The organism is Duganella caerulea (genome assembly GCF_040362985.1).
Classification (GTDB): domain Bacteria; phylum Pseudomonadota; class Gammaproteobacteria; order Burkholderiales; family Burkholderiaceae_D; genus Rugamonas; species Rugamonas vulcania.
Genome location: NZ_BPWJ01000014.1, coordinates 57,078 through 104,294, shown reverse-complemented (window position 1 = coordinate 104,294; position 47,217 = coordinate 57,078). Strand labels below are relative to the sequence as shown.

Annotated in this window: 47 protein-coding genes (1 of these 47 cut by a window edge); 29 read left to right on the top strand and 18 right to left on the bottom strand. The window is 64.2% G+C overall.

Features of this window, described 5'->3' with window-relative positions:
- Both ACUJB0_RS29165 and ACUJB0_RS29160 read left to right on the top strand, forming a co-directional pair.
- On the top strand, positions 1-3,778 hold a 3,778-nt coding region (locus ACUJB0_RS29165; RefSeq protein ID WP_444848310.1), incomplete at its 5' end, for a response regulator.
- Positions 3,778-4,758, top strand: coding sequence for a CheR family methyltransferase (locus ACUJB0_RS29160; protein ID WP_444848309.1), 981 nt, complete (start codon positions 3,778-3,780; stop codon positions 4,756-4,758). The genes ACUJB0_RS29165 and ACUJB0_RS29160, both read left to right, overlap by 1 nt.
- 11 nt (positions 4,759-4,769) lie before the next feature.
- Here the strand turns inward: ACUJB0_RS29160 and ACUJB0_RS29155 are convergent, their stop codons facing one another.
- Complete coding sequence (locus ACUJB0_RS29155; RefSeq protein WP_161091840.1) at positions 4,770-5,396, bottom strand: glutathione S-transferase family protein; 627 nt, start codon at positions 5,394-5,396, stop codon at positions 4,770-4,772.
- 161 nt (positions 5,397-5,557) lie between these two features.
- Here ACUJB0_RS29155 and ACUJB0_RS29150 point away from each other — a divergent pair, with 161 nt between their 5' ends.
- Together ACUJB0_RS29150 and ACUJB0_RS29145 are read left to right on the top strand one after the other, a co-directional pair.
- Positions 5,558-8,212, top strand: a complete 2,655-nt coding sequence (locus tag ACUJB0_RS29150) for a M1 family metallopeptidase (protein ID WP_444848308.1) — start codon at positions 5,558-5,560, stop codon at positions 8,210-8,212.
- A gap of 388 nt (positions 8,213-8,600) precedes the next feature.
- Positions 8,601-9,311 carry a YceI family protein gene (locus tag ACUJB0_RS29145; RefSeq protein WP_444848307.1) on the top strand — a complete coding sequence of 237 codons (711 nt, stop codon included), beginning with the start codon at positions 8,601-8,603 and terminating at the stop codon, positions 9,309-9,311.
- Positions 9,312-9,313: 2 nt separating this feature from the next.
- Here ACUJB0_RS29145 and ACUJB0_RS29140 read toward each other — a convergent pair whose 3' ends face one another.
- The 6 genes from ACUJB0_RS29140 to ACUJB0_RS29115 form a co-directional block, all read right to left on the bottom strand.
- Positions 9,314-9,520, bottom strand: a complete 207-nt coding sequence (locus ACUJB0_RS29140) for a hypothetical protein (RefSeq protein ID WP_444848306.1) — start codon at positions 9,518-9,520, stop codon at positions 9,314-9,316.
- Positions 9,480-9,755 carry a BrnT family toxin gene (locus ACUJB0_RS29135; RefSeq protein ID WP_444848305.1) on the bottom strand — a complete coding sequence of 92 codons (276 nt, stop codon included), beginning with the start codon at positions 9,753-9,755 and terminating at the stop codon, positions 9,480-9,482. Before ACUJB0_RS29135 ends, ACUJB0_RS29140 begins: the two co-directional genes overlap by 41 nt.
- Positions 9,756-9,855: 100 nt before the next feature.
- Positions 9,856-10,215 carry a hypothetical protein gene (locus ACUJB0_RS29130; protein ID WP_444848304.1) on the bottom strand — a complete coding sequence of 120 codons (360 nt, stop codon included), beginning with the start codon at positions 10,213-10,215 and terminating at the stop codon, positions 9,856-9,858.
- A 311-nt stretch (positions 10,216-10,526) separates the two neighbouring features.
- The gene (locus ACUJB0_RS29125; RefSeq protein WP_444848303.1) at positions 10,527-10,745 is read right to left on the bottom strand and encodes a DUF7661 family protein; all 219 of its coding nucleotides are present in this window, start codon (positions 10,743-10,745) and stop codon (positions 10,527-10,529) included.
- 21 nt (positions 10,746-10,766) lie between these two features.
- Complete coding sequence (locus ACUJB0_RS29120) at positions 10,767-11,144, bottom strand: hypothetical protein (protein ID WP_444848302.1); 378 nt, start codon at positions 11,142-11,144, stop codon at positions 10,767-10,769.
- Positions 11,145-11,237: 93 nt separating this feature from the next.
- Positions 11,238-11,867, bottom strand: a complete 630-nt coding sequence (locus tag ACUJB0_RS29115; RefSeq protein WP_444848301.1) for a LysE family translocator — start codon at positions 11,865-11,867, stop codon at positions 11,238-11,240.
- 178 nt (positions 11,868-12,045) lie between these two features.
- Here ACUJB0_RS29115 and ACUJB0_RS29110 point away from each other — a divergent pair, with 178 nt between their 5' ends.
- The 3 genes from ACUJB0_RS29110 to ACUJB0_RS29100 all read left to right on the top strand — a co-directional run bounded on the left by ACUJB0_RS29110 (position 12,046) and on the right by ACUJB0_RS29100 (position 17,076).
- A complete protein-coding gene (locus tag ACUJB0_RS29110; RefSeq protein ID WP_444848300.1) occupies positions 12,046-14,904 on the top strand; it encodes a hybrid sensor histidine kinase/response regulator in 2,859 nt (952 codons plus the stop codon).
- A gap of 84 nt (positions 14,905-14,988) precedes the next feature.
- Positions 14,989-16,377, top strand: coding sequence for an MFS transporter (locus ACUJB0_RS29105; RefSeq protein WP_444848299.1), 1,389 nt, complete (start codon positions 14,989-14,991; stop codon positions 16,375-16,377).
- A gap of 39 nt (positions 16,378-16,416) precedes the next feature.
- A complete protein-coding gene (locus tag ACUJB0_RS29100) occupies positions 16,417-17,076 on the top strand; it encodes a class I SAM-dependent methyltransferase (RefSeq protein WP_444848298.1) in 660 nt (219 codons plus the stop codon).
- A 1-nt stretch (position 17,077) separates the two neighbouring features.
- Here ACUJB0_RS29100 and ACUJB0_RS29095 read toward each other — a convergent pair whose 3' ends face one another.
- On the bottom strand, positions 17,078-20,203 hold the full coding sequence (locus ACUJB0_RS29095; protein WP_444848297.1) for an NAD(P)-binding protein: 3,126 nt from the start codon (positions 20,201-20,203) through the stop codon (positions 17,078-17,080).
- 121 nt (positions 20,204-20,324) lie between these two features.
- Between ACUJB0_RS29095 and ACUJB0_RS29090 the strand changes: the two genes are divergently transcribed.
- Positions 20,325-20,966 carry a phosphohydrolase gene (locus tag ACUJB0_RS29090; protein ID WP_444848296.1) on the top strand — a complete coding sequence of 214 codons (642 nt, stop codon included), beginning with the start codon at positions 20,325-20,327 and terminating at the stop codon, positions 20,964-20,966.
- Positions 20,967-21,064: 98 nt separating this feature from the next.
- Positions 21,065-21,469 (top strand): hypothetical protein, encoded by a 405-nt coding sequence (locus ACUJB0_RS29085; protein WP_444848295.1) that lies wholly within the window; start codon positions 21,065-21,067, stop codon positions 21,467-21,469.
- A gap of 51 nt (positions 21,470-21,520) precedes the next feature.
- Here ACUJB0_RS29085 and ACUJB0_RS29080 read toward each other — a convergent pair whose 3' ends face one another.
- Together ACUJB0_RS29080 and ACUJB0_RS29075 are read right to left on the bottom strand one after the other, a co-directional pair.
- Entirely contained in the window at positions 21,521-22,990 is a 1,470-nt protein-coding gene (locus tag ACUJB0_RS29080; RefSeq protein ID WP_444848294.1) for a pectate lyase family protein, read from the bottom strand.
- A 188-nt stretch (positions 22,991-23,178) separates the two neighbouring features.
- Positions 23,179-23,520: a hypothetical protein gene (locus ACUJB0_RS29075; RefSeq protein ID WP_444848293.1), complete on the bottom strand. Its 342-nt coding sequence runs from the start codon at positions 23,518-23,520 to the stop codon at positions 23,179-23,181.
- 72 nt (positions 23,521-23,592) lie between these two features.
- On the opposite strand from ACUJB0_RS29075, the gene ACUJB0_RS29070 reads away from it, so the two are divergent.
- Together ACUJB0_RS29070 and ACUJB0_RS29065 are read left to right on the top strand one after the other, a co-directional pair.
- Positions 23,593-24,486 (top strand): PAS domain S-box protein, encoded by an 894-nt coding sequence (locus ACUJB0_RS29070; RefSeq protein WP_444848292.1) that lies wholly within the window; start codon positions 23,593-23,595, stop codon positions 24,484-24,486.
- Positions 24,487-24,541: 55 nt separating this feature from the next.
- The gene (locus ACUJB0_RS29065) at positions 24,542-24,664 is read left to right on the top strand and encodes a hypothetical protein (protein ID WP_444848291.1); all 123 of its coding nucleotides are present in this window, start codon (positions 24,542-24,544) and stop codon (positions 24,662-24,664) included.
- Between the two features lie 78 nt (positions 24,665-24,742).
- Here ACUJB0_RS29065 and ACUJB0_RS29060 read toward each other — a convergent pair whose 3' ends face one another.
- Positions 24,743-24,934, bottom strand: a complete 192-nt coding sequence (locus ACUJB0_RS29060) for a hypothetical protein (RefSeq protein WP_229213454.1) — start codon at positions 24,932-24,934, stop codon at positions 24,743-24,745.
- Between the two features lie 165 nt (positions 24,935-25,099).
- Here ACUJB0_RS29060 and ACUJB0_RS29055 point away from each other — a divergent pair, with 165 nt between their 5' ends.
- Both ACUJB0_RS29055 and ACUJB0_RS29050 read left to right on the top strand, forming a co-directional pair.
- Positions 25,100-25,678 carry a chromate transporter gene (locus tag ACUJB0_RS29055; RefSeq protein ID WP_444848290.1) on the top strand — a complete coding sequence of 193 codons (579 nt, stop codon included), beginning with the start codon at positions 25,100-25,102 and terminating at the stop codon, positions 25,676-25,678.
- Positions 25,675-26,262 (top strand): chromate transporter, encoded by a 588-nt coding sequence (locus tag ACUJB0_RS29050; protein WP_444848289.1) that lies wholly within the window; start codon positions 25,675-25,677, stop codon positions 26,260-26,262. Before ACUJB0_RS29055 ends, ACUJB0_RS29050 begins: the two co-directional genes overlap by 4 nt.
- A 1-nt stretch (position 26,263) precedes the next feature.
- Here ACUJB0_RS29050 and ACUJB0_RS29045 read toward each other — a convergent pair whose 3' ends face one another.
- Positions 26,264-28,027 (bottom strand): amidohydrolase, encoded by a 1,764-nt coding sequence (locus tag ACUJB0_RS29045; protein ID WP_444848288.1) that lies wholly within the window; start codon positions 28,025-28,027, stop codon positions 26,264-26,266.
- A 99-nt stretch (positions 28,028-28,126) separates the two neighbouring features.
- Positions 28,127-28,693, bottom strand: a complete 567-nt coding sequence (locus tag ACUJB0_RS29040; protein ID WP_161091222.1) for a YceI family protein — start codon at positions 28,691-28,693, stop codon at positions 28,127-28,129.
- 388 nt (positions 28,694-29,081) lie between these two features.
- Between ACUJB0_RS29040 and ACUJB0_RS29035 the strand changes: the two genes are divergently transcribed.
- From ACUJB0_RS29035 to ACUJB0_RS29025, 3 genes are read left to right on the top strand one after another with little or no spacing between them, the layout of a single operon-like run.
- Positions 29,082-29,903, top strand: a complete 822-nt coding sequence (locus tag ACUJB0_RS29035; protein WP_444848287.1) for a methionine ABC transporter ATP-binding protein — start codon at positions 29,082-29,084, stop codon at positions 29,901-29,903.
- Entirely contained in the window at positions 29,896-30,576 is a 681-nt protein-coding gene (locus ACUJB0_RS29030) for a methionine ABC transporter permease (protein ID WP_444848286.1), read from the top strand. Before ACUJB0_RS29035 ends, ACUJB0_RS29030 begins: the two co-directional genes overlap by 8 nt.
- 14 nt (positions 30,577-30,590) lie before the next feature.
- Positions 30,591-31,436, top strand: a complete 846-nt coding sequence (locus tag ACUJB0_RS29025) for a MetQ/NlpA family ABC transporter substrate-binding protein (protein WP_444848285.1) — start codon at positions 30,591-30,593, stop codon at positions 31,434-31,436.
- Between the two features lie 5 nt (positions 31,437-31,441).
- On the opposite strand, the gene yghU is transcribed toward ACUJB0_RS29025, so the two are convergent.
- From yghU to epsC, 3 genes are read right to left on the bottom strand one after another with little or no spacing between them, the layout of a single operon-like run.
- Positions 31,442-32,284 (bottom strand): glutathione-dependent disulfide-bond oxidoreductase, encoded by an 843-nt coding sequence (yghU, locus tag ACUJB0_RS29020; RefSeq protein ID WP_444848284.1) that lies wholly within the window; start codon positions 32,282-32,284, stop codon positions 31,442-31,444.
- A complete protein-coding gene (locus ACUJB0_RS29015; protein ID WP_444848283.1) occupies positions 32,285-32,842 on the bottom strand; it encodes a GNAT family N-acetyltransferase in 558 nt (185 codons plus the stop codon).
- Positions 32,843-32,872: 30 nt separating this feature from the next.
- The gene (gene epsC, locus ACUJB0_RS29010; RefSeq protein ID WP_444848282.1) at positions 32,873-33,796 is read right to left on the bottom strand and encodes a serine O-acetyltransferase EpsC; all 924 of its coding nucleotides are present in this window, start codon (positions 33,794-33,796) and stop codon (positions 32,873-32,875) included.
- Between the two features lie 114 nt (positions 33,797-33,910).
- Between epsC and ACUJB0_RS29005 the strand changes: the two genes are divergently transcribed.
- Positions 33,911-35,092: a multidrug effflux MFS transporter gene (locus ACUJB0_RS29005; protein ID WP_444848281.1), complete on the top strand. Its 1,182-nt coding sequence runs from the start codon at positions 33,911-33,913 to the stop codon at positions 35,090-35,092.
- A 10-nt stretch (positions 35,093-35,102) separates the two neighbouring features.
- On the opposite strand, the gene ACUJB0_RS29000 is transcribed toward ACUJB0_RS29005, so the two are convergent.
- Positions 35,103-35,372, bottom strand: coding sequence for a hypothetical protein (locus ACUJB0_RS29000; protein WP_444848280.1), 270 nt, complete (start codon positions 35,370-35,372; stop codon positions 35,103-35,105).
- A gap of 74 nt (positions 35,373-35,446) precedes the next feature.
- Here ACUJB0_RS29000 and pdxR point away from each other — a divergent pair, with 74 nt between their 5' ends.
- Positions 35,447-36,880, top strand: coding sequence for a MocR-like pyridoxine biosynthesis transcription factor PdxR (gene pdxR / locus ACUJB0_RS28995; RefSeq protein ID WP_444848279.1), 1,434 nt, complete (start codon positions 35,447-35,449; stop codon positions 36,878-36,880).
- A 53-nt stretch (positions 36,881-36,933) separates the two neighbouring features.
- Positions 36,934-37,386 (top strand): RrF2 family transcriptional regulator, encoded by a 453-nt coding sequence (locus tag ACUJB0_RS28990; RefSeq protein ID WP_161091210.1) that lies wholly within the window; start codon positions 36,934-36,936, stop codon positions 37,384-37,386.
- Between the two features lie 2 nt (positions 37,387-37,388).
- Here ACUJB0_RS28990 and ACUJB0_RS28985 read toward each other — a convergent pair whose 3' ends face one another.
- Positions 37,389-38,051, bottom strand: coding sequence for a GntR family transcriptional regulator (locus ACUJB0_RS28985; protein ID WP_161083220.1), 663 nt, complete (start codon positions 38,049-38,051; stop codon positions 37,389-37,391).
- A 130-nt stretch (positions 38,052-38,181) separates the two neighbouring features.
- Here ACUJB0_RS28985 and ACUJB0_RS28980 point away from each other — a divergent pair, with 130 nt between their 5' ends.
- The 10 genes in view from ACUJB0_RS28980 to ACUJB0_RS28935 are tightly spaced (at most 10 nt apart) and all read left to right on the top strand, a layout consistent with a single transcriptional unit that may run on beyond the window.
- Complete coding sequence (locus ACUJB0_RS28980; protein ID WP_444848278.1) at positions 38,182-39,198, top strand: TRAP transporter substrate-binding protein; 1,017 nt, start codon at positions 38,182-38,184, stop codon at positions 39,196-39,198.
- Positions 39,195-39,758, top strand: coding sequence for a TRAP transporter small permease (locus ACUJB0_RS28975; protein ID WP_444848277.1), 564 nt, complete (start codon positions 39,195-39,197; stop codon positions 39,756-39,758). Before ACUJB0_RS28980 ends, ACUJB0_RS28975 begins: the two co-directional genes overlap by 4 nt.
- Entirely contained in the window at positions 39,755-41,104 is a 1,350-nt protein-coding gene (locus ACUJB0_RS28970; RefSeq protein WP_444848276.1) for a TRAP transporter large permease, read from the top strand. The genes ACUJB0_RS28975 and ACUJB0_RS28970 overlap by 4 nt, the downstream gene beginning before the upstream one ends.
- Positions 41,105-42,757: a malonate decarboxylase subunit alpha gene (gene mdcA / locus ACUJB0_RS28965; protein ID WP_444848275.1), complete on the top strand. Its 1,653-nt coding sequence runs from the start codon at positions 41,105-41,107 to the stop codon at positions 42,755-42,757.
- 10 nt (positions 42,758-42,767) lie between these two features.
- On the top strand, positions 42,768-43,079 hold the full coding sequence (gene mdcC, locus ACUJB0_RS28960; RefSeq protein ID WP_444848274.1) for a malonate decarboxylase acyl carrier protein: 312 nt from the start codon (positions 42,768-42,770) through the stop codon (positions 43,077-43,079).
- A complete protein-coding gene (locus tag ACUJB0_RS28955; RefSeq protein WP_444848273.1) occupies positions 43,079-43,972 on the top strand; it encodes a biotin-independent malonate decarboxylase subunit beta in 894 nt (297 codons plus the stop codon). The genes mdcC and ACUJB0_RS28955 overlap by 1 nt, the downstream gene beginning before the upstream one ends.
- 1 nt (position 43,973) lies before the next feature.
- Positions 43,974-44,690: a biotin-independent malonate decarboxylase subunit gamma gene (mdcE, locus tag ACUJB0_RS28950; protein WP_444848272.1), complete on the top strand. Its 717-nt coding sequence runs from the start codon at positions 43,974-43,976 to the stop codon at positions 44,688-44,690.
- Positions 44,674-45,375 carry a malonate decarboxylase holo-[acyl-carrier-protein] synthase gene (mdcG, locus tag ACUJB0_RS28945; RefSeq protein ID WP_444848271.1) on the top strand — a complete coding sequence of 234 codons (702 nt, stop codon included), beginning with the start codon at positions 44,674-44,676 and terminating at the stop codon, positions 45,373-45,375. Before mdcE ends, mdcG begins: the two co-directional genes overlap by 17 nt.
- On the top strand, positions 45,375-46,307 hold the full coding sequence (gene mdcB, locus ACUJB0_RS28940) for a triphosphoribosyl-dephospho-CoA synthase MdcB (protein ID WP_444848312.1): 933 nt from the start codon (positions 45,375-45,377) through the stop codon (positions 46,305-46,307). The genes mdcG and mdcB overlap by 1 nt, the downstream gene beginning before the upstream one ends.
- Positions 46,304-47,217 carry the 5' portion of an ACP S-malonyltransferase gene (locus ACUJB0_RS28935; RefSeq protein ID WP_444848270.1) on the top strand. 13 nt of this gene lie beyond the right edge of the window, so the window shows 914 of its 927 coding nt (coding positions 1-914); the start codon lies at positions 46,304-46,306; its stop codon lies beyond the right edge, outside the window. The genes mdcB and ACUJB0_RS28935 overlap by 4 nt, the downstream gene beginning before the upstream one ends.

The following is a 47,217-nucleotide window of genomic DNA, read 5'->3' as shown; positions in this document are numbered from 1 at the left end:
CTCGATGGCGGGTAACTTGACGGGCCAGGTGCGTAACATCGCGGACGTGACCACCGCCGTGGCGAACGGCGACTTGTCCAAGAAGATCACGGTGGACGTGAAGGGCGAGATCCTGGAACTGAAAAACACCATCAACGTGATGGTGGACCAATTGAACTCCTTCGCATCCGAGGTGACGCGGGTGGCGCGCGAGGTGGGTACCGAAGGTAAGCTGGGCGGCCAGGCCAACGTGCCCGGCGTGGCCGGCACCTGGAAGGACTTGACCGACGGCGTGAACTCGATGGCGGGTAACTTGACGGGCCAGGTGCGTAACATCGCGGACGTGACCACCGCCGTGGCGAACGGCGACTTGTCCAAGAAGATCACGGTGGACGTGAAGGGCGAGATTCTCGAACTGAAAAACACCATCAACGTGATGGTGGACCAATTGTCCTCCTTCGCATCCGAGGTGACGCGGGTGGCGCGCGAGGTGGGCACCGAGGGTAAGCTGGGCGGCCAGGCTTACGTGCCGGGCGTCGGCGGCACCTGGAAGGACTTGACCGACAACGTGAACTTCATGGCATCCAACTTGACGGGCCAGGTGCGTAACATCGCGGCGGTGACCACCGCCGTGGCGCGCGGCGACTTGTCGAAGAAGATCACGGTGGACGTGAAGGGCGAGATCCTGGAACTGAAGGACACCATCAACGTGATGGTGGACCAATTGTCCTCGTTCGCATCCGAGGTGACGCGGGTGGCGCGTGAGGTGGGTACCGAGGGTAAGCTAGGCGGCCAGGCCAACGTGTCCGGCGTGGCCGGCACGTGGAAGGACTTGACCGAGAACGTCAACCAGCTGGCGGCAAACCTGACCAACCAGGTGCGCGCGATCGCCGAGGTGGCGACCGCCGTGACACGCGGCGACTTGTCCCGTTCCATCCAGGTGGAGGCGCGCGGCGAGGTGTCCTACCTGAAGGACAACATCAACGAGATGATCCGGAACCTGAAGGACACCACGCTGAAGAACGCGCAGCAGGACTGGCTGAAGACCAACCTTGCGCGCTTCACCCGCCTGCTGCAGGGCCAGCGCGACTTGCAGGCCGTGACCAAGCTGATTCTGTCCGAACTGGCGCCTCTGGTGTCGGCCCACCACGGCGTGTTCTACATGATGGACTCGCAGGAATCGGACGCCCGCCTGCGCATGATCGCCAGCTACGGCTACCGTTCCAGCCGCAAACTGCCCACCTCCTTCCTGCCGGGCGAAGGCCTGGTGGGCCAGTGCGCGGTGGAGAAGGTCCGCATCTGGCTGACCGACGTGCCGCGCGATTACATCGTCGTCTCGTCCGGCCTGGGCGCGGCGCCGCCGACCAATATCGTGGTGCTGCCGATCCTGTTCGAGCAGCAGGTCAAGGCGGTGATCGAGATCGCCTCGCTGGACCGCTTCACCGAAACCCACTTGTCCTTCCTCGACCAGCTGATGGAATCGATCGGCGTGGTGCTGAACACCATCGAGGCGAACAGCCGTACCGAATCGCTGCTGACGCAGTCGCAATCGCTGGCGCAGGAACTGCAACAGACCAACCAGGAGCTGGCCGAAAAAGCCCGCCTGCTGTCCGAGCAGAACATCGAGGTGGAACGCAAAAACCGCGAGGTGGAGCAGGCCAAGCTGGCGCTGGAGGAAAAGGCCACCCAGCTGGCGCTGTCCTCCAAGTACAAGTCCGAGTTCCTGGCGAATATGTCGCACGAGCTGCGCACACCTCTGAATTCGCTGCTGATCCTGGCGCAGCAGCTGGGCGACAACCCGGACGGCAACCTGTCCGGCAAGCAGGTGGAATTCGCCAAGACCATCCACGGCTCCGGCTCCGACCTGCTTACGCTGATTAACGACATTCTGGACTTGTCGAAGATCGAATCCGGTACCGTGACGCTGGACGTCTCCGAGTACCGCTTCCAGAACCTGCGCAACTACGTCGACCGCACCTTCCGCCACATGGCCGAGGCCAAGCACCTGGGCTTCTCCGTGGAGCTCAAGGACAACCTGCCGACCGCGATGATGACCGACACCACGCGCCTGCAGCAGGTGCTGAAAAACCTGCTGTCGAACGCGTTCAAGTTCACCACGCACGGCCAGGTGTCGCTCAATATCAGCCTGGTGAACAGCGGCTTCTCCAGCGACCACCCCAACCTGCTGCACGCGGACGCGGTGCTGGCCTTCGCCGTCAGCGACACCGGCGTCGGCATCGCCGCCGACAAGCTGCAGCTGATCTTCGAAGCGTTCCAGCAGGCCGACGGTTCCACCGCCCGCAAATACGGTGGCACGGGCCTGGGCCTGTCGATCTCGCGCGAGCTGGCGCGCCTGCTGGGCGGCGAGATCCGCGTCGAATCGGCGGTCGGCAACGGCTCCACCTTCACGCTGTTCCTGCCGTATAACCGCGCGGGCTTCATCAACTACGACATGGGCCGCCAGCCGCAGGTGCGCCTGCCGACACCGGCCCCGCAAGTGGTCTACACGCCGCCGCACTACAGCGAGCTGTCGATGCCGGAGCACGACAACGGCAACGCCATCACCGACATCGACACGGACATGGAGGAATACAGCAGCAGCGACGACCGCGGCCTGGTGGCGCCGGGCGACCCGTCGGTGCTGATCATCGAGGACGATGAGCGCTTCTCCAAGATCGTGCTCGATTTCGCGCGCGAGAAGAACTTCAAGGGCATCGTGACGATGCAGGGCGATTCGGCACTGAGCCTGGCGCGCGACTACCTGCCGTCCGCCATCCTGCTCGACCTGGACCTGCCGGACATCGACGGCTTCACGGTGCTGGACCGCCTGAAACGCGACCCGAGCACGCGCCACATTCCAGTGCATGTGATGTCCAGCCTGCGCGAGCGCGAACGGGCGCTGCGCCTGGGCGCGATCTCCTACCTCAACAAGCCGGTCAGCAAGGCCGCCCTGCAGGAGGAGTTCACGCGCATCCAGAAATTCCTGCTGGGCGGTAAGCGCAGCCTGCTGGTGGTGGACGACGAACAAATGCAGCGCGACGCCATCGTCGCCCTGATCGGCGACGCCGACCTGCACATCGTCGCCGTCGACACCGGCCAGGCCGCGCTGGACGCGCTGCGCGAGGCGCACTTCGACTGCATGGTGCTGGACCTGACGCTGCCCGACATCAGCGGCTTCGACCTGCTAGACATCATCGGCAAGGACGAATCGCTGCGCGACCTGCCCATCGTGATCAACACCGCCAAGGAGTTGAACCGCAAGGAGGTGGCAAAGCTGAAGCGCTACGCCAAGACCATCGTCATCAAGGACGCCCGTTCGCCGGAGCGCCTGCTGGATGAAACCGCGCTGTTCCTGCACCGTTCGCAGGCCAGCCTGCCGGAGGCGCAGCGCCGCATGCTGGAGGAGATCCACGCGGCCGACGGCGGCCTGGCCGGCCGCAAGGTGCTGATCGTGGATGATGACTTGCGCAACATCTTCGCGCTGTCGTCGCTGCTGGAACGCCAGCAGATGCAGGTGTCGTTCGCCGAAAATGGCCGCGACGGCATCGAGGTGCTGGAAAAAGATCCGACCATCGAGATCGTCCTGATGGACATCATGATGCCGGAGATGGACGGCTACGACACCATGCGCGCCATCCGCCGCATCCCCAAATTCAAATCGCTGCCGATCATCACGCTGACGGCGAAGGCGATGAAGGGTGACCGCGACAAGTGTATCGCGGCCGGCGCGTCGGACTACATCACCAAGCCGGTGGACGTGGCGCAGTTGCTGTCGCTGATGCGGGTGTGGCTGCACTGATGAGCGTCGTGAACTCGTTAATGGCGTCGCTGCGCGCGGCGCTGCGTCCCGCCGACGCCGGCGGGACGGCCACCAATCCGCAGCCATACGCGGATTCCACGGCTTCCGTGGTCTCCGCGCCCGGCGGGGCTCATGCAGGCGGCCAGCGCCGGCACTCGCCGTCCACGGTGGAGGAGCTGGAACTGGAGCTGCTGCTGGAGGCCGCGTTCCAGGTCTACGGCTACGACTATCGCGGCTACCAGCGCGACGTGGTCACGCGCCGCGTGCAGGCGGCGATGGTGCAGCTGTCCTTGTCCACCATCTCTGCGCTGCAGGCCCGCGTGCTGCACGAGCCGCATGCCTGGAATGTGCTGCTGCGTGAGCTCTCAGTGGAACCGGCGTTGATGTTCGACGACGCGGCCGAAGCGTCGCTGCTGCGCATGTCGCTGGGCGTGTGCCTGCACGGCGCCGCGCTGCCGCGCGTGTGGCTGGCCGACTGCGCCGGCGCCCAGCAGGCGTGGACGCTGGCCATTCTGCTGGAACAGGAGCAGCTCGGCGCGCGCACCGAAATCTACGCCACCGTCTCCAGCGATGCGCTGCTGGCGGAAGCGCAGGCCGCAAGCCTGCCGATGGCGCGCCTGGGCGAACTGCAAGCCAACTACGTGCGCAGCGGCGGCACGGGCAAGCTGCTCGACTATTTCGAAGTCAGCGGCGACGGCCTGCATGCGACGCTGCGGCCGCAGCTGCGCAACCGCATCACGTGGGCGCAATACAACCTGGTCACGGACGCCTCGTTCAACGAGTTCCAGATGATACTGGGACGGCGCACCCTGCCCGACTTCGGCCCGGCGCTGCGCCAGCGCGTGCTGCGGCTGTTCGACGACAGTCTGGCGCCGACCGGCGTGCTGGCGTTGGACCGTCCGCTGGAAGCGGGCGATCCGCTGGCCGCCCGCTACAAACCCTTGTTCCCGCAACAGCCCTGGTACAAGCGCGTGGCCTGAGCTGATCGTTGCTAGTACACGGCCGAAGCGCTCGGCCGTTCCGCCACGCGGTCGCGCCAGGCCTGCAGGTGGTCCATGCCCTCCGCGCCCGGCCGGAACTTCATCAGGCCGCGCGCAAACTCCAACGCGCAGAACGCCGTGATGTCGGCGATCGTGAAGCGCTGCCCCGCCACGAAAGGCTGCCCGGCCAGCACGCCATCCAGCCAGCGCGCGGTGTCGCGCATCTTCTCGCCCTGCGAGGCGCCAAAATCGGCGAACTGCGGCTGCTCCAGTATCGCCAGGCCCGGATGCGTATGACGTATGCAGTTCGCGATCCCCATGAACAGATGCAGCTCGACGCGACGATCCGTCATCTCGATGAAGGCGCGCTCGTCGAAGCCGTCGCCCATCAGGTTGGGCTCCGGCGCGTAGCCCTCCAGCCACGTGCAGATGGCGCGCGTTTCGCACAGGATGCGGCCATCGTCCAGCTCCAGCGCCGGCACGCGGCCGAACGGATTCTTGGCCAGATAGGCGGCACTGCGGTGCGCGCCGCCGAGCAGGTCGATCGACACCTGTTCGATATCGGCCAGTCCCTTCTCGGCCATGAACATGGCGACCCGGCGCGGGTTGGGTGTACGCGGCGAGGTATAGAACTTCATGGTAGTTCCTTTCATAGGATGGTCATACCGGCATCATAGCTTGAACCACAGCCACCAAGATTGACATTGTGACCAGATAGCCGTAGATTGCTCGCTGGCCCACGAAGCCAATAACGGTTTATATCGTATGCCTATCGGCCCACCTTACTGAAGGATAATGCATGAAACGCAGTTTGATATCGCTCGCCGTGATGGCGCTGCTCGGCCTCTCCACCGGCCTCGCCCCACTGACCGTGGCCGCCGCGCCGGCCACCAAGGCCGCCAAGGTCACCACCCAGCTTCCCCGCAACGCCGTGCCCACGCACTACGCGGTCTCGCTGGTGCCGGATGCCGCCAACAGCAGCTTCAGCGCCAGCGTCGTCATCGCGCTAGACATCAAGCAGGCCAGCAACAGCATCACCCTCAACGCCGCCGACCTGAAATTCAGCGCCGCCGCGATCAGCGCGGGGCCAGGCAAGCCTGCGCTGGCCGCCACCAAGATCAACGTCGACAACGACAAGCAAACCGCCACCTTCGAATTCGCCCAGCCACTGGCGGTGGGCAGCTACCAGCTCAAACTGGACTACACCGGCGTAATCGGCACCCAGGCGGCCGGCATCTTCTCGCTGGACTATCAGAACGGCGGCGAAAAGAAGCGCGCCCTGTACACCCAGTTTGAGAACTCCGAAGCGCGCCGCATGATCCCGTCGTGGGACGAGCCGTTCTACAAGGCCACCTTCACGCTGGAAGCGACCGTACCTGCCGGCCAAATGGCCGTGTCGAACATGCCGGTGGCCTCCACCACCAAGCTGGCCGATGGCCGCGAACTGGTGCGCTTCGCCACCTCGCCGAAGATGTCGACCTACCTGCTGTTCTTCGGCCTGGGCGAATTCGAACGCGCCAGCGCGGTCGAAGGCGGCACCGAATTGGGCGTCGTCACGCAGAAAGGTTCGCTGGGCCAGGCCCAGTTCGCGCTCGACTCGTCGGTCGCCGTACTGAAGGAATACAACGACTACTTCGGCGTCAAGTACCCGCTGCCAAAGCTGGACAACATCGCCGCGCCGGGCCGCAGCCAGTTCTTCAGCGCGATGGAAAACTGGGGCGCGATCTTCACCTTTGAAGCCGCGATCCTGCTCGACCCACGCGTCGCCACGCAGTCGGACAAGGAGACCTCCTTCCTGGTGGCCGCGCACGAAATGGCGCACCAATGGTTCGGCGACCTGGTCACGATGGGCTGGTGGGACGACCTGTGGCTGAACGAAGGCTTCGCCTCGTGGATGGAATCGCGCACCACCACCCGTCTGCACCCCGAATGGAATTGGGAACTGCGCGCCGTCGGCACGCGTGAACAGGCCATGGGCCGCGACGCGCTGGCCACCACCCATCCGGTGGTGCAGCACATCAGCACCGTGGAACAGGCCAGCCAGGCCTTCGACAGCATCACCTATCAAAAGGGCGAGTCGGTGATCCGCATGCTGGAGAACTACGTCGGCGACGACGCCTGGCGCGCGGGCGTGCGCAGCTACATGGCCAAGCACGCGTATGGCAACACGGTGTCCGACGACCTGTGGCGCGAAGTGGAAAAGGCAGCGCACAAGCCGATCACCGCGATCGCGCACGACTTCACGCTGCAACCGGGCGTGCCGATGATACGCGTGGCCGATGCCGTCTGCAAAAACGGCCAGACCACCATCGCGCTGACGCAGGGGGAGTTCAGCAAGGACCGCACCGACAAGAAGCCCCTGAACTGGCGCGTGCCGGTGATCGCCCAGACCGTGGGCGGCGCGCCGGTGCGCTCTCTCGTCAACGGCAAGGCCAGCATGACGCTGCCGGGTTGCGGCACGGTGCTGGTCAACGCGGGCCAGAGCGGCTACTACCGCACGCTGTACGCGCCGAAGGCGTTTGCCGCGCTGACCGACAGCTTCGCCGGCCTGCCGGCCATCGATCAACTGGGCCTGCTGTCGGACAGCTGGTCGCTGGGCATGGCGGGCCTGATGCCGGCTTCCAGCTTCCTCGACCTGGCCAGCAAGGCGCCGCTGGATGCAGCGCCGCAGGTGTGGGAGGAGATCGCCGGCTCGCTGGCCGCCCTGCACCAGAGCTACGAAGGCAAGCCTGAACAACAGGCCGCGTTGGACCGCTACGCGCGCAAGCGCCTGGCACCGGTGTTGGCGCGCTTCGGCTGGACCAAGGCAGCGGATGAAGCGGCGCCGGTGGCCAACCTGCGCGAAACGCTGATCAACGTGCTGGGTGCCGTCGGCGACGAAGGCGTGGTCGCGGAAGCGCGTCGCCGTTATGCCGCATCGGCCACGGACAAGGATGCGATGCCTGCGGCGCTGCGCCGCCCTATCTTGGGCGTGATCGCCGCCAATGCCGATGCCGCGACCTGGGACCAGCTGCACGCAGCCGCCCGCGAAGAGAAATCGACCATGATCAAGAGCGAGCTGTATGACCTGCTGGCCACCGTCAAGGACAAGGCGCTGGCGCAGCGCGCGCTGGACCTGGCGCTGACCGACGAGGGCGGCGCCACCGAAGGCGCGTCCATCCTGAACCATGTGGCCGGCCATCACCCGGACATGGCCTACGACTTCGCTGTAGGCCATCACGGACAGCTGGAGAAGAAGATCGACGCCACCTCGCGCAGCCGCTACTTCCCTGGCCTGGGCGGCCGCTCGGCCGATCCGGCCATGATCGACAAGCTGCGCGCCTACGCCAAGCAATACCTGCCGGCCGAAGCGCAAGGCGACACCCGGACCGCGATCGCCTCGATCCAGTACCGCGTGAAGCTGCGCACCACGCGCCTGCCGGAAATCGACGCCTGGCTCGCCAAGCACGGTTGATCGGGCAAAAAAAACCAGCGTCATCGCGAGATGATGCTGGTTACGAAAACGCTCGAAAGCGTGGGGATGGCCGTTGGTCCGGCGGCGATCGTGCCGCCTGGACGAAATTTGTGCCGGGCTTGATGGAGTCCGGCAACCGGGCGCGAGGCTTGAACCGCGCGCTACAGGTGTCACTTTGCCAGCGATCGGCTGGCATAGGCTTAGGGATTCATTAAGGGGAGACTTAAGGGTGATGGTGCCGGTGTTTCAGGCCACCGGCGAGCCTGCTGAGTCATGCTTTGTGAAATCCCGCGCCGGCTTGGGCGCGGAGACCAACTGGAGCACGCTGGAACCAGCGAGACGCATCATAATCGGGCATTATGACGGCCAAATGACTACCGGCGCAGCGATGAAAAAATTCCAAACATATTTGAAAGTGGGCGTGCTGTGCGCCTGCGTGGCCGCGTGTACGCAGCTGCCCGGCCCCGCGCCGGAGACGCCCGCCGCCGCCCCCGCGCATACTCCAGCGCCCGCGAAGCCGGCCGCCTCCATCGCCCATCCGCCGCGCCCGGCGACGCCTGCCGCAGCCGTGCTGAACATCGACAGCGGACTATCGCTGATCACCGTCACGGTGCGGCGAGGCGGCCTGCTGGCGCGGCTGGGCCATGACCATGTGGTCGCCAGCCGCCACATCAGCGGCACCGTCGCACCGGCCGAGAACCGGGCCGACTTCCAATTCCGCCTGGACCAGCTCACGGTCGACGAGGCCGAGCTGCGCATCGCCGCCAGGCTGGAGAAGCAACCCTCCGCCGACGCCATCGAAGGCACCCGCAACAATATGCTGACCAAGGTGCTGGATGCGGAACACTATCCGTTGGTGAATGTGCACGCCGAACGCGGCGCGGCAGGCCAGCCGCTGCAGGTGGCAATCACGCTGCACGGCGTTACCCGCAGCATGGCCATTCCCGTGGAGATCCGCGAAGCCAAGGGCGTGATGACCGTCACCGGCAGCGTCAACCTGAAACAAAGTGATTTCGGCATCACCCCGTTTTCCGTGATGGCCGGCGCGCTGGCCGTGCAGGATCAAATGGAGCTGCGCTTCACGCTGGTGGCCAAGTAATCTTAACCACTTTTTTTGGCGTGCTGTTGGAAGCGGTGCTCCCCGGGCATGACTCGCTTTGCATTGGCCCAGAAGGCCTCAACTTCGGCCTCGTTGTTCGGATCGTACGGTGACTCCGGATCATCAACGTAATCGGGCGCCGCTGCAATCGCGGCTTCGATTTGCTCTTTAGTAAAGAGGGGCGTTTTCGAAATAGATTCGCGTTTCATGTTTAGTCGCATTCCTGCCTGAAATTAGTCGAGCTGAGTCCGCTTGATCAAGCCAAATTAGCCGCACAACTCGTCCCTCAAACCAGCAGAGGCTCTTGATGCGAACCTCTCCATAATTAGCGCTGGTATCCTCTTCGCTGTACATGTAGTGATTGAACAGCACGACCAAGTCAGCAAAGTCGATCCGGTGCTTCTTGAGATTGCCTTTCCGCTTGTTTTCGCCCCAGGTAATCATGGGACGATCTTGTCATTCCATAGTAGGCAACGGCATGAGCTTAATCAAGCTAAGCTGAAAAGTAAAAACTTGAACAAGTTTGAAGAAACTTCGCTACCCATCACTTCGCCAACCTAACGGCAAATGACTCACCATGCATATTGACCACAAAGTCGCGAATACTAGATATGGCACACGAAAAATCAGCTAACAAACTTGATTTTATAACTCCAGTGATGCTGGCCTCGTGGCAATAGCTGAACTGACCTCCGCCATACGCCGGTACACTTTTCAAAAGCACTTCTTCCAAGTTCGGACTATCAACAAATATAGCCAGCGCAGGCTTATCCACATCCTCCAAGGCTTGGACAAAATAACCTATTCCACGTCTCATGGCAAAGATGCCTTCGAGGGTAACTTCCGAACCCTTGAACAGCGGCCTTTGAGCAATCACAACCGAGACTGGCAGCTTTTCTTTCACTTGTTAGAATCCGCAGCGAGATTGCAGTGGGCACAGGCTCTTCCCGTAGATTTTCCATGTCGCAGCGTCAGAGAGGATGGCTTTCCACAACGGGGGCCTTGAAAAAGCAGTACTCGCATTAGACTGTAGGCAAAAAGCGCGGCAGGTATCAGCAAAACCAGTGTGCCAATGCCACTGAAGGGTTGTATCCATTGAATGGCAATGGAACATGCAACAGTACAGACAAGCGAAATGGCACCGATTGTGTTCCAGCGGCTAAATACCTTGAACTCTTCCGAATACATTATCAAGTCCCTCCACAGGAAAAACTCTTATGGCAATTGCACCGCGTTGCAGTTTCGAGGCGTCGCATTCTCATGATACAAGTCTGCCAGATATTCACACAGCTCCTCTTCAGCGACATTGCCCGGCACTATGAAGTCTGCTGGCCTGCGCTTCCCTTCGGCGCCAAGATAAAAAGCTCTCCAGTTCCCTTCTGTGCCGGTAATGGCGATCAGGGCGCCGAAAATATTAAATCTAAATTCTTTCACGGGTAGTGGTTCTCCGCAGAGTCAGGTTTCCAGGAGCTTCCCATCGACAAGGATGCGCACCTGTTCGCCGATAAAACCGACGCGGTGACTTCCGTAAATCGCCTTGCCGATAGCCTCGTAATGTGAGGATGTGTCTGCTTCGATCGAAATGGTCGCATCTGGATGGTCGGCGTAGATTTTCCCGAGAGCCTCGGCAACCTCATTGGTCGAACCCAGCTTCACGCCATGCAAATCCACGTACACACTATCCGTAATCTTCAAAACAACTATTTCACGCACGATTGCCGCTCCAAACTTAATGTTCTGATAATGACATGAAAAAGTTGCAAGTGCAATCGCCGTTGCGAAGGGCAAAAAAAAAGCCCGCGGCACAAAGAGGCGCGGGCGAAAAGTTTTCAAATCGGGAGAGACTTGAAAGAGCAAAGCCAGTATTGCAGCGCAACATTACGCGCTGATGACATACGGCGCCGCGAACAGACTTTTTTTACTCTTTCAGCGGGAGACGATCAGTTTCAGCCCCAGGCCGACGAAAATCGTGCCGGCCACACGGTCCATCCACGTCCCCGCGCCCGGATGGCGGTTGATCCACCCGCCCACCGCGCCGGAGAAATACCCCAGCAAGCCGAACAAAACCACGCCCTGCGCCGTGAACAATAAACCCAGCTGCGCGGTCTGCCAGCTGGCGTCGCCCCGCTCGGCCACCACGAACTGCGGCAGGAACGACAGGAAGAACAGCACCACCTTGGGATTGACGGCGTTGGCGAACAAGCCTTTGACAAACAGCTTGCCCAAGCTCTCATCCGGCACGCCGGCGCCCTCGACCCGCGCGCCACCACGGCTGCGCAGCGCGCCGATACCCAGCCAGATCAGGTAGCCTCCCCCCAGCAGCTTGAGCGCGCCGAACGCCAGCGGCGACGCCTTGATCAGGGCGCTCACGCCCAGCGTCGCCAGCAGCGTGTGGCTCAGGCAGCCCAGCGCGCAGCCCAGGCCGAACACCATGCCCTGCCGCCTTCCACGCGACATGCCGACGCTGAGCACCATCAAATTATCCGGGCCCGGCGAAATCGTGATCAGCAAGGCGGCGCTGAGAAAGCCGATGAATTGTTCTGGGGAGATAAGCACGATCGCGCTCCTGTGGTGCAAAGGCGCCATCTTACCTGGCTCGTCCGGCGCGCGCCAAGTATCGTTACATGCCTCAGGTCAATTTTTGGATAAAACAATAAGTTCTCGTTTAAAATGGAAAAAACCCAACTTATCGAGACCGGCGGCCTTCGGAATACTAATGAGTAAAGCTTGCAAGATGTCTTACGGTCTGACGCGTGGCTTATGGGTCGTGCTGCTGGCGATGCTGGCATGGTGGCAGTTGCCGCCCGCCGCCGCGGCGTCCGCCGAGACTTTGCCGGCCGCCATCAGCGTGAATACCGCAAGTATCGATTTAATGACGACAGGCAAGCTCTACCTGGACGAAGGCCAGCCCTTCCCGGTCGACGCCGCCGGCCTGCCCAAGCTGCTGGCGCGGCTCAAGCCCGCGACCAAGGTCGATCTGCTGGGCGGCAGCTACTGGCTGTATGCCGAGCTGCGCAACGACAGCCACCAGCCCGCCTGGGTCATCGATCCCAACGATACGCTGATCGACATGGTCGACATCCAGGTGTTCGGCCCCGACGGCAGCGCGCGCCAGATGCTGACCGGCTACCGCCAGCCCCATTCCTATCTGCTGCACTACGGTAAAGACGTCGACCTGCAACCCGGCCAGCGCTACCAGGTGCTGATACGCTTCGCCAGCCCCTACTATGCGCGCACGCCGGTGATGTCGGTGCTGCCGCGCACCACCTACCAGCAGCTGGTGGCGCGCGAGAACGTGCTCATCATCGGATCCATCGGCGCGCTGCTGGCGCTCACGGTGTTCAACTTCTTCATCTACTCGATCACCCGCGACAACTCCTCGCTGTACTACTCGCTGTACGTGCTGTGCTACGCCATCGCCTGGGGCATGACCTTTCACATGACGGCGGACCTGTTCGGCTGGCACAACCTGCAATGGCACTACGTACCCTTCTTCCTGCTGCCGGTGCTCAGCACCATGTTCTACACCAACTTCCTGCGGCTGGAAGAGCATTCGCCGCTGCTGTACAAACTCAGCCGCATCAACATCGTGCTGCCGCTGCTGACGCTGCCAAGCTGCTTCTTCTACCTCAGCTACGCGCACACCATCGCCACCATCGTCATCTCGATCTGGATGACGATGGCGCTCACCAGCGGCATCGTGGTCTGGCGGCGCGGCTATTATCCGGCGCGCTTCTTCGTGCTGGGCTTCGTGGCGCTGATGGTGCCGGGGCTGCTGATCCTGCCTGCCAACGTCGGCCTGATTCCGGCCATGGTCCCCAACGCGCAGCTGTTCACGCTGCTGGGCGGCACACTGGACGGCGTGCTGCTGGCCTTCGCGCTGGCCGACCAGATCCGCCTGCTGCGCAACACGCTGGAGCAGCGCGTGCAGGAACGCACCGCCCAGCTGACCGAGGCCAAGGAACACGCCGAAGTGGTCAGCCGCCACCGCATCGACTTCCTGTCGGCGATGAGCCATGACATCCGCACGCCGCTGGCCGGTGTGATCGGCATGATCAAGTTCGCCATGCGCGACCAATCGGTGCGCGGCCGCACCGAGGAATACCTGCGCATCGGCCTGCAGAACAGCGAGTCTCTGCTGGCCATCCTCAACGACATTCTCGACTTCTCCAAGATCGATGCCGGCCGCCTGTCGATCGAGACGGTGGACTTCGACCTGATCGCGCTGGTGGACGACGCCATCGGCATCCTGCAAGGCCAGGCCGATGCCAAGAGCCTGCTGCTGCGCTGCGACCTGGCGCTGGACATGCCGCGCTACGTGCGCGGCGACCCGACCCGTCTGCGCCAGATCCTGCTTAACCTGCTGGGCAACGCCATCAAGTTCACCGACCGCGGCGAAGTGCGGCTGGACGCCTCGGCGCTGATGACGGTCGACGGCCGCACCAGCGTCAGCTTCGACATCACCGACACCGGCCCCGGCATCCCGGCCGAGACCCTGCCCCGCCTGTTCCAGAAGTTCGAGCAGGCCGACCACTCGACCACGCGCCGCTACGGCGGCACCGGCCTCGGTCTGGCGATCTGCAAGGAGCTGGTTGAACTGATGGGCGGTTCGATCGCCGCCGAGAGCCGCGTCGGCGTCGGTTCCACCTTCAGCTTCACGCTGCCGCTGGCGCTGGGCGCGGTGCCGGTGGTCGATCCATCCAGCCTGCCGCGCAAGGAGCACCACGCCTACCGTCTGCGCGTGCTGTGCGCCGAGGACGTGCGCACCAACCAGATCATCGTCAGCACGCTGCTGGAGAACATGGGCCACGACATCCGCGTGGTGGAAAACGGCCTGCAGGCGCTGCACGCGCTGAGCACCGCCGCCTACGACCTGGTGCTGATGGATGGCCGTATGCCGATGATGGACGGCGAACAGGCCGCGCGCCTGATCCGCAGCGGCGGCAGCGAGGATTACCGCGTGCTCGATCCCGGCATCCCGATCATCGCGCTGACCGCCAACGCCAGCGACCATGACCGCGCGCGCTACCTGGCGGTCGGCATGGATGGCTTCCTCAGCAAGCCTGTCGACGAGCGCCTGCTCTACGACCAGATCGAAAAGACCATCGCCCAGCACCTGAGCCGCGGCCGCCCGCTGCGCCCCACAGATGCGGCGCGCCTCGCGGCCTCGCGCGCCGAATCGCTGGACGAGCAGTTCGGCGTGGCGCCCGCCATCGAGAAGCGCATCGATCCGTCCACGGTGCAGATCATGCCGCTGGCCGGGCTGTCGCACTCGCACATGCAGCGCATCACCCAGGCCTTCCTGGACGAGGCGCCGCGCCGTCTGGACACCGCGCGCGCCGCCGTGGCGGCCGGTAACGCCCACGCTGCTGCGGCGGCGATCCACGCGCTCAAGGGCAGCGCCGGTTATCTGAGTTCGACCCATCTGCACACGCTGTGCCACGAAATGGAGGCCGCCGCAGCAGCCGGCGACCTGGATGAAGTGACCCAGCGCCTGCCCGGCGTGGCGGCAGCGCTGGACCAGGCCTGCAACGATCTGCGCCGCGCCGCCAGCGACGACGTCGACATCTCGCAGCCCGCATCCACGATCTGATCCCGTACCGCCGCCTGGCGGCTGCAATCGCCGGCGTTTTGCGCCACAATGACGGGCCTTACATCTCATCCACAGGAATCGTTCATGTCTGCTACGCTCAGCGCCGACGCCACCTTGGCCGCGCGCGATGGCCTGCCGCCCGACGCGCGGCGCTGGGCCATGCTGTCGGTCGCCATCGGCGTCAGCATGGCCTCGCTGGACACGGCCATCGCCAACACCGCCCTGCCCGCGATGGCCGCCCAGCTGCACGCCACGCCGGCCGCCTCGGTCTGGATCGTCAACGTTTACCAGCTGGCCATGGTCGCCACTTTGCTGCCGTTCGCCTCGCTGGGCGAGGTGGCCGGCTACCGGCGCGTGTGCCTGTTCGGGCTCGCGCTGTTCACCGCCTCCTCGCTGGCCTGCGCGCTGGCCTGGTCGCTGCCCTCGCTGGTCGCCGCGCGGCTGATGCAGGGCGTGGGTGGCGCGGCCTTAATGAGCGTGAACACCGCCATGCTGCGGGCGATCTTCCCCACCAAGCTGCTGGGGCGCGGCTACGGCTACAACTCGCTGGTGGTCGGCATCTCGTTCGCGGTCGGGCCGACGGTGGCCTCGCTGATCCTGGCGGCGGCATCCTGGCCCTGGCTGTTCGCGGTCAACGTGCCACTGGGGCTGTTCGCCATCCTGCTCGGCCGCCGCGCGCTGCCGCATACGCCGCGCGCCGCGCACAAGATCGACCTCACGACGGCGGTCTACAACGCCTTCGCCTTCGGCCTGCTGATCCTTACCTTCGGTGACGCCGCCCACCAGGCAAGCTGGCGCAGGCTGCTGCCGGAAGCCGCCGCCACACTAGTTTTCTTCGCGCTGCTGCTGCGGCGGCAGCGCGGCCACACGGCGCCGATGCTGCCGGTCGACCTGTTCCGCCGTCCGCTGTTCGCGCTGTCCGCGCTGACTGCCGCCTGCACCTTCGCCGCGCAAAGCATGGCCTTCGTCTCGCTGCCATTTTATTTTGAATCCACGCTGGGCCGCTCGCCGATCGAGACCGGCTTCCTGATGACGCCATGGGCGGCGCTGGTGGCGGTGATGGCGCCCATCGCCGGCCGCCTGAGCGACCGTTACGCGCCCGGCGCCTTGGGCGGCATCGGCCTGGTGATGCTGTCTTCCGGCCTGGTGGCCCTGCTGCTGATGCCGGCGCAGCCGTCGGTGCTGGACATCTGCTGGCGCATGGCCTGGTGCGGCATCGGCTTCGGCTTCTTCCAGGCGCCCAACCTGAAAGCCATCATGGGCAGCGCGCCGCCCGAGCGCGCGGGCGGCGCCAGCGGCATCGTCGCCACCGCCCGGCTGACCGGCCAAGCCACCGGCGCGGCGCTGGTGGCCTACTGCTTCATGCTCTCGACTTCGCACGGCACCCGCTACGCACTGGCGCTGGCCGCGACGTTCGCCGCGGTGGCAAGCGTCGCCAGCTTCGCACGGCTAGCAGTGCGCAAGCCTGGGTGACGCTGTTACACTCGCTCCAACCAATCCAGGAGACGCCATATGTCCAACCGCACACTCAACCTCACCGATCCGCTGTACGACTACGTGCTGGCGCATTCGCTGCGCGAGCATCCTGCGCAAGCCGCGCTGCGCGACGCCACGCGCGGCCATGAACGCGCCACCATGCAGATCGCGCCCGAGCAGGGGCAGTTCATGGCCATGCTGGTCAAGCTGACCGGCGCCCGCAACACCATCGAGATCGGCGTGTTCACCGGTTACAGCGCGCTGTCGGTCGCGCTGGCGCTGCCGGCGGACGGCCGCATCCTGGCCTGCGACATCAGCGACGAGTATACCCGCATCGGCAAGCCTTTCTGGGCGCAGGCCGGCGTGACCGACAAGATCGACCTGCAGCTCGGCCCCGCGCTGGCCACGCTGGACGCGCACCTGCGGGCCGGCGAGGCGAATCACTACGACTTCGCCTTCATCGACGCGGACAAGGTCAACTACGACGGCTACTACGAACGCTGCCTGCGGCTGGTGCGTCCGGGAGGCCTGATCGTCATCGACAACACGCTGTGGAGCGGCCGCGTCGCCGAGCGCGCCGACAGCGACGACACCGCCGCGCTGCAGGCGCTCAACATCAAGCTGCACCACGACGAGCGCGTCGACCTGTCGCTGCTGCCGCTGGGCGACGGCCTGACGCTGGCGCGCAAGCGCTGACTTAGACGTCGGTCTCGCCCTCGATGACGGCCGGGTGGCCGCTCATCGCGCGCGAAGCCTGCATGCCGGCCATCACCGCCGCCTCCACGCAGCCGGCGTTCAAGCCGGTCTTGATCCAGTCGCCCGTCAGGTACAGGTTGGAGAAGCCCGATTGGTCGGTCTGCAAACGGTACTTGGTGCTGTTCACCACAGACATCACGTAGCGTTCCGACGGATCGACGTTGGCGCGCCAGTACTGGCTGTCGAAACGCGCCACGCCGGTCGCTTCGCTGCCGTCCACCAGCCATTGCCACGGGAACGCGCCGGCCGGTCCGGCTGCGGACCACAGCGACGCTATCCTCCTGCTCAACTGTTCGACCGCGCCCTCCTTCGCCTTCGCCGCCATCAGCGCCGGGAAGCCGGTCTCGCTGGCCGGCGGATAGCTCTCCACCGGCAGCGCGCTGCAGAAGTAGGACACGTTGCGCGGATTGAGCGCGGGCGGCCAGTCCTCGCGGCACAGCAGCTGGTCCATCGGTGCCCAGGTGTCGTAAGGTTCGCCGAAGCCACTCAACACCGGCTGCTGCCCGCCGGGCTGATAGTCCCAACCCATCTGTGTCAGGTCCTTGTCCAGCCAGACCTGGTAGGCCTGCGTGGCTACAGTCTGCACCTGTTCATACGTGGTATTGAGCGCCGGGCTTTGCGCCAGCAGCTGCGGGCACAAAGGCTTGAGCGAGGCGATCGAGATGCCGAACACCACTTGGTCGAAATCGACGCCACGCTTGAGCGTCAACACCGGCAGCTCCTTGTCGAACTGTTGATGATAAATCCTGGCCCAGTCGCTCCACCATGATTCCAGGTTGACGCCGTGCTCCTGCAACAGCGCGGCCTGCGCCGGATCGATCTGGCCATAGTTAGGGGTGCTGGGCCAGCAGGCCAGGCCCTTGACGTCCACCAGCGGATCGTAGTCCGCGCCCTTCAGCGCCACCTGCTTCGTCATGCGGATGCTGCCGATCTGGCGGCCGTCCGGCACCAGCTCCTCGACCTTGTGGAAGAACTTGAACTTGACGCCGCGCGCCAGCAAGGCCTGGTACAGCGGCGTGAACACCGTGTCGCCCATCCCCGCCTGCATCTTGAACATGATGCCGCCCTTGTAGGCCAGACCGATGCGGGCCATCGCGCGCAGCAGCGTGCCGGCTTCGATATTCGGCTTGCCGAAATCGCCGCCTTCGTAGGCGAACACCAGGTCGTAGAAGCCGCGCACCGGCGCCGAGTCCACGCACAGTTCCTCGTCGCCGCCGTGGTTGCGCAGCCACTGACGGAAATCGACATCGTTGATGACGTCGAAGCCGTTGCGGATCACGCCGTCCTCGAACACGCCCTTCATCACCGTCACGCCGAGGTCCACGCAGATGAACAGGCGGCGGATGTCGTCGTTGGTGTCGCTGTCGGCTTGGTCGATCAACTTGCGATAGCGCGCATGCAGCCGTTGGCGCACGCCCACCAGCGCGCCGGCCAGCGCCAGATGCTCGCCCGCCGTGTGCTGCGCCACATCGGCCGACATGTTGACCACCATGCCGTACAAGGCGCTGCCCAACAGCGACATGTCCTCCAATAGTTCATGCGCCGACGACGTCACGCCTTCGGCCAGGTGATACAGCCAGTCCGGCAGCACGCCGGTGTGGGGTGGGTGCGGAGGCAGTTCCAGTTCGCGGGTCAGCTTGTCCAGGCTCTTGATCCATTGTTCGATCCAGCCGACCATGGCGACCGCCAGCTGCCACAAGGTGATCTGCTCATTGCCCTCGCCCGGTTCGCCCGGCAGCGTCGGGAAAACGATGGACCAGTTGCGCCACTGATCGCCGACCTGCTCCGACAGCGCCACGTAATCGTGCTGCTTGAAGGCGTCGCGCCAGGTCGCCAGCGGCGCGCCGGCCGGGCGGTCAAGGCTGGCGTATGCGGCCTTGATCATCTTGAACGCGTTGGAATAGAAGCCGAACCAGATGTGCAGGCCGTGTTCCTCGATGCGCTGGCCGTATTGCGCATTGCGTCCGCTGGCGCCCTTGCCGCCCAGGCGCCAGCCCTGCTGGTAGACGGTGATCTCGTAGTTGTTTTGCCAGCCCGGCTGGTCGCTCAGGTAGTAGGCCGCCGTCATCGAGCCGACGCCGCCGCCGAGGATGGCGATCTTCTGCGGCGCGATGGAGGAATTGTCGACCAGCTCCTCGCCCGGCTGCGCGGTGAAATCGAAATTCAGGTTGTACGGCAGGATGGCCGCTTGCGGCCCCAGTTGCAGGCCGAGCGTCTCGTTGAGCGGGAAGCTGTCGAAGGCGTGCAGCACGCACTGGTATTCGTAGCCCAGCAGTTTGCCGCTGTGGATCTTGTCGATGGTGGCCGGCGCCGCCAGGACGGCCTGGTACACGGCCTTCAGGCCGGCGCTGTCCGGGAACTGCTTGAGGAAGACCTGGTCGATGCGCGGATTGCGCAGCAGCGAGATGATATCGTCCCATCCCGCCACGTCCAGGTTGAAAAAATCGGGGATGGACAGGAACAGTTCTATCGCCTGCTCGATCAAATCCAGCACGCTGGTGATGGGCTTCTCGATGCCGGTCTTGCGCGTCGCCGTCACATCCAGCAGCGGATGCATGGCGATTTTGGTCTCGGGCGAAAACACCTGGAAGCCCTTGGCCGCGACGGAGCAGCGCAGCGGCTCGGCGTCCGCCGCCGGGATCTCGTATTCGCACAGGTACTTGGGATAGCCGAACAGCTCACGGCCGTTAATCAGCGCCATCGCGTCGTCGACGAAGATGTGCGCGGGGTAGTAGTAGATGTGGGCCAGCTTGCCCTCGTCGTCCATGGCGCCAACCATGATCCAGGTGACGATGTCGATCTCCGTGATCCAGCCCTTGGCATGGTCGACCGGGGCCGCCGAATCGGCGTGGTTGACGCGCGTGAACGTCAGCAGCACATACGGCGAGATCGCATTGAAGCGCATGCGCTGGCCGGCCACCTGATTCAGGGTGTCGTCCAGCGTGGCCTGGAGCTTGGCCAGGTCGCCCTTGACGAAAAAGCCGTACATCTCGGAGTTCTTCAATTGCAGCGGCGAGTGCATCATCACCGAGCCGCCCTGGTAGATATATGAAGGTCTGGTCGCCATGAGTTCATCCATCACGAAGTCAAGATCCGTCCAGTGTATTGCAAATCCGCCACTGCTTACCAAAAAATAATTGTTGGCTTGGGTGTAGGATGTAGCCTGAACCACAGATCAGGAAAGCCGCATGAGCCGCAATCGTCAGGAAGACCGCGCGTGGGTGCGCATGCCGTCGGAGCGCCGGCTGGACCTGCTCGATCCCACGCCGTTCGACTGGGAAGACAGCGACCTTGCGCTTGGCCTGGCGCGCACCTATCGCTGGGGCGGACATTCGGCGTGGCCGCTGCCGCTGTCGGTGGCCCAGCATTCGCTGACGGTGATGCACTTGCGCGCGGCGGCCTGCAAGGCGGTCGGGCTGGAGCTGCCGCCGCTGGCGGCGCTGCGCGAACTGCTGCACGACGCGGAGGAAGGTTTGCTGGGTTTCGATTGCGTCTCGCCGCTCAAGCCCTTCCTGGGCGAAGGCTTCAAGGCGTTGACGGTGCGGCTGGAAAGCGCGGTGTTCCTACGCTACGGCCTGCAGCGCTGGACGCCGAAAGAGCACGCGGCCCACAAGATGGCGGACCGGCTGGCGGCGGCCAGCGAGGCGGTGCACGTGGTGGGCTGGTCGGCGAAGGAAGTGCTGCACACGCTGAAGATCACCGTGCCGCCGCTGAACGACGATCCACTGCAGGCGATCTACGGCGGCACCGCCTGGGAGCCATGGGCGCCGGCCATCGCCAGCGAACGCTTCCTGGCGGAGCTTGACCGGCTGAAGACCCTCAGTGCTTAGCAAGCGCACTGTAAAACCGCGGCACTGCACTTTTAGCGCATAGGCAATCGCGGTGTGGATGGGTACACTGGTGCTTCAAGCTAACTCAGGAGAATCTTATGGCTTTACCGGACAACGAACTGGCCAACAACGCCAAGCTGACGGCGCTGGCGCGCGCGCTGCGCGACCTGCACAAGCAGCTGATTCATGTGGAGACGCAGTATTTTGGCGCGGTCGGCAGTCCGCTGGAGCATTTGCAGCTGGTGGCCAACCATCCGCATTTCGCCTGGCTGCAAAAGCTGTCCGGCCTGATGACGCAGATGGACGAGCGGCTCGATGAGCCGGAGCCGGTCACGGCCGCCGAAGCCGTCGCCTACCGCAAGGCGATCGAGGCGCTGATCGGCCCGTCCGAAAACGGCGACGCGGAATTCCGCGCCAGGTACAACACGCTGCTGCACGACGGCACCGAGATCGTCATGGCGCATGGGGCTGTGCGCAAGCTGCTGGCCGGGATCACCGGCTGAGGAAATCCCGGCAACCGCCGGCCCTGAAATGCATCAAGGCCGGCGACTGGCTTACTTCACGGTGATCTTGCCTGTCCCTGCATTGCTCAAGACCGAGGCCTTGACCGCCGCCGCGTTCAGCAAGGGTGCGGTGTAAGGCAAGGTCCAGCCCACCGCGCTACTGAAACTGCAGGCGCTGGCGGCATTCAGCGGATTTCCGTTCAGCAGAGAACCGACATCGGTGGCCGCGCCGGTCTTGCTCGACGATCCCGGGTTGGTCATGATGTTGGTGCAGCTGGAGGCGCCGGCGATGTCGAAGGCATTGTTCTGCGAGATGATCTTCGCCTTGTAGGCCACGCCGATGCTGTACTGGTGCGGATATACCGGGTGCGAACGCGATCCCTCAAAGTAGTTGTTGTAGATGTGGACTTTGCCGAAACGTACGCGCGGCGCGCGCTCCGCCACGTTCAGGAAGTGGTTGTTGTTGAAGGTGACCGTCAAATGGCCGTCGTCGCTGGTCTTCGAGTCCGACGAGCCGATCAGGTTGTTCTTCTCGTGAAGCTCGAAGCGGTTGTTGGAGACCGTCACGTAGTCCGAGCCATTCTTGACGTCCAGCGCGCCATCGTGGCACTCCTTGATCTTGCCGTTTTCGATCGGCAGCTGGTCATCGGTCTTTGGCGCGTCGGTGAAGACGTTGTGGTCGACCCATACGTTCTTCGAGGCCAGGATGGTCACGCCGTCATATTCGGAATTCCAGTTGCCGGTGCTGCCGTCGTTCGGATCCCAGACCGGCGCGATGTCGCACGGATTGACGATGTTGATGTTGCGGACGATGACGTTCTGTTTGCCATTGATGACGATGTTGGCGTTGACCAGCTTGGTATCTCCGCCCATGCCGATCAGCGTCGTGTTGCTGCCCAGTTTGATCTGCAGCCGCGCTGCCTGGTCGGTGGTGCTGGTGTACGGGCCGCCATTGTCCGCCGACGTCGGATCGATGGTGCCGTACAGTTTGATGATCTTCGGATTGTCGCCCTGGGCCGAGATGGCGGCCATCAATTGCGATGCCGAGTTCACTTTGTAGATGGCCGTGGCGGGCGCCGCCGCGCCACCGGTGGTACCGCCGTTCTGGCCTGCCCAGCCGGTGCTCGGCGCGGCTTCGAAGGTTGCGTCGGCTGGGGTTGGCGTCGGCGTTGGCGTTGGCGTTGGGGTGGGTGTCGGCGTTGGAGTTGGAGTCGGCGTTGGAGTTGGAGTCGGCGTCGGCGTTGGCGTCGGCGTGGACAGCGGGCCAACCGCGCACTTCTTGGCCAGGCCAGGATACGGATCGCTGCCGAAAGTGGCTGCGGCACAAAGAATGTCACCGGAAAGGGTCGCGATCACCCATTTGTCCTTGATGCCATACGACACCAGCCTGCTGCTTGCGCCCGCCTTGCAGGTTCCGCCCTCGTCCGCACATTTCGAATATCCGCTTGGCCAGTCGGCCGCGAAAGCCTGGCTGCCACATAACAAAGCCACGGCGCCAAAGATGATGGTTTTTTTTGTCATCACAACTATTCTCCTCAGGTATGTTATTGATTTATTCAAGCTCCAACACGCCGCGGTAGGCGACCCGAAAACGACAGTCATCGTACAACGACGAGCAGTCATCATACGACTAAAGGCGTAAAAAGCGAGAAATGTTGCGAAATAATGTCAATCAAACCAACAAAACCCGTAAAATAGCCCCATTGAGATCATATCTCTTGCTGCATGGAATTATCTGAGGCTACCAAGTGGCCAGCCTGACGCGATCCCTGAGGAAAAGCCGATAAGCCGACGTATTTAAAGCGCTTTTTCCAGATATCCACACCAACTGTGGATAAGGTTGTGAATAACCGCCACTTGACAGCCGAGAACGCCTTTAACGGCGCGGGTTTTAATAAAATGCCTAATCCACAGGCATTATTTTTACCCAATAAAATCAGATACTTACGTCGGCGAAGATTCAGGCGCCAAGCGCTTTCCGGCGCGCTTGAAAAATATTTTTTTGTGCATAAGTAGGTATGGCGCGCACGCGCCGGGGAATCCTTTGACAAAAGTGCTGGCAAGGAATAGTGTCACTGTGAAGGTCCGCAATTTCCTTCTTCGACCTCTCGCGGGATTGACGCATGAACCAGAATGACGACACCGATTGGATGATAGAGGATGAAGCACCGCCGGCAAGCCAGCCCCAGGCAGGCAAACCCGGAACCGCGCCAGCGCCCTGGCGGGTACTGATCGTCGATGACGACGTCGATGTCCATGTGGTCACCAAATTCTCATTGAGCAACGTCTGCTTCCAGGGCCGGCGGCTGAGCTTCCTGCATGCCTACAGCGGCGAGGAAGCGCTGACCACGCTGCGCACCACGCCCGACATCGCGCTGGTGCTGCTGGACGTGATCATGGAAACCAGCGACGCCGGCCTGAATGTGGCCCGCCACATCCGCGACACCCTGCACAACAACCTGGTACGCATCGTGCTGCGCACCGGCCAGCCGGGACAGGCGCTGGAACACAGCATCATCCTCGACTACGACATCAACGATTTCTGGTGCAAGACAGACTTGACCACGCGCAAGCTGTTCACCACGGTGATCTCGTCGCTGCGGGCCTATTCCGGGCTGGAGCAGGCGCACCGGCAAGCGCAGGCGCTGCAACAGGAGCTGGACCAGGCCAGGGCTTTGCTTGCGGCGGTGGACCAGCATGCGGCGATCGTCACGCTGGACGAGCGCGGCAAGATCGTCACGGTCAACGATAAATTCTGCGCCGTGTTCCAGTACAGCCGCGAGGAATTGCAGGGCGCGGACCCGCGCCTGCTGCACGCGCCGCCCTACCCGCCGGACCAGTTGAGCGACGCCCTGCAAGCGTTGAAGGATGGCGAAGCGTGGACCGACGTGGTCAGCGCCTGGCGCCGCGATGGCCAGGAGGTGCGGCTGCGCGTCACCGTGACAGCCAGCGCCGAGTTGCCGCGCCGCTACATTGTTGTCGCCAGCGTCCTGCAGGCGCTCAAAAAACCGCTGTAAGTAGCGGATTGTTATAGCACTTTTGGGGATATCCACAGACGCTGTGGATATCTGTGTGGATATCACCCTCTTGACACCGCAGGGAGGCTTTACCTATGCGGTTTTCAACAAACTGCCCATCCAAAAGGCAATTTTAAACCCCTTACAAATCAATGACTTGGAAGCCTTCGCATTGTGACAAGAAATCATTTTGAAAAAAAATCTTGTCAACATGGTTTGTGTATAAGTAAACCAGAAACCAGTCTGCGCGGAGGCCTCAATGCGGGGCTTTTCGGCGCTGTTCGGGGTGTAATAGCACCCGTTCGATCACGCGTGGATCCACGTTATGGGATTTCATGTATTCGATCGCGCAGACCGTATTGAAGCTGGACTGCACTTGGATGCCGCGATTGACTGCGGCACTGCATTGCTCGTCACTGCGTTGCTGTAAAAGCGAAACGTTCATCATGATCCTTAGCAAAAGTTGGTGGCGGGGACTCTGATCTGCGTCATGCCTAGGGAGTATGGCCGACAGTGGACCAAAGTCAATGTCAGCTTCCTATCAATCCTGCATTAATATTCATCCCGCTGCGGGGCTAATGGACAGGCGGCAATACCGGCGCGATAATAAGGCATGCCTATCGACCCGCCACGCGCCCGCCCCAGCTCGCTATTTGATCTATTCACCTCTTTCACCGTCCTGGCGCTGCAGGGATTCGGCGGCGTGCTGGCCGTCGTGCAACGCGAACTGGTGGAACGCAAGCGCTGGCTGACGCAGGAGGAATTCGTCGAGGAATGGGCGGTCGCCCAGATCATGCCCGGCCCCAACGTGGTCAACCTGGCGCTGATGATCGGCAGCCGCTACTACGGCTTGCGCGGGGGCATGGTCGCCTTGGCCGGTATGCTCACGCTGCCGCTGCTGCTGGTGCTGGGACTGGCCATGCTGCACTCCCATTTTGCCAACCATCCCGGTGTGACCGGCGCGCTGCGCGGCATGGCGGCGGTGTCGGCCGGCATGATCGCCGCCACCGGCCTCAAGCTCGCGTCCGCGCTCGGCAGGCATCCGCTACCGCAGTGGCTGAACGCCGCCATTGCGCTGCTGTGCGTGGTGTTCGTGGTGGCGCTGCATTTGCCGCTGGCCTACACCCTGCTGATCCTGGGCAGCGTCGGCGTCACCCTCACCTATCGAAAAATGAAGGGACGCCAGCCATGAACGACGCGCCATTGCACCTGGTGCTGAGCCTGGCCGACTGGGTCAACCTGTTCGCGCACTACATGTTGCTGTCGCTGATGTCGATCGGCGGCGCGATCTCCACCACTTCTGAAATGCACCGCTTCCTGGTCGAAGAGCACCACTGGCTGACGCAATCCCAGTTCAACGATTCGATCGCCATCGCCCAGGCGGCGCCGGGGCCGAATGTGCTGTTCGTGGCCTTGATGGGCTGGAACGTCGGCCTGAACGCGGGCAGCTACGCGGCGGCGCTGGCCGGCGTGCTGGTGACGATGGTGGGAATTATGTTGCCGAGCACTACGCTGACCTACCTGGCGGCACGCTGGGGCCATCAGAACCGGGACCTGCTGGGCGTGCGCGCCTTCAAGCAGGGCATGGCGCCGGTGGTGGTGGGATTGATGGTGTCGGTGGGGATCATCCTCGGCAGCGCCCACCGCGACTGGACCACCGACTGGCCCTTGTGGACGCTGTCGGTGGCTGCCGGCCTGGTGATCTGGCGCACCCGCATCCACCTGCTGTGGCTGCTGGCAGGCGGTGCGGTGCTGGGCTGGTTCCAGCTGGTGTGACTTACTTGTTCTGGTAGCCGCCGTAGTATTTCACAGGGCTCCAGTCCGGCTGCACTTCAGGCAAGGCCGGCGCGTACTGCTTGAACTCCTGCGCCGCGTACACCACCTTGCCGTTGACGATGGTCAGGCTGCTTTCCAGGTTCTTGATCTGCTCGGCCGCCATCGAGAAATAATCCTGCGGCAGGATCACCAGATCGGCGTAATGGCCGGCGGCCAGCGTGCCCTTGAGTTTTTCCTCGCCGCTCATCCATGCGCTGCCCTGGGTCATCAGCTTGAGCGCCTGGTAGCGGCTCAGCACATCCTTGGGCTGCCACACGCGCAGGCCGCCCGCGGTCTTGCCCGTCACCGCCCAGTAGATCGACGGCCATGGAGCGTAGCTGCTGACGCGCGTGCCGTCCGTGCCCAGGCCGACCGGGATCTTCATCTCCAGCATTTTTTTAATCGGTGGCATCTGGCGGGTCTGCTCGCCATACTGCTTCCAATACAGCTCGCCCTGGAAGTACATGCGGTTTTGCACCGCGATGCCGCCGCCCAGCGCCTTCACGCGGGTCAGCTGCTTGTCGCTGATGGTCTCGGCGTGGTCGAAGAACCAGCGCAGGCCGTTCAGCGGCGTATCCTTGTTGACCTTTTCGATGACGGCCAGATCGCGGTCTATGCTCTCGTCGTAGGTGGCGTGGATGCGGAACGGCCAGCGGTTCTTGATCAGCAGGCGCAGCACCGGCTCCAGTTCGCTCTCCATCTGCCGCGGCATGTCCGGGCGCGGCTCCAAGAAGTTCTCGAAGTCGGCCGCGCTCCACACCAGGTTCTCGCCGCCGCCCTCGGTGTTGTAGCCGTTGGCGTAGAACAGGTGGTCGTTGTGGTCAGGCTTGGTCATGGTCAGCCAGCGCTGATAGTCCTCCAGCTCCTTGCCCGGTTTCTGCGCGAACAGGTAGTAGGAGGTGCGCACGGTCAGCTTGCCGCTCTTGGCCAGCTCCAGGCTGACCGCGTAATCGTCGGGATAGGCTTGCCCGCCGCCGCCGGCGTCGATGGCGCTGGTCAGGCCCAAGCGGTTCAGCTCGGTGTAGTACTGCTGGGTGGAATTGAGCTGCTGCTCGCGCGGCAGCACATTGGTCTTGCCCAGCGTGGTGTACAAGATCATCGCGTTCGGCTTGGCGATCAGCAGGCCGGTCGGCTTGCCGTCCGCACCCAGCTCGACCACGCCGTCCTTGAATTTGGTGTCGGCGTTGTAGCCCAGCGTGGCGATGCCCTTCTGGTTCAGGAAGCCCAGGCCGTAAAGGTACAGGATGAACACCGGCTTGTCCGGCACCGCTTCATTGATTTCGGCCAGCGTCGGCAGGCGCTTTTCCTCGAACTGGAATTCGTTCCAGCCGCCGACCACCTTAATCCACGCGCCGTCCGGCGTGCGCGCGGCCTGCTCCTTGAGCATTTGCAGCGCCTTCTTCAGCGAGGTCACGCCGTCCCAGCGCAGCTCGGCGTTGTAGTTCAAGCCTTCGCGGATGATGTGCAGATGGGAGTCGTTGAGGCCGGGGATGACGGTCTTGCCGCCGGCGTCGATCAGCTGGGTGTTGGCCGCCTTGAGTTTCAGGATCTTGGCGTTGCTGCCGACGGCCTGGATCTTGCCGTCCTTGATGGCGAGGGCTTGCGCGAAGGTGCCCTCCCTGGTCATCGTGGCGATCTTGCCGTTGCTGATGATGAGGTCTGGTGCGGCCTGCGCCACACCGGCGCAAGCCAGTGCGGCCGCGACCGCGAGCTGGTTCAATGTCATGCTGCTGCTCCTAAAAATAAACGGGCCGGCGCGGTACCAGGTCGTAGTACCGCGCCAGCCCACATCAGAAGCTAATGAATTGAGCCAGGCTCAGTTCGATTAGTCCTTGATGGATTCGACTGCGAAAGTCAGGGTTACGTCGTCGCCGACGTAAGGTGCGTATTTACCGGCGTTGAATTCGGTACGCTTGATGGTGGCGGTGGCGTTGGCGCCGCAAGCCAGTTTCTTCAGCATCGGGTGATCCATGCACTGCATGTGGGTCACGGTCAGCTTGACTGGCTTGGTCACGCCCTTGATCGTCAGGTTGCCGTCGATCGACGCCACTTTGTCGCCGTCAAAGTTGAACTTGGTCGACTTGTAGGTGATGGTCGGGAACTTGGCGGTGTCCAGGAAATCCTCGCCCTGAATGTGGCCGTCGAACAGTTTCGATCCGGTGTCCACCGATTTGGTATCGATCGTGGCTTCAACCGAGCCGGTCTTGGCGACGCGGTCCAGCACGATCTTGGCGGTCGTGTTGTTGAAGCGGCTTTGCTGGGTCGAGTAGCCGAAGTGGCTGTACTCGAAGCGGGCAAAGGTGTGGTTGGCGTCGGAGGTGAAGCTTTCCGGCGCGGCAAAGGCGGACAACGAGATACCAGCGGCAACCAGCAGGGCGAAGATTTTTTTCATTAGTGGGACTCCAGAATGTGGGAACAAGGGTTAAGAACTCGACCGGACCTATGCCAGCGCCTGGTGCATGTCTTCGAGTGAAGCGATTATGCTCGTCACATCTAAAGTTGTAAAACGAAAAATTTACCGCGTTACTATCGATAAAATCGATCATAAATCCGGCGACTCATGTGGGAATGATAACGCGGCAGGCATCAAACGAGGATCTGCCTTAAGGCCGGTGATAGCACTACCCGGCGGGGGAATGCAGCCCGGAAAGGCTGCGGACGCCCCTCCTTTATAATTTCCAGGCATATAGAAAGCGGAATAACTTCGTTTGCCGCATGAGCCGCAGGTGCGATACTGCGCGCACCGGAACCTTACAACCGGCACCAACCGCTTATTCCTGATGACTACACCTCTGATCCGCATCGATCATGCGAGTAAAACCTTTGCGCTGCCTGATGGTGGCGCGTTCCACGCGGTACGCGACGTTTCCCTGGAAGTGAATGCCGGCGATATCTTCGGCCTGATCGGCAAGAGCGGCGCCGGCAAGTCGACCTTGCTGCGCCTGTTTAACCTGCTGGAGCGGCCGGACAGCGGCCGCGTGTTTGTCGACGGCCGCGAATTGACCGCGCTGTCCAAGCGCGAGCTGCGCGATGCGCGCAGCAATATCGGCATGATTTTCCAGCAGTTCAACCTGCTGCAAAACGCCACCGTGTTCGACAACGTCGCCTTCCCGCTGCGCATCCACGGCGGCCACACGCCGGCGCAGATCACGGCCCGCGTCAATGAGTGCCTGGAGCTGGTGGAGTTGAGCGGCAAGGCCGCCAATTATCCGGCGCAGCTGTCCGGTGGCCAGAAGCAGCGCGTCGCCATCGCCCGCGCACTGGCCAGCGGACCAGCCGTCATGCTGTGCGACGAACCCACCTCCGCGCTGGACGCGGAGACCACGCGCGCGCTGCTCGCCACGCTGCGCGACATCAACCGCCGCCTGAACGTCACCATCGTCATCGTCAGCCACGAGTTGTCGGTGCTGGGAGAGATCTGCAACCGCGTGGCCGTCATCGAGGACGGCGCGATCGCCGAGCAATTCGCGCTGGACGACGCCGCAATCCTGGCCGAACCGCGCAAGACCGCGCTGGGTCGCGAACTGGCGCAGCACGGCGCCGCCAGCGCGCTGGCCGCCAACACCGCCAACACTATCGGCACGGAGGCCGCCTATGTCTGAATATCTCGCCTCGCTCGACGCCATCATCGCCATGCTGCCGGAGATGTGGACCGCCCTCGGGCAAACGCTGACCATGCTCGGCATCGGCCTGACCGCCGCGGTGCTGATCGGCGGCCCGCTCGGCGTCCTGCTGTTCCTGGTGGCGGACGGCCAGTCGCTGCAAAACCGCCCGATCGCATTGGTGCTCGGCTGGCTGGTGAACGTGGTGCGCTCCTTCCCGTTCATCATTCTGCTGGTGGCGCTGGTGCCGTTCACGCGCATCATCGCCGGCACCTCGATCGGCCCGCTAGCCGCCGCCGTGCCGCTGTCCTTCGCCGCCGTGCCCTACTTCGCCCGCATGGTCGAGCAGAACCTGCGTGAAGTGCCGCGCGGCGTGATCGAAGCCGCCCACGCCATGGGCGCGTCGGAACTGCAGATCGTATTGCGCGTGCTGCTGGTGGAGGCCCGCTCCGGCCTGGTGCTGGCGCTGACCGTGCTGTCGATCAGCTTCCTGTCCTATTCCGCCGTGGCCGGCGTGGTGGGCGGCGGCGGCATCGGCGACCTCGCCATCCGCTACGGCTACTACCGCTTCGAGACCGACATCATGGTCGCCACCGTCGCCATCCTGATCGCCATGGTGCAGCTGATCCAGTTCACCGGCAACCGCATCGCCAAACGCCTAGACAAACGCTAATCAAAGGAACACTTATGAACGCACCTCGCCGCAACCTGCTGCTCGCCGCACTGACCATCGCCCTCGGCATCGCCGCGCCCTCCTACGCCAAGGATCCGAAAGAACTGGTGATCGGCACCAGCTCCGGCCCGTATGCGGACCAGATCAAACTGGGCATCAAGCCTATTCTGGAAAAGCAGGGATACAAGGTGAAGCTGGTGGAGTTCAACGACTACATCCAGCCGAACTTCGCGCTGGCCGAGGGTTCGCTGGACGCCAACGTGTTCCAGCACATCGTCTACCTGAACGAGTTCGCGGCCAAGAACAAACTGGCGCTGGCCGACCTGGTGAAGATCCCGACCGCGCCGATCGCCATCTACAGCAAGAAGCACAAGACGCTGGCCGAGGCGAAGGAAGGCACCAGCGTAGCGATGCCGAACGATCCGACCAACCAGGCGCGCGCGCTGGTGATGCTGGATCAACTGGGCTGGATCAAGCTGCGCGAGAAGTTCGATCCGGTGAAGGCATCGGAGAAGGACATCGCCGTCAACGTCAAGAAGGTCAAGCTGATCGCGCTGGAGGCGGCGCAGCTGCCGCGCTCCCTGCAGGACACCGACTACTCTTTCGTCAACGGGAACTACGCGCTGGCTTCGGGCATGAAGCTGAAGGAAGCGCTGCTGACCGAGAAGATCTCGTCCAACTACATCAACCTGGTGGCGATCCGCACGGCCGACAAGGACAAGCAGTTCGCCAAGGACATCGCGGCGGCCTACCGCTCGCGCGAGTTCCTGGCTGTGACCAACAAATACTTCCCCGACTACTCCAAGACCGAAGACCAGCTGGCGCTGGAAGCCGGCGGCGCGGCCAAGCCGGGCAAGTAAGTCCCTTAGTCCAGATCGGAGGCAGCGTGCCGCTCAGGCACCTGCTCTTCCGGTTCTCCGAAGGTGCGATTGACTTTGCGTCCACGGATCACCGCTGGTCGCGCGGCGATGTCGTCGGCCCAGCGCTTGACGTTCTTGTACTCGTGCACCGACAGGAATTCCCCGGCGCCGTAAATCTTCCCGAGCACAAGAACGCCGTACCATGGCCAGATCGCCATGTCGGCGATGGTGTACTCGTCGCCCGCGACGTAGCGATGATCGGCCAGCTGGCGATCGAGCACGTCGAGCTGGCGCTTGACCTCCATCGCGTAGCGGTTGATCGGGTACTCCAGCTTTTCCGGCGCGTAGGCGTAGAAATGGCCGAAGCCTCCGCCCAGGAACGGCGCGGAACCCATCTGCCAGAACAGCCAGTTCAAGGTCTCGGTGCGCGCCGCCAGCTCCTTCGGCAGGAAGGCGCCGAACTTCTCGGCCAGGTACACCAGGATCGAGCCGGATTCGAACACGCGCAAAGGCTGGGCGCCGCTGCGGTCGACCATCGCGGGGATCTTCGAGTTGGGATTGATCCCGACGAAGCCGCTGGAGAACTGGTCGCCTTCATTGATGCGGATGAGCCATGCATCATATTCGGCGCCGGTGTGCCCTGCGGCCAGCAGCTCTTCCAGCATGATCGTCACCTTCACGCCATTCGGCGTGCCCAGTGAATAGAGCTGCAAAGGGTGCTTCCCGACCGGCAGTTCCTTCTCGTGCGTGGGGCCCGCAACCGGGCGGTTAATGCTTGCGAACGTGCCACCGGATGGCGCTTCGGCCGCCCAGACCTTCGGTGGTACATACTTCGATTGATCCGTCATTCATCTCTCCTGAAACTTGAACTCTTCACGCAGCAGGCCGAAGACATGAACGTCGACGACCGCACCGTGAAGGATTTCCGACTGCCGGAGGGTACCCTCCAGCGTAAAACCCAGGCGCTCCGCCACCCGCCGGCTGGCGAGGTTCCCAACCGCGCATTGAAGCTCGATCCGGTTTAGTCCGAGGCACCCGAAACCATATCCGATCACGGACGATACCGAAGAGGTCACGATGCCCCTTCCCTGAAAATCCTTGCCGATGAAGTAGGCCACTGCGGCGCTCTTGTTGGCGGCGTCGATGTCCTTCAGCCGCACCGCGCCGGACAAGGCACCGTCCAGGAAAATATGCCACTCCAGCATATCGCCCGCCGCAAACGCATCTTCCGCTTGCTGGAGATGCGCGGCAGCTTCTTCTTCCACCGCCAGCCCGACGACCATCGGAACAAACTTCCGGAGGTGATCGGTGTTCCGCCGGATCAGCGACGAGAGCGAGGCGGCATCGGCCTGGGCGACCGGTGCAATCCGCACGCCCCCCGGCAGGTTGAAGACTGGTGCTTCCAAATGAATACCCGTTCCCAAAGTGTGATCGATCTAATCGTTGCGCATCTGCGCTTGCGACACGCTGCTCCCGGCCGGCACGCTTTGCGTCAGCCACACATTGCCGCCGATGGTCGAGCCGGCGCCGATGGTGATGCGGCCCAGGATGGTCGCGCCGGCGTAGATTACCACGTCATCTTCAACCACGGGATGGCGCGGCACGCCCTTGATCAAGGCGCCCTGCTCGTCGGCCGGGAAGCGCTTGGCACCCAGGGTCACATGCTGGTACAGACGCACGCGCTGGCCGATGATCGCCGTCTCGCCGATCACCACACCGGTGCCGTGGTCGATGAAGAAGCTGCCGCCGATCTGCGCGCCGGGGTGGATGTCGATCCCGGTCAGCGAATGGCCGATATCCGAAATCAGCCGCGCCAGGAACGGCGACCCAAGCCGGTGCAGGCTGTGCGCCAGCCGGTAGTACAGGATGGCGATGGTGCCCGGGTAGCACAGCATGATCTCGGCCACCGACGTCGCCGCCGGATCGCCGGAGAACGCAGCCTGCACGTCGGACACCAGCAGCCCGCGGATGCCCGGCAGGCCGGCCGCGAACTCGCGCGTGATGGCGTGGGCCTGGCGCGTCAGCGCTTCCTCATCGTCGGGCGCGTCCTCCAGCGAGAACTGCAGGCCGCGCCGGACCTGCTCCGTCAGGCGGTTCAAGGTGGTGTTGAGCGTGTCGCCGACGAAGTAGTCGATGCTTTCGTCGGTCAGGTTGGGGCGCCCGTAGTGCGTCGGGAACAGCACCGCCGACAGGCCGTTGACGATGATCGTCAGCGCCTCGCGCGACGGCAGCTCGCGCACCTTGCCGTGATGGCGGATGTTGTGCGTGGCCTCGCGCGACACGCGCAGCTGCTCGATCACGCCATCCAGGTTCCAGTGCGACGGCTTGACGCCGGTTCCATCATAGGTATCGATAGTCATAGTGTCTCGAATTATAAAAACGCCGGCAGCAGGGCAAAGGAATGATTTCGCCCTTGGATATGCGATCACCGCATATCGCGTAAAATGCTCGGCTCACAGAACAATACGCCTTTCATGAATATTTTGCTGACACTGCTGCTGGCCGGCCTGAGTATGGTCGGGCCGCTGGCCATCGACACCTACCTGCCGTCGTTCCCCGCCATCGCGCTGGCCTTCGACGCCAGCCCGATGCTGATCCAGCAAACCCTGAGCATGTTCCTGTTCTGCTTCGCCTTCATGATGCTGTTCTACGGCACGCTGTCCGATTCCTTCGGCCGCCGCCCGGTGATCCTGGTGTCGCTGGTGCTGTACATCGCCGCCTCTGTCGTCGGCGCGATGGCGCAGTCCATCGGCGTGCTGCTGGCCTGCCGCATCGTGCAGGGCCTGGCGGCGGGCGCCGGCTCGGTGGTCGGCCGCGCCATCGTGCAAGACCGCTTCTCCGGCGTCGCCGCACAGAAGATCCTGTCACATATCATGATGATCTTCGGCCTGGCGCCCGCCATCGCGCCGGTGCTGGGCGGCTGGCTGCAGGTGAGTTTCGGCTGGCGTTCGATCTTTTGGTTCCTCAGCGGCTTCGGCATCCTGATGTTCATCGCCGTGCAGCGCGCGCTGCCCGAGAGCCTGGCCGTCAAGGACCGCCACCCGTTCCACCTCGGCGTCATCGCCACAAACTACTGGAAGGTGCTGTGCCACCACCACTTCCTGCTGCTGTCGATCGCGGTCGGCATGAGCTTCGCGGGCGTGGCGCTGTATATCGGCTCGGCCGCCTACTTTGTGATGAACATCCTGCACCTGCCGGAGACTGCGTTCGCATGGATGTTCGTGCCGCTGATCAGCGGCATGGTGATCGGCTCCGCGCTGTCGGGCAAGTTCGCGCACAGGTTCTCGCGCGGCGCGCAGGTGTGGATGGGCTTCGCGGTCATGATCGCCTCCGGCGTCATCAACGTGGCCTACAACAGCGCCTTCGTGGCAGCCGTGCCGTACGCGGTGCTGCCGCTGTTTATCTATTCCTTCGGCCTGGCGCTGTCGATGACGCCCCTGTCGCTGATCGCGCTGGAGTACTTCCCCAACAACAGCGGGCTGGCGGCGTCAATGCAGTCCTTCATCCAGATGCTGCTGTTTGCGCTGGTGTCCGGCCTGGTGGCGCCGCTGCTGTTCGACAGCGCGCTGAAGCTGGCCTGGGGCGTGCTCGCCAGCCTGGTCATCAGCGTGATCGCCTGGCTGCTGGCGCAGACCGGCAAGCCGGTCACGCACTAGGCCGCGAGGCTCAAGGCCAGGGTGTCGGGTTCACGTCGATGTATTGAGCGCCGCCCTGCTCCGGCTCACGGGCGTCGCCCCGCGCGCCGGCCGACGGCGGCCGGCCCGGCGCCTGCGCCGGATTGCGCAGGCCCAGTATCTCCTTACGGGTCTCGACAAAATCGGCGCTGGACAGCGGATGATCCTTGTCGGGCCAATTCTCTTCCGCCCATCGCTGCAACTCCTCGTAGCGCTGCCAAAGTTCGCTGACGAATTGGCGGCGCGCGGTTTCGTTATCCATGGTTCCTCCTGTGTGACTTGCAAGTCTATGGCAAACTGCCGGGTATTGTCTGTCAGGCGCCGCACAAACATAACATGGAACTTCACATCGTCATCGAGGGCACGAAAGATCTGAGCGGGCAGCTGTACCGCCAGCTGAGCGACTCGATCCGCAGCGGGCGCCTGGCCGACGGCCAGCAGTTGCCGCCCACCCGCCTGCTGGCCGAGCAGCTAGGCCTGTCGCGCAAGACCGTCTCCGATGTCTACACCCGCCTGACGCAGGAGCGGCTGGTGCTGGGCCAGGTCGGCAAAGGCAGCTTTGTCAGCGCGCCGGCGGAGGCCAGGCCGCGCCGCCAGGTCACCAGCAATTTGGCCAGCGCCGCCATCGTCGCCAAGTGGGACGCCATGCACGCACCGCTGCGCAACCCGTTCCCGGAAGGCCGCTCGCGCCATGAGTTCATCGGTGGCTGCATCACTCCCGGCTTGTTCCCCATCGACGAGTGGCGCCGCTGCGTGCTGCACGGCCTGCGCCAGGACGCCAAGGGCGGCGGCATGTACCATCAGGCCGAAGGCGTTGCCGAACTGCGCGCGGCCATCGCCCACCATGCTGCCTATGCGCGCGGCGTGGTCTGCACCGCCCACAATGTGGTGGTCACCAACGGCGCCCAGCAGGCGCTGGACCTGCTGGGACGCGTGCTGCTGGAGCCGGGCTGCGTGGTGGCGGTCGAGGAGCCGGGCTATCCGGCCGCGCGCATGCTGTTCGCCAGCCAGGGCGCGCAGGTGGTGGGCATCGGCGTCGACCGCGAAGGCATGCTGGTAGAGCAGATCCCGCAAGGCACGCGGCTGATCTACACCACGCCGGCCCACCAGTTCCCGCTGGGGATGCCGATGAGCGTGGCCCGGCGCGAGGCGCTGCTCGCGCGTGCGCTGGAGATCGGCGCCATCATCATCGAGGACGACTACGACAGCGAATTCCGCTACGAGGGCCGGCCCACCGATTCGCTGCAGAGCATGGACCGGCACGGCGTGGTAGCCTTCGTCGGCACCTTCTCCAAGGTGATGCTGCCGGAGCTGCGGCTCGGCTACGCGGTGCTGCCGGAGGCGGTGTTGAACGCGGCCCTCACCGTCAAGCACCTGAACGACTGGCACACCGCCACCGCCAGCCAGCACGCGCTGGCCAAGTTCATTTCGGACGGCTACCTGTCGCGCCACATCCGCCGCTGCAGCGAGATCTACGCGACGCGGCGCGAGCGCCTGCAAGCCATGTTTGCCGGGCCGCTGTCGCCGTGGTTCGAACTGGTGCCGGCCAGCGCCGGCTTCCACGTGGCGGCGCTGTGCAAAAAGCCGCTGGACCTGGACCTGCTGCGGCGGCTGGCGCGGCGCGCCGACGTCGGCCTGTATCCGCTGTCGAACTTCTACGCCTTCACGCCGCCCAAGGCTGGCCTGTTCCTCGGCTACGGCGGCATCGAGACGCTCGATATCGAAACCGCGCTGCTGCGCGTGCGCGACATTCTGCAACAAATGGAGTAAAGCTTCGCGAGGATGTAAAATGGTGAATTGACCTGCAACAGACACTCCGAGCCATGCGCCTGACATCCTTCACCGACTACTCCCTGCGTACCTTGCTGTACCTGAGCGCGCACCGGGACCGGCTGGTCACGATCCAGGACATCGCCGACATGCACGCGATCTCGAAGAATCATCTGATGAAGGTGGTGTACCAGCTGGGTCAATCCGGCCTGGTGGAGACGGTGCGGGGCCGCAATGGCGGCCTGCGGCTGGCGAAGGAGCCAAAGGACATCAACATCGGCGCGCTGGTGCGGGCGACCGAGACCGACTTTTTCATGGCCGAATGCTTCGACCGCGAAACCGACACCTGCCCGCTCACGCCCAACTGCGCGCTCAAGCACACGCTGAACGACGCCACCAAAGCCTTCCTGGCCGTACTGGATAAACAAACGCTGCAAGACATGCTGCCGCAGGCCCCGTCCAACGCGGCCAAGCCGGTGCGGATGGTGCGCGGCGCGGCTGGCTGAATCTAGGCCGCGTCCCGCTGCAGCTGCGGCAGGGACGCCATCAGATCCGAGAAGCGCTGCCCCTGTATCATCACATGCTCGCGCAGCAGGCGCGCCGCCAGTTCGCCATCGCCACCGACAATCGCCTGCACCACGCCATCATGCTCGTGATAGGACGTGGCCAGCCGGTCGCGCACCCGCAGCTGCAAACGGCGGTAGGGGCGCAGCCGCCGGTACAGGTTGCGCGTCTGCTCGATCAGGAACTGATTATGGCTGCCGGCGTAGATCGCCTCGTGGAACAACTCGTTCTTGTAGTAGTAGACGTCCGGCTCCTGCGCATCGCGTGCCTCCTGGCAGGCCTGATGGGCCGCCAATAAAGCCTGCTGCTCCGCAGGCGTCATGCGGCGCGCGGCCAGGCGGCCGCAGGTCGCCTCCAGTTCCGACATCACCTCGAACATCTCCACCAGCTGCTGCGGCCCCAGCTCCGCGACGATGGCGCCGCGCCGCGGACGTATCACCACCAATCCCATGGAAGCCAGCTGGATCAGCGTTTCGCGCACCGGCGTGCGGGAGACGCCGAAGCGCGCGGCCAGCTCGGTCTCGTCGAGGTGCTGGCCCGGTTTGAGCTCGCCGATGGCGATCATCTCTTCAATCTCTTCGCGCAGCGTGGCGGAATGGGTGGTCATGGTCTTCGCAGCCTTGTGTATATCAAGCTTCATTATAAGTCGCTTATTTAGCTTGACAATGTATTCGAACAAGATATTCTTGTATACACAAAACAAAGCATTGCATATTTGACTTACCCTTGGAGACAACATGAGCGTAATCACCCGCAGGTCCGTACTGGCCGCCCTGGCCGCCAGCCCGCTGTTGCTGCAACCGGCATGGGCGCAGAGCACCACCCTCAAGATCTCGCACCAGTTCCCCGGCGGGACCGTCACCGACGGCGATTTCCGCGACCGCCTGACCCGCATGTTCGCGGCCGAGGTGGAAAAGCGCAGCAAGGGCAGCCTCAAATTCGAGATCTATCCCGGCTCCTCGCTGATGAAGACCAACGCCCAGTTCTCGGCCATGCGCAAGGGCGCGCTGGACATGTCGCTGGTGCCGCTGTCGTACGCTGGCGGCGAAGTCCCGGAAGTGAACATCGGCCTGATGCCCGGCCTGGTGACGTCCTACGAACAGGCCTACGGCTGGAAGAACGCCGAAGTGGGCAAGGAGTTGAGCCGCATCCTGAACGAGAAAGGCATCGTGCTGGTGAGCTGGATCTGGCAGGCCGGCGGCGTGGCCTCGCGCACCAAACCGGTGATCGATCCGGACGACGCCAAGGGCATGAAGATACGCGGCGGCTCGCGCGAGATGGACCTGATCCTCAAGGCCGCCGGCGCCGCCGTGGTGTCGCTGCCGTCCAATGAGATCTACGCCGCCATGCAGACCGGCGCGATGGAGGCGGCGCTGACCTCCTCCACCTCGCTGATCTCGTTCCGCCTGGAGGAAGTGTCGAAGGCGCTGACCACCGGCCGCGCGGGCGCGTACTGGTTCATGTTCGAACCGCTGATGATGTCCAAGGCCGTCTTCGACCGCCTGACCAAGGAACAGCAAGCCACCATCATGGCGGTCGGCGCCGAGATGGAAGCCTTCGCGCTGACCTCCGCCAAGGCCGACGACACGGCCGTGGCCAATGTCTACGCCAAGGCCAAGGCAAAGGTGGTGGACCTGAATCCCACCGCGCTGAAAAAATGGCAGGCCATCGCCCGCACCACCGCCTGGAAGGACTACAGCGAACGCAATGAAAGCTGCGCCAAGCTGCTCAAGCTGGCGGAGAAGACGCTGTGAGCCACGGCATAGAGCTGGAGCCGCCGCGCGCGGCCGCTCCGCCGGACAACGCGGCCGTGGCGCTGGCCACCGCGCTGCTGAACAAGCTCAATCACGGGCTGATGCTGGTGTCGATGGTGGCGCTGGTGCTGACGGCCCTCGTGCTGACCTACTCGGTGGTGTCGCGCTACTTCTTCCAGGCGCCCACCGACTGGCAGGACGAGGCTTCCGTGTTCATGCTGGTCGGCGTGACCTTCTTCTGCACCGCCTACGTGCAGTCGCACCGCGGCCATATCGGCATCGAGGCGCTGGCCTCGCTGCTGCCGGCGCGCGTGAACGCGGCGCGGCTGTTCATGGTGGACGTGGTGTCGGCGCTGTTCTGCGCCTTCTTCTCGTGGAAATCGTGGACGCTGTTCCATGAGGCCTGGGTGGACGGCCAGACCACCTCGTCAACCTTCGCCCCGCCGCTGTGGATCCCCTACGCCATGATGGCCGCCGGGATGAGCATCCTCACGCTGCAGATCGTGCTGCAAACGCTGGCACGGATGACCAACAAACCTTCATCGGAGCGCGCGGCATGAGCGACCTGACCCTCGGCGCCCTGTACGGCGCCGTCACCCTGGTGGTGATGTTCTCCGGGATGCCGATCGCCTTCGCACTGGGCGTGGTGGCCACCGGCTTCATGTACTTCTGCATGCCGCCCTCCTCGCTCGACACGATCACCCAGAACGTGTACGAGGAAATGGCGTCGATCACGCTGCTGTCCATCCCCCTGTTCATCCTGAAGGGCGCGGCCATCGGCAAGTCCCCGGCCGGCAAGGACCTGTACTCCGCCATCCACACATGGATGCACAAAATACCGGGCGGCCTGGGTATCGCCAACGTGTTCGCATGCGCGCTGTTCGCGGCGATGGCCGGCTCGTCGCCCGCCACCTGCTCGGCCATCGGCTCGGCCGGCATCCCCGAGATGCGCCGCCGTGGCTACTCGCCCGGTTTCGCAGCAGGCATCATCGCCGCCGGCGGCACGCTGGGCATCCTGCTGCCGCCGTCGATCACCATGATCCTGTACGCGGTGGCCGCCGAGCAGTCGCTGGGCCGCCTGTTCCTGGCCGGGATAGGCCCCGGCGTGCTGCTGGTGCTGCTCTTCGCCGGCTATGCCGTCTACCGCGCGCACAAGGAATACAAGGCCGCGCTGGTCATCTACGAACAGGGCGGCGCCAAGTCGGCCTACCTGGAGGACGAACACTACACGCTGGCGCAGAAGGTGGAAATGCTGCCGCGCGTGCTGCCCTTCATCATCCTGCTGATCGGCGTGATGGTCGCGCTGTACGGCGGCTTCGCCACGCCATCCGAGACGGCCGGCTTGGGCGCCTTGCTGGCACTGGTGCTGCTGGCCGCGATCTACGGCGTGTGGCGGCCGAAGGACCTGTCGCCCATCCTCAGCTCCTCGATCAAGGAATCGACGATGCTGTTGCTGATCATCGGCATGTCGCTGTTCTACTCGTACGTGATGAGCTACCTGCATATCAGCCAGTCCGCCGCCGCGTGGGTGGTCAGCCTGCACCTGTCGAAATGGCTGCTGCTGGCGGTGATCCTGCTGATGGTGATCGTGTTCGGCTTCTTCCTGCCGCCGGTATCGATCATCCTGATGACGGCGCCCATCATCCTGCCGCCGCTGAAGGCCGCCGGCTTTGACCTGATCTGGTTCGGCATCGTGATGACGGTGGTGATGGAAATGGGCCTGATCCACCCGCCGGTGGGCCTGAACATTTTCGTCATCAAGAACATCGCGCCCGACATCCCGCTCAAGGATGTGGTGTGGGGCGTGTTCCCGTTCCTGGTTTTGATGTTCTTGGCGGTGCTGCTACTATGCCTGTTCCCGTCCATTTCCACCGGCCTGCCGGACATGATCATGGGAGCAAAATAAATGAGCTGGAATACCCTGCAGCAGAACCGCGCCGCGCGCTTGCAGCGGGCGCGCGCAGCCTTGGGCAATGACCTCGACGGCAAAAGCCTGCCGGCCGCGCGCGTCGCCGACCTGCTGCACGCGGCGCTGGAGTGCGGCGACCGCGTTTGCCTGGAAGGGAACAACCAGAAGCAGGCCGACTTCCTCGGCCATGCACTGGCCAACCTGGACCCGGCGCGCATCAACAACCTGCACATGCTGCAGTCGGTGCTGGCGCTGCCGGAGCACCTGGACGTGTTCGAGCGCGGCGTCGCCTCGCGGCTGGACTTCTCGTTCTCCGGCCCGCAGGCGGTGCGCGTGGCGCGGCTGGCTTCCGCCGGCAAGCTCAATATCGGCGCCATCCACACCTACCTGGAGCTGTTCAGCCGCTACTTCATCGACTTGCCGCCGCGCGTCTGCCTGATCGCGGCGGAGGCGGCGGACCGCCACGGCAACCTGTACACCGGCCCGAACACCGAGGACACGCCGGCCATCGTCGAAGCCACCGCTTTCAAGCAGGGCATCGTCATCGTGCAGGTCAACCGCATCGCGGACACCCTGCCGCGGGTGGACGTGCCGGGCGACTGGGTCGATTTCGTCGTGCAGTCGCCGCGCCCCTACTACATCGAGCCGCTGTTCACGCGCGATCCGGCGCAGATCTCCGAGATCCAGGTGCTGATGGCGATGATGGCGATCAAGGGCATCTACGCCGAGTATGGCGTGCAACGCCTGAACCACGGCATCGGCTTCGACACCGCCGCCATCGAGCTGCTGCTGCCGACCTACGCCGAGTCGCTGGGCCTGCGCGGCAAGATCGGCAAGCACTGGGCGCTCAATCCGCATCCGGCGCTGATCCCGGCGATCGAGGCGGGCTTTGTGCAGTCGGTGCATTCCTTCGGTTCGGAACTGGGCATGGAGGATTACATCCATGCGCGGCCAGACGTCTTCGCCATCGGCCCGGACGGCACCATGCGCAGCAACCGCGCCATGTGCCAGGCCGCCGGCCACTACGCCTGCGACATGTTCATCGGCTCGACGCTGCAGATCGACTTGCAGGGTAATTCGTCGACCGCCACCGCCGGCCGCATCTCCGGCTTCGGCGGCGCCTCCAACATGGGCGCGGACGCGCGCGGACGGCGCCATGCCAGCCCCGCGTGGCTGAAGGCCGGCGAGCAGGCGCGCGCGGGCCGCAACACCATCCCGCGCGGCCAGAAGCTGGTGGTGCAGATGGTGGAGACCTTCCGCGAGCATATGCAGCCTGCCTTCGTGGAGAAGCTCGACGCGTGGGAGCTGATGGAACAGGCCAAGATGGCGATACCGCCGGTGATGATCTACGGCGACGATGTGAGCCACATCCTGACCGAGGAAGGCATCGCCAATCTGCTGATGTGCCGCACCGACGAGGAACGCGAGCAGGCGATACGCGGCGTGGCGGGCTACACGCCGGTCGGCCTGGCGCGCGACAAGCGGATGGTGGAGAACCTGCGTGACCGCGGCATCATCCAGCGCGCGGAGGACCTGGGCATCGACAAACGCATGGCCACGCGCGACCTGCTGGCCGCCCGCAATATGAAAGACCTGGTGCGCGCATCGGGCGGTTTGTACCAGCCGCCCAAGCGTTTCCGCAACTGGTAAGGAGCTGACTATGGAAACACTGAACTACCGATTCGAACAAGGCACGCAGCGGCTGAAGGCAGCGCCGCATGTGGTGGGCGTGGTCGGTTCCGGCAACCTGGAAGTGCTGATCGAACCGGCCGACCTGGCCGACGCCTGCACCATCGAGATCACCACCGCCGCCGTCGGCTTCGGGCCGATCTGGGAGGCGGTGATGCGCGACTTCCACCAGCGCTGGCTGCTGGCGGACACCCGCATCTCCATCAACGACATGGGTGCCACACCGGCCGTCGTCAGCCTGCGCATGGACCAGGCGGTGCAGACCATGCTGGGAGGGGCGTAATGGGCAGTTATCAGGAAGCGAATGCGCGCGAACGCTTGCAGCAGCTGTTCGATCCAAACAGCTTTGAAGAATTCCTGCCGCCGTCAGAGCGCGTGGTCAGCCCCCACCTGGGACAGCTGAACGCACCGGTGGCGTTTGACGACGGCGTCGCGGTCGGCCGCGCGGAGCTGGGCGGCGTGACCGTCTACACGGCGGCGCAGGAAGGTGGATTCATGGGCGGCGCGGTCGGCGAGGTGCATGGCGCCAAGCTGGTTGGCCTGCTGCGGCGCGCGGTGCGTGACCGCGTGGCGGCGGTGGTGCTGCTGGTGGAATCGGGCGGCGTGCGCCTGCACGAAGCCAACGCCGGCCTGATCGCGGTGTCGGAGGTGATGCGCGCATTGCTGGACGTGCGCGCCGCCGGCATCCCGGTGGTCGTGCTGGTGGGCGGCTCGAACGGCGCCTTTGGCGGCATGGGCATCGTCTCGCGCTGCGCCAATGTGGTGGTGATGTCGGAGGAAGGCCGGCTGGCGATGTCCGGCCCGGAGGTGATCGAGACCGCCAGCGGCGTCGAGGAATTCGATTCCCGCGACCGCGCGCTGGTGTGGCGCACCAGCGGCGGCAAGCACCGCTACCTGATGGGCGATTGCCAGCGCATCGTGGCCGACGATATCGCCGCCTTCCGCGAGGCCGCCCGCGAGGCGCTGGCCGCACTGGCAGGCCATCAGGCGGAGCTGACACTGGAGACGCTGGAGGCCGAGCAGCAAATGCTGGACGAGCGCATCACCCGCTTCGGCGCCCTGCCCGATCCGGTCGATATCTGGAGCGCGATGCACATCGCCGACGCGGCCAACATTCCGATGCTGGACGTGGACAGTTTTATCGCGGCCGCCGGCCAGCACCGTTTGGGAGTCTGAGATGGATTGGAAAAAACTGGCGGACACGCTGTTCCCGCAAGGGCATGCCATCGTCAAGCAGGACGATTTCCTGTGCGGCAGCGCGCAGGTGGATGGACAGGCGGCGGCGGTGATCGGCACCACGGCCCATACGCCGATCGGCGTGGAGATCGCGCTGGCGCAGGCCAAGGCGATCCTGCGCACGGTGCGCGAGTATCCCGGCATGCCGATACTGATGCTGGTCGATACGCAGGGCCAGCGCCTACGCCACCGCGATGAGATGTTGGGCATTAACAGCTATATGGCGCACCTGGGCAAATGCGTGGACCTGGCGCGGCGCAAGGGTCACAAGATCGTCGGCCTGGTGTACGACCAGGCGCTGTCCGGAGGCTTCATCACCAGCGGCCTGCTGGCCGATGCCTGCTACGCCCTGCCCGATGCCACCATCCGCGTCATGGGCTTGCCGGCGATGGCGCGTATCACCAAGGTACCGGAAGAGCGTTTGACGGAACTGGCTCAAAGTAATCCGGTGTTCGCGCCGGGGCCGGAGAACTATCTGCGCATGGGCGGGCTGGAAGCGATCTGGGAAGGCGACCTGGCGGCGCACTTGCGCGCGGCGCTGGCCGCGCCGGCCAATGGCGACCAGCGCAGCGCCCTTGGCCTGCAGCGAGGCGGCCGGCGCTGGGCGCAGCCGGTGATCGACGCCGTGATGAATGACGGTCATGTCCGCGTTGCCTGAACCGGCGCGGACGATGCAGGCCGCAGGTCGCGGTCTGGAACGGCATATGCTGGTGTGGCTGTCCGAGGCGGGCTGGCAGGCGGTGATGCGCGCGGCCCAGCCGCAGCACAGGGCCGCGCTGACGCTGTGGCAGGGACAGGATTGGCCGGCCGTGGTACGTCGCGTCGACATCGATGCGCTGCCGGACGAGATCTGTCTCGGCCTGCCGCTTCCGCCGGACGAGGAAACCGGCGAGAAGGTGCGCATATCGCTGCGCGCGCAGGTGGCGGAAGTCAGCAGGACGTCGCCGGCGGTGGAGCTGCGCTCTGCGCTGCGCAGCGCCGGCCCGTGGCGCGAGGCGCTGACGACGCTGGAGCGCGAGACAGCACACCTGCACCTGCGCATCTACGGCTCGATGGCGATGCAGGCGCTGACTGGGCTGCTTTACCTGACGCCTACGTCGGACATCGACATCCTGTTCCATCCGCGCAGCCAGGAAGAGCTGCATGACGGCGTGGCGCTGCTCTCGCGGCACGCGACGCATGTGCCGCTCGACGGCGAGATAGTCTTCCTCGGCGGGCAGGCGGTGTCATGGAAGGAGTGGCGCATGGCGATGGATAATCCGGCCAGGGTGATCGTCAAGGAGCTGCATGCGGTGCGGCTGGTGGATACGGCCTCGCTGCTGGCGACGCTGGAGGAACGATGATGCGCGCCATCCGCACAAACATGCGCCAGCGCTTGCCGGTGCCGGCGAAGGTGGCGATGCCGATGCCACGGTTGGGCGGCCGCGCGGCGCGGCGCGAGTTCGCAGGCCAGGTGGCGAAGTTGGCGGTCGGCAGCCTGCACGCGGAGCTGTGCCTGTATCCCAAGCCTGGATTGGTATCGCCAGTGGACACCGGCAGCCATGACGACATGGACGCGCAGACCTTCATGCGCAGCCTGTTCTCGCTGCGTCACTACTTCAAGAAAATCTGCCTTGCGGGATGGGACGATGCCCCGTTCGCGCGGCTCAAGCAGTTGGGCATCGAAGCCGAGGCGGCGATGCTGAAGGCGACCAACGGCATCAACACGCATCGCGGCGCGATCTTCAGCCTTGGCCTGCTGTGCGCCACCGCCGGACGCGCCCGCGCCCAAGGCACGCCGATGACGCCAGCCGCGCTGCGCGCCGCCATGCTGATACGCTGGGGCGGCGAACTGGCCATGCACGCGGCACCGTCGCAGGAAAACAGCAACGGCCTGCGCGTGGCCGCACGCTACGCGGTCAGCGGCGCGCGGGAGGAAGGCGCGCTCGGGCTACCGTCGGTGTTCGAGATCGGCGTGCCGGCGCTACAGGCCTCGCGCGCGCGCGGCGCCGGCATGACACATGCGCGTATCGACACCCTGTTCACGCTAATGGCCACCATCAACGACAGCAACGTCTATCACCGCGCGGGCCCGCAAGGCGCGCAGACCGTGCGTGCGCATGCTCAACGCTTCATCGATCTTGGCGGCACGGCCAACACGAGCTGGCGCGAGGAAGCGCTGTCCAGCCATCAGGCGTTCGTGCGGCAGCGCCTGTCGCCGGGCGGCGCGGCGGATCTGCTGGCGGCCAGCTGCCTGGTACACGCCATCGCCGCGCTGGATCACGGGACGCCATGACGATGTCCTACGGCGCGCATTCCCGCCTGCTGCTGCTCTGCCCCGGCCAGGGCGGACAGCACGCCGCGATGTTCGACCTGGCCCGCAGCAGCCCCGCCGGCGACGCCACCGCCAGCGCGCTGCTGGCCGGCCTGGCGCTGGCCGGCGATGCGGACATCTACGCCAACCGCAACGCCCAACCGCTGATCGTCGCCGCCACGCTGGCGATGTGGGAGGCGATTCGCGCGTTCGCGCCGCAGCCGGCGCTGGTGGCCGGCTACAGCATCGGCGAGCTGGCCGCATACGGCGTCGCGGGCGCCTGCCCGCCGGAGACCGCGGTACGGCTGGCCGTCGAACGCGCGCGGCTGATGGACAGTTGTGCCCTCGCCCTGCCCGGCCAGACGCTGACGGCCATCTCCGGCCTGGCGCTGCCGCGCGTGACGGCCCTGCTGGCCGAACACGATTTTTGCATGGGCATAGAAAACGGCGACGACGCCTGCATCGCCGGCGGCCCGGCCGCGAACGTCGAAGCGCTGGAGCGCGCGGTGCACGCGGCCGGTGGACGCAGCACGCGCCTGCCGGTGGAAGTGGCCTCGCACACGCCCTACATGCGAGCGGCCGTGGCTCCGTTCGCGGCGGCCTTGCAGCAAACGGAATTCAAACCGATGAACGTGCCGGTATTGTCCGGCATCGGCGCGACGGCCGTCACCACCAAGACGCAGGCGGTGGACCAGCTCTCGCGCCAATTGGCGGAGACCATCCACTGGGCCGCCTGCATGGATGCCGCCGCCGAAGCCGGCATCACCTACGCGCTGGAGCTGGGTCCCGGCGCCGCGCTATCGCGCATGCTGCAGAGCCGCCACCCGCACATCAACACACGCTCCGTGGCCGATTTCCGCACGTTGGACGGCATCCACAAATGGCTGGAGCG

What these genes read in the sequence shown, in the direction of transcription:
- ACUJB0_RS29050 (WP_444848289.1), top strand. Translation starts at nt 25,675, where the DNA reads ATGAACGACGCGCCATTGCACCTGGTGCTGAGCCTGGCCGACTGGGTC.
- pdxR (WP_444848279.1), top strand. Translation starts at nt 35,447, where the DNA reads ATGGAACTTCACATCGTCATCGAGGGCACGAAAGATCTGAGCGGGCAG.
- mdcA (WP_444848275.1), top strand. Translation starts at nt 41,105, where the DNA reads ATGAGCTGGAATACCCTGCAGCAGAACCGCGCCGCGCGCTTGCAGCGG.
- ACUJB0_RS29150 (WP_444848308.1), top strand. Translation starts at nt 5,558, where the DNA reads ATGAAACGCAGTTTGATATCGCTCGCCGTGATGGCGCTGCTCGGCCTC.
- ACUJB0_RS29110 (WP_444848300.1), top strand. Translation starts at nt 12,046, where the DNA reads ATGTCTTACGGTCTGACGCGTGGCTTATGGGTCGTGCTGCTGGCGATG.
- ACUJB0_RS29040 (WP_161091222.1), bottom strand. Translation starts at nt 28,693, where the DNA reads ATGAAAAAAATCTTCGCCCTGCTGGTTGCCGCTGGTATCTCGTTGTCC.
- ACUJB0_RS29005 (WP_444848281.1), top strand. Translation starts at nt 33,911, where the DNA reads ATGAATATTTTGCTGACACTGCTGCTGGCCGGCCTGAGTATGGTCGGG.
- ACUJB0_RS29105 (WP_444848299.1), top strand. Translation starts at nt 14,989, where the DNA reads ATGTCTGCTACGCTCAGCGCCGACGCCACCTTGGCCGCGCGCGATGGC.
- ACUJB0_RS29045 (WP_444848288.1), bottom strand. Translation starts at nt 28,027, where the DNA reads ATGACATTGAACCAGCTCGCGGTCGCGGCCGCACTGGCTTGCGCCGGT.
- ACUJB0_RS28980 (WP_444848278.1), top strand. Translation starts at nt 38,182, where the DNA reads ATGAGCGTAATCACCCGCAGGTCCGTACTGGCCGCCCTGGCCGCCAGC.
- ACUJB0_RS29035 (WP_444848287.1), top strand. Translation starts at nt 29,082, where the DNA reads ATGACTACACCTCTGATCCGCATCGATCATGCGAGTAAAACCTTTGCG.
- ACUJB0_RS29095 (WP_444848297.1), bottom strand. Translation starts at nt 20,203, where the DNA reads ATGGCGACCAGACCTTCATATATCTACCAGGGCGGCTCGGTGATGATG.
- ACUJB0_RS28990 (WP_161091210.1), top strand. Translation starts at nt 36,934, where the DNA reads ATGCGCCTGACATCCTTCACCGACTACTCCCTGCGTACCTTGCTGTAC.
- ACUJB0_RS29135 (WP_444848305.1), bottom strand. Translation starts at nt 9,755, where the DNA reads ATGATTACCTGGGGCGAAAACAAGCGGAAAGGCAATCTCAAGAAGCAC.
- ACUJB0_RS28970 (WP_444848276.1), top strand. Translation starts at nt 39,755, where the DNA reads ATGAGCGACCTGACCCTCGGCGCCCTGTACGGCGCCGTCACCCTGGTG.
- ACUJB0_RS29145 (WP_444848307.1), top strand. Translation starts at nt 8,601, where the DNA reads ATGAAAAAATTCCAAACATATTTGAAAGTGGGCGTGCTGTGCGCCTGC.
- ACUJB0_RS29030 (WP_444848286.1), top strand. Translation starts at nt 29,896, where the DNA reads ATGTCTGAATATCTCGCCTCGCTCGACGCCATCATCGCCATGCTGCCG.
- ACUJB0_RS29090 (WP_444848296.1), top strand. Translation starts at nt 20,325, where the DNA reads ATGAGCCGCAATCGTCAGGAAGACCGCGCGTGGGTGCGCATGCCGTCG.
- ACUJB0_RS29000 (WP_444848280.1), bottom strand. Translation starts at nt 35,372, where the DNA reads ATGGATAACGAAACCGCGCGCCGCCAATTCGTCAGCGAACTTTGGCAG.
- mdcG (WP_444848271.1), top strand. Translation starts at nt 44,674, where the DNA reads ATGTCCGCGTTGCCTGAACCGGCGCGGACGATGCAGGCCGCAGGTCGC.
- epsC (WP_444848282.1), bottom strand. Translation starts at nt 33,796, where the DNA reads ATGACTATCGATACCTATGATGGAACCGGCGTCAAGCCGTCGCACTGG.
- ACUJB0_RS29100 (WP_444848298.1), top strand. Translation starts at nt 16,417, where the DNA reads ATGTCCAACCGCACACTCAACCTCACCGATCCGCTGTACGACTACGTG.
- ACUJB0_RS28955 (WP_444848273.1), top strand. Translation starts at nt 43,079, where the DNA reads ATGGGCAGTTATCAGGAAGCGAATGCGCGCGAACGCTTGCAGCAGCTG.
- ACUJB0_RS29085 (WP_444848295.1), top strand. Translation starts at nt 21,065, where the DNA reads ATGGCTTTACCGGACAACGAACTGGCCAACAACGCCAAGCTGACGGCG.
- yghU (WP_444848284.1), bottom strand. Translation starts at nt 32,284, where the DNA reads ATGACGGATCAATCGAAGTATGTACCACCGAAGGTCTGGGCGGCCGAA.
- ACUJB0_RS29155 (WP_161091840.1), bottom strand. Translation starts at nt 5,396, where the DNA reads ATGAAGTTCTATACCTCGCCGCGTACACCCAACCCGCGCCGGGTCGCC.
- ACUJB0_RS29080 (WP_444848294.1), bottom strand. Translation starts at nt 22,990, where the DNA reads ATGACAAAAAAAACCATCATCTTTGGCGCCGTGGCTTTGTTATGTGGC.
- mdcC (WP_444848274.1), top strand. Translation starts at nt 42,768, where the DNA reads ATGGAAACACTGAACTACCGATTCGAACAAGGCACGCAGCGGCTGAAG.
- ACUJB0_RS29025 (WP_444848285.1), top strand. Translation starts at nt 30,591, where the DNA reads ATGAACGCACCTCGCCGCAACCTGCTGCTCGCCGCACTGACCATCGCC.
- ACUJB0_RS28985 (WP_161083220.1), bottom strand. Translation starts at nt 38,051, where the DNA reads ATGACCACCCATTCCGCCACGCTGCGCGAAGAGATTGAAGAGATGATC.
- ACUJB0_RS29070 (WP_444848292.1), top strand. Translation starts at nt 23,593, where the DNA reads ATGAACCAGAATGACGACACCGATTGGATGATAGAGGATGAAGCACCG.
- mdcE (WP_444848272.1), top strand. Translation starts at nt 43,974, where the DNA reads ATGGATTGGAAAAAACTGGCGGACACGCTGTTCCCGCAAGGGCATGCC.
- ACUJB0_RS29140 (WP_444848306.1), bottom strand. Translation starts at nt 9,520, where the DNA reads ATGAAACGCGAATCTATTTCGAAAACGCCCCTCTTTACTAAAGAGCAA.
- mdcB (WP_444848312.1), top strand. Translation starts at nt 45,375, where the DNA reads ATGCGCGCCATCCGCACAAACATGCGCCAGCGCTTGCCGGTGCCGGCG.
- ACUJB0_RS29060 (WP_229213454.1), bottom strand. Translation starts at nt 24,934, where the DNA reads ATGATGAACGTTTCGCTTTTACAGCAACGCAGTGACGAGCAATGCAGT.
- ACUJB0_RS29055 (WP_444848290.1), top strand. Translation starts at nt 25,100, where the DNA reads ATGCCTATCGACCCGCCACGCGCCCGCCCCAGCTCGCTATTTGATCTA.
- ACUJB0_RS29160 (WP_444848309.1), top strand. Translation starts at nt 3,778, where the DNA reads ATGAGCGTCGTGAACTCGTTAATGGCGTCGCTGCGCGCGGCGCTGCGT.